We start from the raw sequence: 56,905 nt of genomic DNA, 5'->3' as shown, positions 1-56,905 counted from the left end.
CTGCCAAGCGACATCAGCGAGCGTGTGTCCACGCCGTCGGCGACGCCGCCCTGCACGAATGCGAGGTCCACGTGTTGCTTCGGATCGAGCAGGCGCTGCAGGTTCTGCACCGAGCCATCCGATTCGAGGATCTTGAGCGTCACGCCGTTGCGCGCGAGGATCGCGCGGTAGGCTTGCGCCATCTGCATGAAGGAACTGTCGGCCGGACCCGCGCTGATCGTGATCGTGCGCGGCGGCGCCGGGTCGACGAGCCAGAAGACGAGACCGATGACCACCGCGCAGAACAGGGCCACGGGCAGCGTGGTCAACGCGATATCGCGCCACGCTGGATGCGCGTGGTCACGCAGGAAATTGGGCGGCGGCGGTCGATATCGTCTCATGAGAACCCGGCGGCAGAGCGTCAGACTCCTGGAATTCTCATGATGCCATTTTCGCGCCAGATCTGATCGCCGGCGTGGCCGCCTTACCCGGAGAGCTTACGAAACGTGTGTTTGCGTAAGTGTCGCGTCAGCCCGCGGCGGCCTTCGTCAGGGCAAACAGCTCGCTGCGCAGCGCCTTCGCGCGGTCGCGCTTCATGTGCTGCTCGAACTCGGCCTGCGCGTCGAGCCACAACGCATGCGCCTTGTCGTAGCGGCGCAAGCCCGCGGCCGAGAGCCGGTAGACCAGCGTACGCGTGTCGTGTTCGGCCGCCGCCGTGAGCACGAGGCCGTCGCGCTGCAACGGCTTGAGCGCCCGCACGAGCGTCGTGCGGTCCATCACGAGGTCGTCGGAGAGTTCGGCGGCCGTGGCGTCGGGCCGGCCCGCGAGGCGAGAGAGGATGGTGAACTGCGCGGCCGTCACGTCGGCCTGCGAGAGGTGCCGCTCGTACAGCTGCGTGACGAAACGCGCGGCCTGCCGCAGCGCAAAACAGTTGCATTCCTCGCGTGTGATCCGCTTCGTCATCGTGTTCCCCGCCTGTATCCCAGTCCAATTCGCCTCACGTGGCCCGGCCATCATACTTTCTCGAGCGCGAGCGCGATACCCTGGCCACCGCCGATGCAAAGCGTCACGACGCCGCGACGCAGCCCGTCGCGCTGCATCGACCATGCGAGGCGCGTGGTGAGAATCGCGCCCGTCGCGCCGATGGGGTGGCCATGCGCGATCGCGCCGCCTTCCACGTTCACGATGTCCTCGGGAATGCCCAGTTGCTTCATGACCGCGAGCGGCACCGCCGCGAATGCCTCGTTGATCTCGAAGCGCTCGACGTCGGCCAGCGACCAGCCGGCGCGCCCCAGCGCGAGTTGCACGGCGGGCACGGGGCCAAGGCCGAACAGGCCCGGCTCCACCGCCGCGACGCCCCACGCCACGAGCTTGACCATCGGCGAGAGCCCCTCGGCTTCGGCGAAGCCGCGCTCCGCCACGAGCATGGCGCTCGCCGCGCTGTTCAGGCCGGGCGCGTTGCCCGCCGTGATCGTGCCGTCCGGGCGAAACGCGGGACGCAGTTTCGCGAGCCCTTCGAGCGTCGTGTCGGGACGCGGCGCTTCGTCGGTATCGATGCGCTCCATGCCCTTCTTGCCCTTCACTTCCACCGCGACGATTTCTTCCCTGAAGCGTCCCGCCGCCTGGGCGGCAGCAAAGCGCTGCTGCGAACGCGCAGCCCAGTTGTCCTGCTCCGCGCGCGTGAGCGCGGCCCGCGTCACGAGGTCTTCCGTATGCCAGCCCGAATGCTGGCCCGAAAACGCATCGACGAGGCCGTCGCGCAGCATGCTGTCGTGAATCTCGGCGTTGCCCATGCGATAGCCCCAGCGGCCGCCGTCCAGCAAATACGGCGCGCGGTCCATGTTCTCCATGCCGCCCGCGAGCGCGACGTCGGCAAGACCCAGCATCACCTCCTGCGCGGCGCTCGCGACAGCTTGCGCGCCGGAGCCGCACACGCGATTCACCGTGAGCGCGGGCACCTGAACCGGCACGCCGCCGCCAAGCTCGGCCTGCCGCGCGGGATTCATCTTGTTGCCCGCCTGGATCACGTTGCCGAGCACCACGGAGCCGAGCCGCGCCGGGTCGAGCTTCGCGCGCGCGAGCGTTTCGCGCACCGCCGCCGCGCCTAGCTCCGTAGCCGGCACGCCCTTGAACGCACCGTTGAATCCGCCAATTGCCGTACGCACCGGCTGGCACAAAACGATCTCGCGTGTACTCATGGTCGACTCTCCTTTCATATGCGCCGTTCCATGTACATTCTATGTATGCATATGCACACTTTCAAACGCTTTTGTGGAACAAGCGCTCGCGTGCGCTGGCACGATTGATGTCGTGTCCAGCGCACGCGGGGTGGTAAAACCGTTGCCGCTACGTTACGGTGCGGCCGGGAAATCCAGCGTCGTATCGTTGATGCGGTTCACGAGGTTCGTGAACGTAATCGACGTCACGGCGAGCGCAATTTCCACGATCTGGCGCTCGGTATAACCGGCTTCGCGAATTGCGCTTACTTCCGCTTCAAGCAGCGTGCCGTGCGTGGTCACCAGCACGCGGACGAAGTGCACGAGCGCGTCGCGCTTTGCGTCGCCGGTCGCTTCGCCTGCGCGGACCGCCTTCATCGTATCCGGCGCGAGCCCGGCGAACTTGCCCGCCAGCGTGTGCGCGGCGAGACAGTAATCACAACCCGCCACTTCGCTCACCGCGAGCTTGATCGCCTCGATATCGGGCTTCGACAGCGTGCCGGCGGAAATCACGGCCTCCATGTTGAGCAACGCGCCCAGCGCTTCCGGGCTATGCGTGCCGATGGTGGTGTAGGCGTTGGGCACCTTGCCTGCGGCCTTGCGGATCTTTGCAAAGATTTCAGCGGCGGCGCCGGTGGCGGCTTCAGGCTTGATGGCGGAAAGACGGGACATGTTTTGCTCCTTTAACGTTGCATGGTCGCGAGCGGGTGTCGGTGTCGCGCTGCCATCGTCGATGGCATGGATGCAGTCTAGTCGCGCACCGTCGCGCTTTTAATGCCAGAATGGCGCGACTTCATGCTCAATCGTCTCACTCGCCCACCATGGATCTGCTGAGCCGCCTTCTCGCGCTGATGCCCGTTGCCGGCCGCCTCGACGTGCGCTGCCATTTCGGCGCGCCCTGGCGCATCGATGATCCCGCAGCGAAGGAACGCGAGATCCGTTATCACGTACTGCTTGCAGGGCGCGCCATCGTCGAGGATGCGCACGGCGCGCCCGTCGCGCTCCATGCGGGCGACATCGTGCTGTTTCCCTCGGGCAGCGCGCACGTGCTGCACGACGGCAGCGGCGCGGCGCCCGGCGCCGTCGCCAAACGCGTGGAAAACGGCGTGAGCATCGAAACGAATGTGGGCGACGGCGCCATCGCCGACGTCCTGTGCGGCCGTTTCCTGCTGCCTGCCGTGCCGCAGCGCCTGCTGCGCGAGAATCTGCCTGCGCGCCTCGTCGTACATAGCGCTCGGGACGGCACGGAAGCACCCGAACGTCTCGTGCGCCTGATCGCGCTGTTGCGCGACGAAGCGTATGAGGCGGCGCCGGGCAGCGAGTCGCTCGTGAACCATCTTTCGGGCGCGCTCTTCGGGCTCACGCTGCGCTACGCCAGCGCAGGCGACGCCCCGCCGCGCGGCCTGCTCGCGCTCGCGCAGCGGCCGCGCCTGCAACCCGCCATCGACGCCATGTTCGAAACGCCCGGCAAGTCCTGGACGCTGCCCGAGCTTGCCGAGCTTTGCCACATGTCGCGCGCGACGTTCGCGCGGCACTTCGACGAGGCCATCGGCCGCTCGGCCGCCGACGTGCTCACCGATATCCGCATGACACTCGCGGGCCGCATGCTCGCGCAAAGCAACGACAGCGTGGCCGAGATCGGCGAGTTCGTCGGCTACCAGTCGGACGCCGCGTTCCAGCGCGGCTTCAAGCGCCACGTGGGCATGACGCCCGCACAATGGCGCTCGCTGGCTCGCGAGGCGGCTTCCGGCGCTTGAGCGCAAGGTCACGGTTCTCTCCGTGCCGTTTAGCCGCCGTGCGCCGGCGTTTCCTGCGCGAGCACCACGTCGCCGCTCTGGCTCCAGCCGCCGCCCAGCGACCGGTAGAGCGCCACCGCCGCGAGCGCGCGCTCGCGCTGGGCGTCGTTGAGCAGGTCCTGATCGGCGAGCAAGGTTTGCTGCGCGCTGAGCACGTCGAGAAAGTCCGCGGCGCCGCCCTTGTAGAGCTGGTTGGCCAGCTTGAGCGATTGCGCCGACGAAGCCAGCGCGTCGTTCAACTGCTGCGTCTGGCTCGCCGTGCTCACGAGATCGCTGCGGCTGTCTTCCACTTCGCGCAAAGCCTGCAGCATGGTCTCCTGGAGATTCAATTGCGACTCGCGCATGCGGCTCTCGCTCTGGTCGATATCGGCCGTGATGCGCCCCGCGTTGAAGATCGGACTCGTCGCGCCGATCGCGGCGCTAAAGAGGTTATCCGTCAGCGTGGGCATGCCGAGATAGGACGCCGCGAGAATGCCGTCCGTGAGATTGAGCGTGAACTTCGGATAACGCTCGGCGCGCGCCACGCCCACTTCCGCCGCGCGCTGCTGCACGGTCGCGTAGGCGGCCTGCACGTCGGGGCGGCGCAGCAGCGCTTCGGAAGGCAGCGTCTGCGGCACGCTCGTGGGGACACCGGGAATGGGCGCCGTTTGCGCGAGCGCGAGTTGTGCCACGGACTCCGGCGTGCGCCCCGTATACACGGCGATCAGGTTCAACTGATGATCGATGCTCGCTTGCGCACGCGGAATGCGCGCTTGCAGCTCGCTTAGCTGCGTTTGCGCGCGCGCCACGTCCAGTTGCGTGGAGAGGCCGTATTTCAGGCGGTCTTGCGTGAGCAGCAAAGTACGCTTGCGAATCTCCAGGTTATCCTGAAGGATCTTCAACTCTGCCTGTGCATAGCGCAGATCGACGTATGCCGAGGCCGTATTCGCCGCGAGCGCGAGACGCACCGCATCGAGCGCTTGCTTCTGGCCCACGAGATTCGCTTGCGCCGCGAGCAGGTCGAGCCGCTCGCCGCCGAACACGTCGGGCGACCAGCTCAACGCGAGGCCCGCGCCTGCCTGCTTCACATAGCCGAGCGGCGGCGGCGTGTTCTGCCGCGTATAAGCGCCATGCGCGGTGAAGTCGAGTTGCGGCAGCAGCGCTGCGTGCTTTTGCGTCGTGATCGATTGCGCCTGCTTCACGCGTTCGGCGGCGGCCTGCAAGTCGAGGTTGCCTTCGAGCACCGTGGCGAGCAGCGTGTCCAGCGTCGGATCGCCGAATTGCGCCCACCAGGCGCGCGCTTCGATGGCGTCCTGCGGCGCGTCGATGCGCCATGCCACCGGCGCCGTTTCGTGCACCGTGGCGGGCAGATCGGGATGCTGCGCGGGCTGCACCGCGCACGCGGCGAGCACGGCAGCGGAAAGCAGCGAGAGTACGAGGCGCATGGGAGTCGATGAGCGTTCAGGGGTTTTCATGGGTCACCTCAATGGGCGTCGGGCGGCGGGCCACCCAGCGAAATCGGCTTGGAGAACGCCACGCTCGCAATGGCGACCAGGAAGCAAAGCGAGAGCACGAAGAACGTATCGGAGAACGTCATCACGAGCGCTTCGCGCAGAACCAGTGCGTGCAGTTGCGCGAGCCCCGCTTCCGCGGCATCGACGGCATTGCCCGCCACGGACGACCAATACGCGGTGCGGCCCGCCAGCAGCAACTGCACTTGCGGCGCGCCGCCGGTCACGCTCTCGTTCAGGCGCAGATAGTGGAAGTTGAGCCGGTCGTTGAGCATCGTCGCGCTCACGGCAATGCCGATCGCGCCGCCCAGATTGCGCATGAGGTTGAAGAGACCGCTTGCCGACTTGAGCCGCGAAGGCGGCAGCGAGCCGAGCGACATCGTGACGATGGGCGGAATGGCGAATTGCTGGCCAATGCCGCGCAGCGCCTGCGGCACGAGGAACTGCTGCCAGCCCCAGTCGTGCGTAAGCGGCACATACAGGTAGCAACCAAGCCCGAAGCAGATGAGCCCGAACAGCATCAGCGCGCGCATGCTGAAATAGCGCGTGGAGTACGCATAAACGCCGAGCGCGAGCAACTGGAACACGCCCACCGAAAGCAGCGACAAGCCGATTTGCAGCGAACTGTAGCCGCGCACTTCCGCGAGAAAGAGCGGCGTGAGATAAACGGCCACGAAAATGCCGATGCCCGTGACGAACGAAAGCAGACTGCCAATGCCGAAGTTGCGTACGAGCAGCGCGCGCAGATCGACGATGGGGTCCTTCGCCGTGAGCGCGTGGACGATGAAGAGAAAGCCGCAGATCGCCGAGATCCACGTACAGGCAACGATCACGTCGTCGCCGAACCAGTTCTTGCGCGGGCCTTCTTCGAGCACGTATTCGAGGCAGCCGAGAAAGCCGCACATGAGCGCAATGCCGAGATAGTCGCCCCGCTTGAGCAGCGAAAGATCGGGCTTGTCGATGTTCACGTACTTCGGCACCAGCGCGGCCACCGCAATACCCGGCACGAGGTTCAGATAGAACAGCCAATGCCACGACCATTGATCGGTGATCCAGCCGCCGATCACGGGCCCGAGCGTGGGCGCGAGCGAGGCGAGCGCGCCAATGGTCGTGGAGGCGACGAGGCGCTGCTTGCCGGGAAAGAGCACGAAGGCCGTGGTGAACACGGTGGGAATCATCGCCGCGCCGAGTGCGCCTTGCAGGCCGCGAAACACGATCATCGAGTTGATGTCCCAGGCGAGGCCGCACAGCATGCTCGTGATGGTGAAGCCCACCGCGGAGGCCACGAAGAGCCAGCGCGTGGAGAACACCTTCGAGAGCCAGCCCGACATGGGAATCACCATGATCTCGGCAATCAGATAAGCCGTTTGCACCCATGACAGCTCGTCCTGGCTCGCGGAAAGACCGCCGCCGATGTCGCGTAGCGACGAAGCGACGATCTGGATGTCGAGCGTGGCCATGAAGAAGCCGACACACATCAGCGCGAAGGCGAAGGCGCGTTGCGCCATCGGCTGGAGATGCGGGGCGAGTGTCGGGTCGGCGCTGTGCGTGGCGTTCATCGTCGTAGCCTCTTCAATGCGCTTGCGCGAGATGCACTTTCACGGTCGCCGAAAGACCGGGGCGCAGCGCGCCTTGCAGGTCCGCCGGCGCTGTGGCGTCGATGCGGATGCGCACCGGCACGCGCTGCACGATCTTCGTGAAGTTGCCCGTGGCGTTCTCGGGCGGCAGTACGCTGAAGGTCGCGCCGGTGGCGGGCGCGAGGCTCTCCACGGTGCCGTGCAGCGTGCCGCTGGCCGCGTCGAGCATCACGTCGACGCGGTCGCCCGCGTGCATCTTCTTCAACTGGTCTTCCTTGAAGTTCGCGTCCACCCACAGGCCCGTGGCGGGCACCACGGTAAGCAGCGGCGCGCCCACGTTGGCAAGCGTGCCCACCCGCGCCGTGCGATTGCCGATGTAGCCATCCACTGGCGCAGTCAACGTCGTGTATTCGACGTTCAGTTGCGCGAGGCGCTGGTTGGCCTCGGCCGTTGCGACACGCGCCTGAGCGTCGTTGATCTGCGCGGCCAGCACGTCGAGCTGGCGTTGCGCCGCCAGCACCGCCGCGCCGCTTTGCGCAACCGATGCCTGGGCCTTCGCGTAGTCGGAGTCCGCACGCTCGACCAGCTGGCTCGAGACCGCGTCGTCCTTCACCAGCTCGCGGTAGCGCGTCTGGTCCTGACCGCTGCGCGTGAGTTCCGCGTTCGAGGCGCGCACTTCGGCCTGGTGCTGGTTGATCACCGCTTCCTGCAACGTGCGCCTCGCCTGCAACTCGTCGACCGCGGCGCGCGCGCTCGCAAGCTCCGCGTTGGCCTGGGCGAGCTTCGCGTCGTAGTCGCGCGAGTCGAGACGCAGCAGCACCTGGCCCGCGTGTACGCGCTGGTTGTCCTGCACGGGAATCTCGGAGACGAAGCCGCTCACGCGCGGCGCCATCACGGTGACGTTGCCGCCCACGTAGGCGTCGTCGGTGCTCTCGACGAAGCGCAGCACGAAGAACCAGTAGCCGGCGGCAGCCGCCAGCACGAGAGCGACCGCGCCTAGCGCGAGACGCATGCGCGAGATGCGCGTACGCTCTCTCGCTTGCGTCGGCTCGACCGCGACGGGAGTGGAAGGACTCGACATGACGTTTACCTGTGCATATACACTTCTGAAGATGAAAAAAACGCCGCGATGGGAAGAAGCGCGACGCAACCCACAAACTCAACCGAAAACACTAAACCGCCCGAGTGATGCGAAACAACTCGCGCCGCAGCCACGCGGCGCGTCGTGCGCCAAAGCGGCGCTCGAATTCGTCCTGCGCCGCGCGCCAGTGTTCGTGCGCCGCGTCGAGCCGCGTACGGCCCACTTGCGTGAGCGCGAGGCGGCGGCGGCGTTCGCCGAGGTCCGGCGCATCGGCCACGAGCGCACCGCGCAACAGCGGCCGCAAGGCCCGCACGAGCGTGGTACGCTCCATCACCATCGAGCGCCCGAGTTCCGCCATCGTCAGGCTCGACGCGCGACCCAGCGCGCCAAGAATGCTGAACTGCGTGGGCGTGAGCCCCGCTGCGCTCAGGTGCCGCTCGTAAAGCTGCGACAGATGCCGCGCGGCCTGGCGTACGGCAAAGCAATCGTCGTGCTCGGGTGACTGGTAGATGTGCATATGCACAGAGTAATCGTCAATCAGGCCCCGAACAAGCCTTACGCGCGGCATCAGATTATGGCCGCAGCGACAATAATCGCGGCCACGCTTTCAATTAGCCTTCACTTCGGAGGGCACCTCGTGCGTCACGTCGTCGAAAAACGCCGTGGCATGGTCGATGAACGCGCGCACCTTCGCCGGCAGCAACGTGCGCGTGGTGTAGGCGAGGCGAATCTCGATCTGCAAGTCGATGAGCGGGAAATCGTCGAGCACCGTCACGAGCTTGCCCGCCTCGAGTTCCTCCCTCACGAGCGCGACGGGGAGAATGCCGATGCCGAAGCCTTCCAGCACCATCTCGCGGTTGAACTCGGGGTTGTTCGAGGCGATTTCGTGGTGCAACGGCACGACGACTTCCTCGTCGTCCACACGAAACGCGATCGCGGGCTTGCGCATGGAAGGTGGCATCGGTACGAACACGTGGTCGACGAGGTCCGCGGGATGCTTCGGCGTGCCATGCGCTGCGAGATACGCGGGCGTCGTGACGAGCGCGAGCGGAATGCGCTCGAGCAGGCGCGTGACAGTCGATTCGTTGTTGAGCATGAACGGCAGCACGAGGCCGAGGTCGTAGCCGTCCGCGATCAGGTCGACGGGGCGCTCGGTGAGGATCACGTCGAGTGTCACCTTGGGATGCGCGCGCTTGAAGCTGGCGATGAGCGGCACGAGCCGATTGACCGTGGCCGTGGTGTGCGCGACCAGACGCAGCACGCCGCTCGCTTCGCGCGTTTGCACGGTGGCGTCGGCCTCCAGCGCGTCGAGGTCGTCGAGCACGCGGCAGCAGCCTTCGTAGAAGCGCTCGGCCGCCTCGGTGAGCGACACCGCGCGCGTGCTGCGATGAAAGAGCCGATTACCAAGGCGCTTTTCGAGGCGCGCGATGGCGCGCGAGACGACGGGCGTGGTGAGGCTGTGCATGTCCGCGGCGCGCGTGAAGCTGCGCGCCTCGACGACGGAGCGGAAGATCCGCAGGCTGTCGATGTAGTCCATGGTCGTGAGGGGGATGGTGTTGGCGTAGCTTAATGCGTTTCAGTCGCCTTCGCCGAACACCTCAGCACAAAACGCGCACCCCTCATCCGACAGACTCGCCGTGCCGGTTCCATCTTCGGCCTGCGTCGTCACCACCAGGCCGCTGTCCACGAGCGCCGTCAATTGTCTGCGCAATCCGCTCATCGGCACGCCGGCCTGCTTCGAGAGTTTCGCGAGCGACCACGCCCGGCCCTGAGTCTCATGCCGATCGTGCTTTTCGCACTCCGCGCGCCACAACTGCTCGAGCACGGCAATCAGCACCGGATCAACGCCCGACTCGTCTGCGTCGTCTTCTTCGCGTTCTTTATCTGCGTTCATCGCCTGTCTCCTCATGCCATCTTCGCGGCCATTTCGCCTAGCGTCTTCAGCGCGGCTTCGGTCTGCGCGTTCCATGGGTAGCTGTAGTTCAGCCGGATGTAGTGGTGATACTCGTTGCGCATCGAGAACATGTAGCCGGGACCGATGGTAATGCCCTGCGCGAGCGCCGCCTGATAGAGCCGCATCGAATCGACGCGCGGCGGCAGTTCCACCCACAGCACGTAGCCGCCTTGCGGCTCCGAGGTGCGCGTGCCCGCCGGAAAGAAGCGCTCGACCATCGCCCGCATGAGCCGCGCCTGTTGCCGATAGAAGCGCCGCACGCGGCGCAGGTGCCGGTCGTAGCCATCGTGGCGCAAGTAGTCGGCCAGCGCCACCTGGGGAACCGAGGGTGTCGTGAGCGTATTGAGGAACTTGAGTTTCTCGACCTGCGCGCGGTAGCGCCCCGGCAGCGCCCAGCCGATGCGGTACGAGGCGGACAGGCTCTTCGAAAACGAGGCGCAATGCAGCACGAGGCCGCGCCTGTCGAACTGCTTGAGCGTGGAAGGCCGCGTCTGCCCGAAGTACAGCTCCTGATAGACGTCGTTCTCGATCACGGGCAAGTCGTGCGCCTCGGCAAGCGCCACGAGCCGCGCCTTGTTTGCGTCGGGCATGCGAAAGCCCAGCGGATTCTGGAAGTTCGGCATCACCATGCAGGCCGCGACCTTCTGGCGCGCCAGCACGCGCTCTAGCGCGTCGAGGTCGATGCCGGTATCCGCGTGCGTGCTCACTTCGATCGCGCGCATGCCCAGACGCTCGATGGCGTGCAGCATCGCGTAGTAGGTGGGCGATTCGACGGCCACCGTGTCGCCCGGCTTGGCCACGGCTTGCAGGCTCAGGTTGATCGCCTCGGTCGCGCCGACGGTGATGACGATTTCCTCGGGATCGACGCTCACGCCGTTTTCGGCGTAGCGCCGCGCGATCTGGCGGATCAGCTCGGGGTTGCCGGGCGGCAGGTCGTCGATGAGGTTCCAGCTCGCATGGCGGCGCGCAATCGCGTTGGCGTACTGGTTGATGCGCCGCCAGGGGAACAGCGCCGGGTCCGGGTAGGGCGAACCGAGCGGCACGGCGTCCTGCGCGCCGATGCTGCGCAGCGTGGAAAGCACGAGCCGGCTCACGTCCACGTTGGCGGGCACGGGCTGCCTCGGCGCGCTGACGCGGCGCGGCTTGCCCGGCGAGACGGCGTCCTTGCCCTGCGCGCCTCGTGCGCCCGCCGCGCCGCGACCTTGCGGCGCCCCCACGCGCGCACGCACGAAATAACCCGATTGCGGCCGCGACTCGATCACGCTGCGGCTTTCCAGCAGTGCATAGGCGCGCAGCACCGTCTTGATGCTCACGCCGTGCTGCTGGCTCGCGCGCCGCACGGAGAGAATGCGCTCGCCGGGGCCGAACACGCCGCGGCGCACGGCGGCTTCGATATCGTCGGCGAGTTGCTCGTAGCGGGTCACGTTCGGGTTGCGTTCAATCAAGCGAAAGGGTGAGGCCACGCGCGCGAGGCCGATCCCGGCAAGTCTATGACAAAACGCCGCAACTGTATCCCTTGCTTTTTGGTTTTTCTGTGATCTCCGGGGGCACAGGAACACAGTAGCCTTGGGTCATCGGGCAGACCGCCCTGGAAAACGAAAAGCCAACCGCATCATGAAGAAGCCGCAAGGTCGCATCGAGCCGTATCACCACCCCGCCGCCGGCTGGGGCGCGCTCAAGCAGGTCGCCATCAACCTGATCAAGGAAAGGGTGACGGGCGGCAATTACCGTACGCTGCTCAAGCAGAACCAGCCGGACGGCTTCGACTGCCCCGGCTGCGCATGGCCCGACCGCGAGCACGCTTCCACGTTCGAATTCTGCGAGAACGGCGTGAAGGCCGTGGCGGCGGAGGCGACCAGCAAGCACGTGACGCCCCAGTTCTTCCAGGAGCACACGGTTAGCGAGCTGATGGCGGAGTCGGACTACGAGCTGGAGCAGCACGGCCGCCTGACCGATCCGCTCGTCTACGACGCGCTGCAGGACCGCTACGTGCCGATCGAGTGGAACGACGCGTTCAAGCTGATCGCGAAGCACCTCAATGCGCTCGACGACCCGAACCGTGCTGCGTTCTACACCTCGGGGCGTGCGAGCAACGAGGCCGCATTCCTCTACCAGCTTTTCGTGCGCATGTACGGCACGAACAACTTCCCCGACTGCTCGAACATGTGCCACGAGGCCACGAGCCGCGGCCTGCCGGGCACGGTGGGCATCGGCAAGGGCACGGTCACGCTCGACGACTTCGAGCACGCCGACACGCTGCTCATCTTCGGCCAGAACCCCGCGACGAACCATCCACGCATGCTCGGCGAGTTGCGCGACTGCGCGAAGCGCGGCGCGACCATCGTCTCGATCAATCCGTTGAAAGAGCGCGGGCTGGAGCGCTTCGCGAGCCCACAGCACACGCTCGACATGCTCTCGCCCAAGGGCGTGCAGATCAGCTCCGTATTCATCCGCCCGCGCGTGGGCGGCGACTTCGCGCTCATCAAGGGCGTGGCCAAGCGCGTGATCGAACTCGACGACGAAGCGCTCAGAGCAGGCACGGAGCGCGTGCTCGACGTCGATTTCATTGCCGAACACTGCGTGGGATTCGACGCCTTCGCCGCCGACCTGCGCGCCGAGTCGTGGGACACCATCGTCGCCGAAGCGGGTGTGCCGATCGAAGAAGTGCTCAAGCTCGCCGATATCTACGTGAAGGGCCGTGCCGTCATCTCGACGTGGGGCATGGGCCTCACGCAGCACAAGAATTCGGTCGCAACGATCCAGTTGCTTTCGAACCTCATGATGATGCGCGGCAATATCGGCCGCCGCGGCGCGGGCCTGTGCCCCGTGCGCGGCCATTCGAACGTGCAGGGCGACCGCACGGTGGGCATCGAGGAAAAGCCCACGCAGGCGTTTCTCGACCGTCTCGGCAAGACCTACGACTTCGAGCCGCCGCGCGAGCACGGCTATGACGTCGTCGAAACCATCCACGCGATGCTCGAAGGCCATGTGAAGGTGTTCATCGGTCTGGGCGGCAACTTCTCGATCGCCACGCCCGACACGCCGCGCACGTGGGAAGCCATGCGCGCGTGCGCGCTCACGGTGCACGTGACCACGAAGCTCAACCGCAGCCACCTGGTTCACGGCCACGACGCGCTCATTCTGCCCACGCTCGGCCGCACCGAGATCGACCTGCAGAACGGCGTACCGCAAGGAGTGAGCGTCGAGGACTCGATGAGCATGGTGCACATCTCCTACGGCATGAACCGTCCCGCTTCGACGAACCTGCTTTCGGAAATCGCGATCGTCGCGCGCATGGCGCACGCCACACTCGGCAGCGACAAGGTGGACTGGCTCGACCTCGCCGCCGACTATGCGAAGATCCGCGACGGCATCGAAAAAGTGTTCGACGGCTTCGAGAACTACAACGAACGCCTGAAGCACCCGGGCGGCTTCCACCTGGGCGTGGCCTCGCGCGACCGCGTGTGGAAAACGCCCAGCAACAAGGCGCAGTTCGTGGTGCACGCCATCGCGCTCGATACGCCCATTCACCGCGCGCGCGCCGAGCATGGTCCGCGTCTCATGACGCTCATGACCACGCGCTCGCACGATCAGTACAACACCACGATCTACGGTCTCGACGACCGTTATCGCGGCGTGTACGGTTTGCGCCGCGTGCTGTTCGCGAACCGCGAAGACATGACGATGCTCGGCTTCGAGCCGGGCCAGCACGTGGACATCACGAGCGTGTGGGACGACGGCGTGGAGCGCCACGTCGAGGACTTCATGCTGGTGGAGTACGACATTCCGCGCGGCTGCCTCGGCGCGTACTATCCCGAGACCAATCCGCTCGTGCCGCTTTCGTCCATTGCAGACGGCGCGGGCACGCCGACCTCGAAGTCGATTCCGGTGCTGCTGAGCCCGTCGAAGGCGAACGTATCGGCCGACACTGTGCTTGCGGCGGCCTGAAGCGCGCCGCCGATGTGCCACCTAAGCGGCTCCTAAGCGGCTCCTTCGGCCATCGCAAGGAGCCGCTCGACGACCGGCACGAGCGCCTGAGCGCGCTCGGCGTCGCCCGCGTCATGCGCGATGGCGAGAAAGCCCGTAGCCCAAAGCGAAGCGTAGAACCCCGTCGCGCGCATCTGCGCGCCCTGCGGCTGCCAGCACTGCAGCAGCGCGTTGCCATAGGCCCGCCCCGCCTCGCCGATATCGGCTTCAAGGTGAGCGAGTGTGATCCCGAGCACCATCAGCGGGTCGCCGTAGCAAACGGAATCGAAATCGATCAAGCCACTTAGTTTGCCATCCTTGATAAGTACATTCTTGATGGTCAAGTCATGCAGAAAGCAGACCGGCTCGACCAAGGCGAAATAATCTTCCAGCGACGCACGTAAAAGCCCGAGACGCCCTCGGCAACGGTCTAGCGGCGTGGCGTCGGAGCGGTCGCGCATCTCGACGTGAACATGGCGCGGTGCGGGCTCGCCAAAGATATCGCTCCAACGCGCGTGATTGCGGCGCGCGCCGAACAGCGAGACCCAACCGAAGCCCCCAGCGGCCGGCGCTTCGCGCGCGGCAACGCGGTGCTGGAAATCCGTCACGGTCGCTGCAATTCGCGAGGCCTGCGCGTCGCTCAGTTCCTGCAACACAAAGCAGAGGTCGCGCCCGGGCAGCCAGTCGAGCACGATAAAAGCCGCACCCATGGGCGTGACGCCTTCGGCAAGCACAGTCTGCACTGGCATGCCCAGTTCGCGCAGCACGCCGAGATTCGCGCGCGCGTGCACGAACGCGCGCGCATGCGGGCTGATTCGCAGCACGCGAGAGCTGCCGTCCGGCATACGCGCGCGATACACTTCATTGCCGCTTTGCGAGAGCAGCCACTGACGCTCCAGTGCGAGTGGCGGCGCGCCTAATGCGCGCTCCGCCCACAACGGAACAGCCAAGCTTGCGATCGCCTCCAATCCGCCCATATTCCGCGCGCTCCGTGCATAGGGAACGGCGGATTAGAGCAGCGCGACCAGACAGCAACAATGGGCAAACTATTGGGTTTTTTTACGCCGTAACACTCGCGGCTTTGCGCACGTGGTGCTGCGCCGCCGCTGTCATCGGATGTAATGCGGTGAAATGCAGCGCCGCAAGAAATCAGTTAGCTAGCTTTCGGAAGGTTTCCAGCACGGCTTCGCCCTTGAAAGGCTTCACGATCCAGCCGCGCACGCCGGCCGCCTTGCCACGCTCCTTCATGGCCGGGCTGCTTTCCGTGGTCAGCATCACCACGTTCACGGCCGTGTTCGCCAACTCGCTGCGGATCTTCTCGACCATCGTGAGGCCGTCCATGTTCGGCATGTTCACGTCGCTCACCACGAGCTTCACGCCGGGGTTCGAACGCAGCTTCGCGAGCCCGTCCTTGCCGTCCACGGCCGTGTCCACGTCCAGACCGTTCTTGCGCAGAAAGCCGGCCACTTCGTCGCGCACCGTGCTCGAATCGTCCACTACCAGAATCTTTGCCATGTTGTCCCTCTCTGTTGCGCCGCGTAGGGCGCGCATTTGATCAAAATAACTCGAGTTCGCCGCTGGCCTGCTCTTCAACGGCGGCAGCGGCGGCCTGCGCGGCCGTCTCGTCAAACCTTTCGCGCGACCAGCCGAGGCTGAACACGAACCGCTGGTCGATCACCACTTCGCGGCCCGTATTCGGGCACGTGAGCCGGTACTTGATGCACAACTGCGGATTGTCGGAGCCAAACGACAGATAGCGCCGCCGATGATTGATGAGCAGCGGCACCTGCACCTGCGCGCGGCCCCAACCCGCCTCGTCGGCAGCGTGCGCGTTACCCAGATAGCGGTTACGGAACGCCCCCCACACGAGATTCGTGAGTTCGGCGAGCACGCCGTTCACGTCGCGGAAGTCGCTCGCTTCGTCGCGGCCCGCGCGCGGCGGCAGCAGCTCGATCAGCGGCGCCTCCTCGGTCTGCATGAGAAGCCAGCCGCGGCACCATGCGGTCTCGATCGGAATCAGCGTCAACACCTCGCCGAAGATGATTCGGTCGCGCACGATGCTCGGCGTGTCCCAGCTCACTTCGAGTCCGGCAAAGAGGCCGCGCAGGCGCCCGAGCGTCATGTCGGTGATGCCGTCCACGAGCGGGTCCGGATAGTCGTGCGAGAAGACGTGCGCTTCGAGCGCCGCGATCAGCGTTTGAGGATCGCTTGCGTGCCAGCTGGCGCACGGCAAGCGGCGCAATGGCTCGGGCAACGCATCGCCGTGTTCGTTTGCCGCGCGCCGCAGCACGACGGGCAGTTCGGGGCGCTCCGCTTCCAGCGCGACGGCCACCGCCCCCGCGGCTTCGAGCGAGCCGCCGAAGTCCTCGCCCAGCATCACGCCGCCCAGGTCGTAATGCGTCTTCAGCGCCGCCGAGAGTGCTTCGCGTCGAACCGGCACGCACACGCAATTGTGTGCGGCTGCGGTTTGCGCGATCGCCTCGGCGCGCTCCGTATCGCTTTCCAGCAGCAACAGCTTGCTGACTGGCTTGTTCGCGTTCATGTTTCCTTTCTCTGCCTTCAAAACAATTCGAGTTCGCCCGCGCTGTCGTGCACCTCGACCGCGGCGGTGCTCGCCACGAAATCGAGCGGCGCTTGCGTGCAGATGCACAGCGTGGCGCCGAGCCGGACGTCATGATCGATCGTGAGCGCATACGACTGCACGTAATCCGGCTTCAGTTCGCGCAGATACGGCAGGCATCCACTGCTGAGCGCATAGGGCGTGGACATGCCGAGGTCGGGGAAATGCTCGACCAGTTGCTGGTTCATGGCCCCGCAGCACAGGTTGCAGAACTCCATGAAGCATTCGGTGAGCGCGCGCGAGGCGTCGCCCACGTAGTAGCGCTGCGTACGCTCGTCATCTTCGAAGTGCAGGAGCAACAGCAGGCGAAACTGCATCGACGAAATCGTCAGCACGACCAGATGCTCGCCCTGGGGCGCCTCGCCCGCACGAGGCTCGATCTCGCAGCTGTGCTGCGCGTCGGTCACGAGACGCATGCGCGCCGCCGCGAGAAAAATCCGCTCGATGCTGTCCTTCGCGTGCGTGCCGATCATGCGTGCGCCCCGGCACGCGTCGCTTCGAGCTGGTGATGCAGCTGCTGCGACGACGCTTCCACGCTCGCCAGCGTCGCCGCGATCATCTTGCCGCCCGCCTGAATGTCCTGGAACGTCGCCGCCGTGATGAGGTCGTTGCGGTTCAGGCTGTCACGATAGCTCTTCGAAAGGTCCTGCGAACGCGTGGCGAGCGAGCGCACTTCGCCCGCCACGATCGAGAAGCCGCGGCCGGCCGCGCCCGCGCGTGCCGCTTCGATCGAAGCATTGAGCGAGACGATCAGCACATGGCTCACGATCGACGACAGCTCCTGGTTCTTCTTGTGCATGTCGTTGTTCTGCGCCATCAGCGAAATCATCTGCTCGTGCCAGCGCTCGAACGTCGACGACATGAGCTTCAGGCGCGAGGCCTCGCTCGCGATACGCGCCGCGTGCTGCATGGCGTCGTCACGCTGCGACCGCTCGCCGGCGAGCGCCGCTTCGAGTGCGTCGGCCACGGACCTGCGCTGCGCGAGTTCCGCGCGCAGCGACTCGATCTGCGCAGCCAGCGCCTCGTGCTCGCGCGCGGCATCTTCCTGCTGCGCCGTGTAGTGCGCTTGAGCCTGTGCGAGCGCGGCCGCGTGCGCGGCGTCCTGCGCGCGCGCGGCCTCACGTGCCTGCGTTTGCGTACGCTTGCCCCACGCGACGGCCACGCCGGCTGCCAGGGCGACGAGCGCCGCGCCTTCGATCAAATACGGTAAGACCACTGCAACCCCCGCGATGCGCTAGCCCGCCAGCGCTTCTTCTTGCTTTGCCTGCGTTGCATCCGCCACTTTTACGGCCCACTGCTGCGGCAAACGCACGACGGTCTGGAAATGCCGGTAATCGGCGCCCTGGCGGTCATCGGTGAAACGTAGTTCGATTGCGCCGCCCTCGCGCTCGAGGAAATCACGTACCGCGTCCATGCCCACGCCGCGGCCCGAGACTTCGGTCACGCTCGCCGCGGTCGAAAAACCGGGGCGGAAAATGAACGCCGCGATCACGTCGTCGCTCACCGCTTCATCCGCTTGCAGCCAGCCGCGCTCCACCGCAATGCCGCGAATGCGCGCGAGCGCGAGGCCGCGGCCGTCGTCGGCGAGCGTCAGTTGCAGCGCACCGTTGTGCACATTCACGTCGATGTCGATATGACCCGACTCGTCCTTGCCGATTGCGCGGCGTTGCGCCGGCATTTCAATGCCGTGGTCGAGCGAGTTGCGCAGCAGGTGCATGAACACGTTCTTCACCGTGCCGGCAGCCTCGCTGCGCAGGCGATAGCCGTTGTCCGCGATCCGCACCACCGGTTCGACCTTGCCGAGTTCCTGGGCGAGCGAGGGCAGCGAACCGGTCACGCCCGCAAGCGCATCGGCCACGCGCTCGGTGCCGATGGCGCGCAGCGTAGCGCGCAGTTCGGCGCGCATCGCGCGCAGTGCGGGCAGGTCGTTGTCGTCGGTGCGATCGACGATGCGCAGCGTCTCTTCGATCGCTTCGCGCGTGACGGTGAGGCTCGCCGCGCCGTTCTGCGCGCCGGCCGCCCGCGGGCCGCGCCCGAGGCTCACTTCGTTGATGCTCGAATAGTGCTCGAGCGCCGTCTTCACACGCTCCAGATCGTCGATGAGCGCCTGCTGGTCCCACGTGTGGCTCGTGTCTTCGCGGCGCAATGCGTCGTAGCGCTGCTCGACTTCGTGCACCACGCCCGTGAGATGCTGCAGGCTGTACGTACGCGCATTGCCCTTGATCGTATGCATGTTGCGGAACAGCGCGGCAATCGCGCTCGTGTCCGCGCAGTCGTGCTGGCGAATGATGTGCTCGTTCTCGTGAATGAAGCCCGCCGAGCTTTCGACGAAATGCTGGAACTTCTCTTCGCTCACCGCGAGGATTTCGCCGATCATTTCGAGGCGACGCTTCTGCTCGCCCGCTTCAGCCGCGAGTTCGCGCAGCTCCGTCACGTCGCGCACGCACAGCATGAGGCGCACGACCACGTCGTTTTCGTCGGTGATCGCCGACCAGCTCAGGTCGAGCACCTTCGCGCGGCCATCGGGCAGCGTGCGCGTGATTTCATTCACGAGCAGATGTTGATTGAAGGCGAAGTTCACGTCGTCTTCGCCAAGGCACGCGTGCACGGCGGCGTCGATTTGCGCGAGGGTGTCGGCGTCGAGATCCGTGTGCGAGAACACGAGGTCCATGAGCGAACGGCCCGCAATCTCGTTCGTTTCGAAGATTGCCTCTAGATACGCCGAATATTCGTTGTGGATCGTCGCGCCTTCCACCACCGTGAGAATGCCCTGCTGCATGTTCTGCAGCATCGCCTGAATGTCGGCGGTCTTGCGCTTGAGCTGCGCGGAGCTGTGCTGGATCTTCTCGATCATGCCGTTGAACGCGACGATCGAATGACCGATTTCGTCCATGCTGGCCACGGGCACGCGGCGTGTGAAGTCCTGGCTCGACGCGATCTCGCTCATCATGGCCTGCATGCGCGAGAGCGGCCGCGTGATCTGGCGGTAGAGCAGCGCGCCGATGAGCGTGAGCAACAGCACCGCGCCGCCCGTCACGCCTGCAATCGCGCTCGTCGTGGTGTCGAGCGTGCCGTTGAGGGTGCGGATTGCGTCGTCCTTCTGGCGGTTCTTTTCCACGCGCATCGTCGTGACGATGCCTTCGAGTTCGTCGCGGTACTGCGCGACGTTCGCGAAGAGATAGGCCTGCGCGAGTTCGTTCTTGCCGCTCGCCTTCATCTTCGCGGTGTCGTCGATCGCGGAGAAGTAGTTCGCGAGGCTTTCCTGCGCCTGCGAAACAAGACCTTCCTGCGCGTGGCTAGCTGCTGCCTTGCGCTGCACGTCGAGCGCGGCGCGCAACGCGGCTTCCTTGTCCTTCAGTTCGTTTTGCGCGAGCGACGCGACCGTGGCGTCGGGTGCGTAGACGAGCGTCATGGTCGCGAGCTGCACGTCTTTCACGAGCGACACGAGGTCGGATGAAGCGAGCGCGCTCGGCACGACGCCCTGGGTAACCTGGCGGACGTCGGTGGCGCTGCGGCGGGCCTGCCAGGCCGCGTAGCCGCCGATGGCGGACAGCGCGACGAACATCAGGACGATGAGTAGCGTGATGCGGTGACGAATGGTCATGTCGAAATCCCCGGGCCTTCGTCACGCCGGCCGCGCTATGGTTGCGCGGCTCGGGACACGTTGGCCAATTTATTCGCGATGGATTATCGACGTTCAGGTATGACGAAATGATGACCATGCACAATTCGCCCGAGCGCACTGTGCGTTACACCACACTTGACGTTCGCGGTCCGTTGCGCACTGACCGGCGACGGCGTGCCGCTCAGTCGGGCACGGCGGGGTCGTCGAGAAAGCGCACCATGAGTTCGTCGTCGGCGTACTCGCCGTCGATGCACAGGCCGCGGGGCTCGACCCCGTAGCGCACGAACCCGCACGAGCGGTAGAGCGCCTGGGCGCGGGGGTTCAGCACGCTCACCACCAGTTGCACCTGGAGCAAGCCTAGCGCGCGGGCGTGAGCGATTGCACCCTCCATCAATTGCCTTGCAATGCCGGCGCCTCGCCATGCAGGATCGACAAAGACGCCCCAAATGAGCCCCTTGTGTGCGAGCTTGCGGCGCGGCTCGCGCATGAGGCCGGTGATGCCGACGAGCGTGTCGCCCACGAATGCGCCGAATACGACCTGGTTCCCGGTGGCGCGTACCCGGGCCCGGCTTTCTTCGGGCGTGCGCTTCGATTCCTCTTCATAGGTCGGGACGATACCGGCGGGATAATTTTCGGTCGCGTACAAACGCATGGCGTGAAACGCCTCGGCGTCCTGCTCGGTCAACGGGCGAATCGTTGCATTCGTCGCATTCGTTGGCTTCATTTCGTTCATGTGCAGTGCCTGGCAATGGAAAGGGATTGACCCGCGCGATGCGAACAAGCCTATCACGTCCCCCCTGCCTGCTCGCGTTGCGCTAATATGGACCACCTGTGTCGCTTCATGCGCGCAGCATCACTCCGAGGTCTCCCATGCCGCAAGCCACGACGTCCGACGCACAACCCTACTTCTGGCGTGACGCACAGCTGCCGTTCATCGAAGTCCGCGCAATCGCCGACGGCCGCAAAGTACGCTACGGCCGTCACGCACACAGCACGTTCTCGATCGGCGCGGTCACGGGCGGGCGCAGCACCTACCTGAACGGGAGCACGCTCTCGTATATCAGCGCGGGCGCGGTGGTGGTCATCAATCCGGAAGTCGTGCATGCATGCAACCCGGCCGCGGACGAGCCCTGGGCCTACCGCATGTTCTATCTCGACACGGCGTGGCTCGCGAATCTGCAACACGACCTGGGCTTCGGAGCCCACGAGGGCTTTCGCCCGTTCGACCAGACCTTGAGCTGGGAGCGTGAATTGTTCGATGGGCTCAACGCGCTTTACGCGTTGCTCGTCGATACGAATGAGTCGGCGTTGCGCAAGGAATGCGCCGTCGTCGCTTATTTCTCCAGGCTCCAGCAGTCACTGAATCCTGCGCCGGTCAGCGTACGCGAACCGAACGAGCGTCTCGCGCGCGCAGCAGAATTCATCGACGGCAACTACACGCGCGCGCTCAAGCTCGAAGAGATCTGCGCCGCCGCCGATCTTTCGCCCTCGTACCTGATACGCGCGTTTCGCGAGCAATACGGCATGACGCCGCACGCGTATGTCGTGAACCGCCGGATCGAGTTCAGCCGCGCGCAACTGCGTCGCGGGCACGCCATTGCAGATGTCGCGGCGCAGGCGGGTTTCGCCGATCAAGCGCATCTGCAGCGCGCGTTCCGCCAGTTCGTTGCCGCGACGCCTGGCCAATATCGCGGCTAATGTAGTCGTCGCGCGCTCAGGCAAGCATCAGCCAGACCGCACTGCCCGTCAGCAACAACGCCATCGCGCGGTTCACCAAACGCACGCGCGACGGCTCGCGCAAGGCCTGGCGCAGCGACGCGCCCGCCCACGCCCAGCAAGCAATCGACACGTAGCACACCACAAAATAGATCGCGGCGAACTGCCAGACGAGCGCACTCTCGCCGGAGGCCGCATATAAGCCCATGCCCGCGACCGAGGCGAGCCACGCCTTGGGATTGAGCCATTGCATCGTGGCGCCCACCATCAGCGAGGGACCGCGCGCCGCGTTCGGGGCGTCGATGCGGCCATCGTCGGTGGCGAGTCGGTACGCAACATACAGCAGGAAAGCCACGCCCGCCCATTCGAGCGCGCGCGTGAGAAACGGCAAGCTCGCCAACAGTTCCTGCATGCCGAGGCCGATCAGCAGCAGCAACAATACGAAGCCCACGGTCGCGCCGGTGACGTGGCGCAGGCTCGCGCGCAGCCCGTAACGCGCGCCAGCACTCAGCGCGAGGATATTGACGGGGCCAGGGGTGATGGAAGTGGCCAGCGCGAAGGCGGCCATCGACAAAGCAGTGCTCACGGTTATCCTCGCTACGCGCATGGGCGATCGGTAAGCGTCGAGGGTAGACGCGCGCGCCGCCGGCGTATTGAAGAAAATTGCCCTGCCGGCGAGCGCGGCACCGCGCCGAACTCGCGCTATCATTGCGCCGCACCGACGACTCCCATTCCGGAACTGCAACGTGAAAAAGATCCTCATCATCGGCATCGGCGCGGGCGATCCGAAGTACCTGACCGTGCAGGCAATCGAGGCGCTCAACGCCGCCGACGTGTTCTTCGTGATGGACAAGGGCGCGGCCAAGGACAAGCTCGTCGCGCTGCGCAAGGAAATCTGCGCTCGCTTCATCAAGGACCACGACTACCGCATCGTGGAAGCCACGAGCCCCGAGCGGCGCCGCGACGAAGGCCTCGATTACAAGGCCGCCGTGGACGAGCTCAACCGCGACAAGCAGCGCGTATTCGAGCGCCTGATCGAAGCAGAATTGACCGATGGCCAATGCGGCGCGTTTCTCGTCTGGGGCGACCCGTCGCTCTACGACAGCACGATCCGCATTCTCGATTCGATCCTGGCCGATGGTCGGCTCGCGTTCGACTTCGAGGTGATTCCCGGCATTAGCAGCGTGCAGGCCCTCGCGGCGAAGCATCGCGTGCCGCTCAACTTCATCGGCAAGCCGGTGAGCATCACGACCGGAAGGCGGCTCGCAGAGGGAGGTTTTCCGCAGGACGTGGAAAGCGCGGTGGTCATGCTCGACGCGCAGAACGCGTACGCGCAGCTCGCGGGCGAAGAACTCGATATCTACTGGGGCGCCTATGTCGGCACCCCTGATGAGATCCTGATGGCGGGCCGGCTGGAAGACGTGAAAGACGAGATCGTCCGCGTTCGCGCCCAGGCGCGCGAAGCGAACGGCTGGATCATGGACACCTATTTGCTGCGCAAGCGCGGCGTGAAAGACTGAAATAGAACGGGCGCGAACCTCGGCGTTCGCGCCCGTTGCCGGGTTCACTCATCGAGGCTTACGCCAGCCCCACGCATACCGACACGATAATCGAGCCGAACAACAGCACGGCGCCCACCGTCTTGCGCTTGTTCAGCTCCGTCCACAGCAGCACGCCCGTGAGCGAAAGCAGAATGAGCGCCCCGGCAAAGCTGTCGATGAACAGCACCCAGCCGACGCTCATGCCCGTACCCTTGTGCAGGTTCGTGATCGTCGAGACGAGCGAGTTGTCGTTGCGCTTGAGCGTGAGCTTGTCGTTGCCCACCCAGTACTCGACCATCACGCTCTCGGCGGGCGACGTGAACATCATCTGCCAATGTTCGGGCTGTACGACCTGGCGATCGCCCCAGGCCACGTTGTGCTCGGGCTCCTTCTGCACGCGGCCCGTGCGCGCGGGTAGTTTCAGATCCGGTTGCGAGCGCAACCACTTCACCATCTCACGCGGCGTTTCGGGCGCGGGGTCGGGCACGGCAATCTGCACCGTCGAGACTTGCGGCGCGCCCGGCGAAATGCGCAGCGGCTCGGCGCGATGGTTGAGCACGAACCCCGTTGCGCCGAACAGTAGGCCAAGCGCCGCGCCCCACAATCCCACCCAGCCGTGCACCTTGCGCAGCCACTTGATGAAGGTAGCGCGGCGCGAGCGCTTCGCACGTTCGTCGCGCTGTTCGGCGTCGAGGCGCGTGCGCGGCACTGCCGGCGCGTCGATCTCGGCGATATCGGGAAAGCTCATGTTTCACTCCAGAGTCGCAAAAGATTGTGGTAGCAGCCCACGAGGCTGCGCCGCGCCTGGGCATCGGCGTCGCTCGCGTTGAGGCGCTGGATAGCGGTGTCCATGTCGAAGAGCAACGCACGCTTCGTGTCGTCGCGCACGAGGCTTTGCACCCAAAAAAAACTCGCCACGCGCGCGCCGCGCGTGACCGGCGTAACCTGGTGCAGGCTCGTGGCCGGATAAACGATCATGTCGCCCGCCGGCAGTTTGACCTCCTGCACGCCGTAGGTGTCTTCGACCACGAGCTCGCCGCCGTCGTATTCGTCGGGCGACGAGAGAAAGAGCGTGCAGGAAACGTCGGTGCGCAGCTTCACGCCGTTGGGCAGCACACGCACCGCGCCATCCACGTGACTGCCGAACGTCATGCCGCCTTCATAGCGGTTGAAGAGCGGCGGATACACCTGGTTGGGCAGCGCCGCGCTGATGAAGAGCGGATTGCGCTCGATGGCCGCGAGCACCATGTCGCCCAGCTCGCGTGCGATAGGCGTGCGCTCGGCGATCTGCACATTGCGCTTCACGGGCGCACCTGACCAGCCGGCCGTTGCGCGGCCGTCCACCCAGGCGTCGCCCGCATGGTCGAGCCGCGCGCGCAGCGTGCGCACCTGCTCGGGCGTCAGTACGTTGGGGACGTGAACCAGCATCGTCAATTCCTTCGTTGTGCCGCATAAGCGGCAAAGCGGCCGCATTCACGGCCGTGCGCGCAGTTGCGCAAAAACGCACGGCGCACGCGTGACACTCGGGTGTCAGAACCGGTAATCGGCCGTCGCGAGGAACGTGCGACCGATACCCGGCACCGACCGCCCGCCGTCCGACTGGATGAGGGCGTCATAGTAGAACTTGTTGGTCAGATTCAGCAGATTCAGCCGCACGTCCCACTTCTTCTCGTGGTACGCGGCTGTCGCGTCCCAGCGGGTGTAGCCGCCGGTTTCCACGTAATTCGTGTTCGCTGCGTAACGCGCCGACATATAGGTCGGGCCGCCGCCGATTTCCCAATGCGGGGTGAAGGCATACGTGGTCCACAGCGTGAAGGTATTGCGCGGCGTGTTCGCTGGGGTGTTGCCCTGGGTGCCGTCGAGCGCCTTGAGGACCACGCCGTCCATATACGTGTAGCCCGCGAACACCTGCCACTTGTTGGTAATGTGGCCCGTCGCACCCGCCTGGAAGCCGCGCACGCGAATATCGCCTTCGAGCGAGTACTCACCCGTCGAAGTTTGCGTGCGCGCGTTGTCCATCTCCTGCTGGAAGAATGCCGAGGTCACCGAAAGATTGCCGCCCAGCAGGTCCCACTTCGCGCCCACTTCATACGACTTGGTATGTTCCGGCGCGAGATTTTGCGTGTTGTTCGTGACCGTGAGCGCTTCGAGCGACGGATCGAACGACGTGCCGTACGAGAAGTAATACGACTGCCAGTCGGTCGGCTGATAGATCGCCCCCGCGCGCACACTCGTGAACGTGTTGGTCTGATCCGCATAGGCCGGCGCGCTGATCGTGTTGGCGATATGCGCCTGGAAGCGATCCCAACGCACGCCGCCAATGAGCTTCCAGTGCTCGCCGATCGACATGGTTTCGTTGAAGTAGGCCGCGAACGTGTTTGCGCCCGACTCCGCGTGATTGCCGACCGTCGTCGTGACGTTCGAGGGCGTCGAAATATAGACCGGGTTGAGCAGCGAGAGAATCGGCAGGTTGTTGCGCGTATAGGCCTGATTCGTGTAGCTGTCGTGGCCCAGCTCGATGCCCGCGAGCATCTCGTGCTTCAGGAAGCCCGTGGTGAACTTGTATTGCGCCATCGTATCGTTGTAGATCGAGTGGTTTTCGATCACGCGATCGTGGCTCGCCAGCTTGATGTAGAGATCTTCGAGCGGCAGGTTCGTGAAGTTGCCGTTCTTGAGCGCCGTGCTCGAAGAAAGCGGGCCCGTGAGCACCGCGCCAGGCGCAGTTTCGCGCGCGTCCGTGAGCGAGTGCGAGAACTGCGTCTGGTTGGTGATCTTGAACTGGTCGTTGAAACGGTGCTCCACGCGCGCCTGAACCGTCTGCACGTCCTGGATCGTGCGGTCGTCGGTCAGGCCGTAGAACGTGCTCTTCGAAGGCGCGAACGGACGGCCGTTGATCGCCTGCACGCCGTAGTCCGGCATGTCGTAGTTGTGCTGGATGAGCGCCGAGATCGTGACCTCGGTCGGCGTGCCGATGCCGAAGCGCAACTCGGGCGCGAAACCGTAGTCCTTGTTTTTCATCACGTCGCGCGTCGAGCCCATCGACTGGCCGAACGCATTCAGACGAAATGCAGCGTGATCGCCGAGCGGACGGTTCACGTCGAGCGTCGCGCGATAGCGGTCGTCGGTGCCGATGGTGGTCGACACTTCGGTGAGCGGCTTGAGGTTCGCCTGCTTCGTGACCTGGTTGATCACGCCGCCCGTGGAGCCGCGGCCGAACAACATCGACGAGGGGCCGTAGAGCACTTCGATCGATTCGAGGTCGAAGGTGTCGCGGTAGTACTGGTTGCGGTCGCGAAAGCCGTCGAGGTAGATGTCGTTTTGCGCCGTGAAGCCGCGCAGGTTGATGTTGTTGCCGATTTGGCCGCCCTCCGCGCCGCCGATGGTGATGCCGGGCGCGTTGCGCAGCGCGTCCTGGAACGACGTGGCGCCCTGCGACTGCATCACGGCCTTGTTGATCACCGTGACCGACTGCGGAATGTCGCGCAGCGCGGTGGGCGTTTTCGCGCCGACGGTCGAGCGATCCGCCTGGAAGTCCTGCGCATCGCTTTGGCCTGACACGGCGATCGTGGGCAGCGTGGTGGTGTTCGTGGCGCTTGCCGCCGTTGCGGCGGCAGGCTCGCTTTGGGCGAGTGCAGACGAAGCGAAAGGCACAGCAAAGGTCAGCGCGAGCGCACTCGCGAGCGGCGTCCGGTTCAACATGAGGTCCCTGTACACGGCGTATGACCCGGCCGTGCGACACGCGGACAACGGGCGTGGAGGACACGGGTCGATTGGCTGGCTGGGCCGTCCCGAAAGGACCGGGGACACGACGCTAGGCTGGCTGGTCTTGTTGTTTGGCCGCGGAAATGTCCGCGGTAATGAGAATCGATATCATTCCATATCTTGCATTTTCTTTCAAATGGAATTGGCGTTTTAGCGACACCATTGGCGATATCAAGGTAAATGTAATTTTGCGGATGGCGCTCGAATTAGCACGCCGACGAATCGTCTGATTAAAGCCTTTGCGCGAGGCAAACTTTGCACGCCGCAAATATCGTCTGCATGCCGAAATAAATTCAAAGCCTTGCGCTAGGCGAGCTGCGCGCATTCGCGCAATTGCTGCGCGAGGGCGCCAATCGCCTCGTCGAGCGTCACGGTGCTGCGCCGGAGAATGCCGATCGGCTCCGCGCCCTGCGGGGCCGGCACGTCGATCCGCACGAGCAACCCCGCGTCGATGTCGCTTTGCGCGACACGCTGCGGCACGACCCACACGGCGTCCGAACCGGAAACAAGCAAGCGCGCCACAGAGGCCGACTGCGTTTCGATCGCGCCTTCGGGCACGGCGAAACCATGCGTTTCGAAAAACGCCTCGGTGTGATGGCGCGGCGCGGTGCGCTCGCCCGCGATCACGAGCGGAAACCCGAGCACGTCGCCGAGCGCGGGCGCAACGCTGTCGCTGGCAAGCGGATGCCCCGCCCGCACGACGACGAGCAGCGACTCCGTGTAGAGATATTCGAACGACACGCCCTGCATCATCGCCGGCTCGGCCATGCGCCCCACCATCAGGTCGAGGTCGCCGGCTTTCACGGCCCGCAGGAGGTCGGCATTCGAGTCGGTGTGAATCTTCACGCCCACTTGCGGGCGCAACGCCTTGAAACGCAGCAGGGCTTCCGGCAGCAGCGCCGTCGCCACGGTTGGCAACGCGCCCAGACGCACCGCTGGCACTGCATGCGCGTCCTGCCGCGCCAGTGCGAGGGCCGACGCCTCGACCGCGCGCGTGGCGTCGAGCGCATAGCGCAGGAAGCGCTCGCCCTGCGGCGTTAGCGCCGCGCCGTTTCTGCCGCGTTCGACGAGACGGACGCTCGCCCATTGCTCGAGTTCCACGAGCGTCTTCGAAACGGCTGGCTGGCTCAAGTGCAAACGCGCCGCCGCGCGCGCGAGCGTGCGCTCCTGGGCGATCGCCACGAAACAGTTCAAATGCCGCAGGCGCAGCCTCGAAGCCAGCTGCCGCTGGGCCTCGTCTGCGGCTGCGCGGGCCGCGTCTGCGTTGATGTCCGCCTTGCTGGCCGACTCCGGACGCCGCCGGGATGTTTTATTTTCCATAATCTGAAGTTATGGAATTTTCGCGAATAAGTCAATTTACATAACCTGCCGTCAACCCTACATTGGCGCCATCCACATAAATCACCCGCAACAAGGAGCAGGGAGACATGGCCACGATCGTTGGCGGCATCGCCGTTTCGCACACCCCGACCATCGGCTTCGCGCACGACGCGCACAAGGAGCAGGATCCCGCCTGGGCGCCGATCTTCGAAAGCTTCGAGCCGGTCAAGCGCTGGCTGCGCGAGCAGCAGCCCGACGCCATCGTGTACGTCTACAACGACCACGTGACGTCGTTCTTCTTCGACCACTACTCGGCGTTCGCGCTCGGCATCGGCAACGAATACGCGGTCGCCGACGAAGGCGGCGGCGTGCGCGACCTGCCCGGCATTGGCGGGCACGCGGCGCTCGCGCGGCATATCGGCACGAGCCTCATAAGCGACGAGTTCGACATGTCGTTCTTCCAGGACAAGCCGCTCGACCACGGTTTCTTCTCGCCGATGTCGGCGCTGCTCGACCGCACGGAAACGGGCTGGCCTACGCGCGTCGTGCCGCTGCAGGTGGGCGTACTGCAATTCCCGATTCCGACCGCTCGCCGTTGCTTCAAGCTCGGCCAGGCGCTGCGGCGGGCGATCGAAAGCTATCCCGAGGACCTGCGCGTGGTGGTGATGGCAACGGGCGGCCTCTCGCACCAGGTGCATGGCGAGCACGCGGGCTTCAACAACGTGGACTGGGACCACCGCTTCCTCGACGCCATCACGAACGACCCGCAAGCGCTCGCGGAAATGACGCACGCCGAGTACGCGCAACTGGGCGGGCTCGAAGGCGCCGAAATCATCATGTGGCTGATCATGCGCGGCGCGCTGAGCGGCAACGTGAAGCAGGTGCACAGCGGCTACTACCTGCCTTCGATGACGGGCATCGGCACGCTCGTGCTCGAGAACACGGCGATGACGCCGGCGGGTGACGCGCAGGCGCGGCACCGCCAGCACATGGCGCGGCAACTGGCCGGCGCGGAGCAGCTCACGGGCACCTACCCGTTCGGGCTCGAGTCGAGTGTGAAGGCGTACCGGCTGAACAAGTACCTGCACGCGATGATCGACGAGGGACATCGTCGCGCGTTTCTCGCCGACCCGGAGCGCTCGTTTGACGAGGCCGGGCTGACCGATGAGGAAAAGGATCTCGTGCGCCGGCGCGACTGGCGCGGACTGATTCACTACGGCGTGATCTTCTTCATGCTGGAAAAGCTTGGCGCAGTGGTTGGGACTTCAAACCTTCACATCTACGCGGCCATGCGCGGCGAGACGCTCGAAGATTTCCTCAAGACGCGCAATACGCGCGTGCTTTATTCGGTAGCGGGGGATGTGGATGCGACCGAAGAATGGCAGGAAGGGGAAGCGAAGTAAGCGTGCGTGGCGGGGCGGCCGCCCGCTTGCGGCCGCCCCATTAACNCCCGCCGATCAGTCGAGCGCCCGATCGTTCGGATGCGCAAACAGCGCCCGATTTTCGTTGGACAGCGGATAGTTCAGGTTCATCCCCTTGGGCGGAACGGGCTGCGTAAACCACTTCGTGTACAGCCGCTGCGCTTCACCCGAAGTCTGCATGCGAGCGATCACGCCATCAGCCAGTTTCTTGAAGACGGGATCGTCCTTGCGCACCATGCAGCCATAAACCTCCGAGAGCGGTGGCGTGCCGGTGATCACATAGTCCTGCTGGTCCGCTTCCTTGGCCCGCGCCCCGTACAACAGCGGCTCGTCCATCACGAACGCGACTGCGCGCCCCGTCTTCACGTTGAGAAACGACTCCGCGTGGTCTTTGGCGGCGATGAGTTGCATGCCCATCTTCTTGTCGTTGTTCATCTCGCGCAGCAGCCGGTCCTCCGACGTGCCCGCCGTGGTCACGACCGTCTTGCCTGCGAGATCGGGGAAATCCTTGATGCCGGAATCCTTTTTCGCAATCAGGCGCACGCCGTACTGAAAGAAGCTGTTCGTGAACGCGACCTGGTTGTCGCGCTCCTTTGTGTGCGTGGTCGAACCGCATTCGATATCGATCGTGCCGTTCTGGACCAGCGTAATGCGGTTCTGCGAAGTGATCGGAATTTCCTTGACCGTGAGCTTGTCGAGCTTCAGCTCCTTTTTCACCTCGTCGACGATCTTCAGCGCGATGTCCTGCGCATAGCCGATCGTGTGTTGCTCGCTGTCGTAGTAGGAAAACGGCACTGACGATTCCCGCACGCCCAGGGCGATCACGCCTGTATCGCGGATTTTTTTGAGGGTAGCGCTCGTGGCGTCTTGCGCCTGGACCGGCGCGAGATACGTGCATCCCACGACGACTGCTGCGAGCGTTGCAACTTTTTTCATTTAGTCTCCTCCGGATGGTCCGTCGGCGCTTCGTGCGCCGCACCCGAGTATTCATGCCTTGCAGCGAGGCGGCAATTGAAATCGGTTACGTCGACATAACTCAAGGTTAAGTCGCTAGTGAAGGCGCGCCGTTCGAAGCGCCGCCGTCGACGCCGGATTCGTTGGCAACACGAACCGTTCCGCACGCCATGACTTGTCCACACATTTTGTTGGCAGCCCTGTGTGTAACCCTTGGAAGACCGCATCAAGTCCTTGATGCGTTTCGGTTAACCCACCGCGTTCCCAATCGCGGCAACACCGTCTCGCAGCGCCTCGAAACCCACCCGTCTTTTCCACAGATTTTGTTGGCAGCCCTGTGCACAACTTCTGGACAGCGAACCTAAGTCACTGATCGCAAACGCCAATGCGCCATGCGACAGAGAAGTTGCACGTTTTGGAGGCACTGGACTTGTCCACAGTTAACGGGGAAAAGTCTGTGCATATACCCCCCAACATCCTCGCCAATCCATTGATAGCACAACGGATTTTCTCGCTGCGCACGGATCGGCCCATACGCGCCTCACGCGTGCAAATCCCTAAAGTTTGTAAGGGAAATGCCGTTATGCCTCGCTGTGTTGTTGGGTCTCAAGCGGCCCCATCGAAGGAATCTCATGCGCAACAATCAACCCGTCACGCAACAGGAATTCGACTATCCCGCTTCGCAGATGCTCGTCTCGGCCACCGACCTCAAGGGCCGCATTCAGTACTGCAATCCTGCGTTCGTCGCGGTGTCGGGCTTTACCAAAGAAGAACTGATCGGCAAGGCACATAACATCATTCGTCATCCCGACATGCCGGCCGAAGCGTTCGCCGACTTGTGGGAGACCGTTCGCGAAGGCCGTCCCTGGACCGCGATCGTCAAGAACCGCCGCAAGTCCGGCGACCACTACTGGGTGCGCGCGAACGTAACGCCCGTCTCCGAGCAGGGCACGGTGGTCGGCTATCTGAGCGTGCGCGTGAAGCCCACGCGCGAGGAAATCCGCACGGCCGAAGCCTTCTACGCGCAAATGCGCGAGGGCCGTCTGCACGGCGTGCGGCTGCTCCATGGCTCGGTGGTGCGCACGGGCCTCGTGGGGGCGCTGCAGTCGCTCCTGCGTGTGCCGATCGCCACGCGTATCGCCTTCGGCTATGGCGCCGTGCCCGCGGTGTTCGCCGCGGCCGGCTTCGCCGCCTGGCAGGGGCTGCCGCCGCTGCCGTTCTGGGGCGCATTCGGCGCGGCCTGCGTTTGTGCGCTCGGCGCCTGGCGTCTCACCACGCGCCACCTCGGCGCGCCGCTCGCGCAGATGACGACGGCCTCCACGCGCATGGCCGCGGGCGACCTCACGGCCACGCTCGCGGTCGCCACCAACGACGATCTCGGCGACGTGCTCCAGGCGCTCAACCAGTTGCAGGCCAATCTCACGGCGATCGTGTTCGACGTGCGCTCGCAGATCGACGGCATGCTCGACGCCGCGCACGAAATCTCGAGCGGCAATCTCGATCTCTCGCGCCGCACCGAAATGCAGGCCGCATCGCTCGAAGAGACCGCCGCCACGATGGATCAACTCACGACCACCGTGCAGGCCAACGCCGAAGCCAGCGCCCGTGCACTCGATCTCGCGCGCGACGCACAGTCGGCCGCCGCCGAAGGCGGCTCGATCGCCGCACAGATGGAGCGCACGATGACGGGCATCACCGACGCGTCGCGCCGTATCAGCGACATCACCGGCGTGATCGACGGCATCGCGTTCCAGACCAACATCCTCGCGCTCAACGCCGCCGTCGAAGCCGCGCGCGCGGGCGAGGCCGGCCGCTCGTTCGCCGTGGTGGCGGGCGAGGTGCGCATGCTCGCGCAGCGCTGCGCGGCGTCGGCCAGGGAGATCAAGCAGGTCGTGGACGCCAGCGTCAACGAGATCGCCGAGGGCACGCGCCTCGTGGGCAACTCGACGGCGCAGATGCGCTCGATCGACGAAGCCGTGAGCCGCGTCTCGTCGATCATCACCGAGGTCGCGAACGCAAGCGGCGAGCAGGCCGAAGGCATCCGCCAGGTCAATCAGGCCGTCGCGCATCTGGACAGCGCCACGCAGCAGAACGCTGCGCTCGTCGAGCAGGCCGCCGCCACGGCGCAGCGGCTCGCCGAGCAGGCCGACGTGCTCGACGAGGCCGTGCGTCTCTTCACCGTGGCCGGCGCGGAGGCGGCAACGCGCTCGAAGCCCGCTCGCACCCCGGCGCGCCGCCAGAGCGTCAATCTTGTCGAAGCGGCCGAGGACATAGCGGCATAACGACCGGCTCGCACGCCTCGCCGCCAGCGCAGTCGAACCGCCGCGTCTATTGGTCTGAGAGATCGGCGTTAGTCCCATCTCGACAGTGCGGCGCGCGGGCGTCACCATCAAAACCGTCAGCAAGCCGTACCACGGTTTGCTGATCCGAGTAACAACGGCGTTTCAACGGCTCGCCCGGCCTGCCCGGGTGGGCCGTTTTTTCTGGCGCGCCCGCCTGGCGCCTGGCATCGCTTTGCTTCGCAACCATGACAGCGATGCAACGCGCAACGCATTTCGCATGGCCCGTTGCAGGGCGCGCAAAAACGGGCGTTGCGGCGGCGAGTCGCGTTACACTGGCTGGCCAGGGTCGCGGCACAGCGATCTCGCTGTGTGTGTCTGCGCTCACTTGCATAAACACGCCGCGCAGCCGACCCCGTACAATGGCTCGACCACCCAACGCACGAGGACAACATCAATGCGCACGACCGGGTCTTCCGGAAACATGACCCTGCTCACCGAGCATGACGACGCGACCGGACGCGAACTGCGTTCACTGCGCCTCGAATCGGCGGCCGACGGCAAAAGCCTCTTGCTGGTCGAAGTCGACGAGCGCAAGCCGGGCATCCATCGCGAAGTGCGTTACGAAATCACGCCGGCCGAGCTGATCGCGGCAATTCGCGCACAAGGCGCCGAGTTGCCCGGGGAATCACACACGCGTTAAGCGCTCGGAAACTGGCGGCACGAACGCGGCACGCGCAGTCTCGTGTGTGCCGCGTTCTGTCGCTTTCCACTCAACGCGCGCATCTCGCGAACACCTCGCGTTTCATTCTTTTCAATCCGGCGCTTTTTTCATATGCCTGCCCCACTCGGCAGGCATTCTCACGCGCGTGCAGGGGGTCGCTTGCACGCCTTCGAAATGCGTCCATAATCTTTACGTTACCCTCCTATCTTTCCCGTTCCTCGCCTCAAGGCGCAACGGAAGTAAGCCAATGCTACATGACCTCATCGCGCAGTACGGGCCTGCGCTGGTGTTCATCAATGTGCTCGCCGGATCGCTTGGGCTGCCCGTGCCCGCGATGCCCGCGCTCGTGTTGTTCGGCGCGATGGCGGCCATGCATCCCGGTTCGATCGGCCAGCAGGTCGCGCCGGTGCTCGGGCTCGCCATCTTCGCCATGCTGATCGGCGACAGCGTGTGGTTCATGGCCGGGCGCCTCTACGGCGGCAACACGCTCAAGACGCTCTGCAAGCTCTCGCTCTCGCGCGACACCTGCGTGAAAAAAACCGAGCGCTTTTTCGGCCGCTGGGGCGTGCGCGTACTCGCCGTCGCCAAGTTCGTGCCGGGGCTGTCGCTCGTTTCCGTGCCGATGGCCGGCGCGATGGGCGTGCCCTACCGCCAGTTCGTCGGCTTCGACGGCATTGGCGCGGCGCTGTGGTCCGGCACCGGCCTGCTCATCGGCGTGATGTTCGCGCCGCAGATCGACATGCTCATGAGCGGCGCGAGCCGCCTTGGCCGCTTCGCCCTCGTCGTGGTGGTCGTGCTGCTGGTGCTCTACGCGACCTACCGCTGGCAGCGCCGCCGCCAGCTCATCAAAAAGCTCGCGAACGCGCGCATTACGGTGGAAGACCTTTACCGCGCGATGGGCGCGAAGCCGCCGCCGGTCGTGTTCGACATTCGTTCAGAAGAAAAGCGCAAGCTCGATCCGTACATCATCCCGGGTGCGTTGTTCGCCGACGAGCGCAAGCTCGACGAGATCGTCGGCAAGTTTCCGAACGACCAGAAGCTCGTGATCTACTGCTCGTGCCCCAATGAAATTTCCGCGGCCTGGATGGCGAAGAAACTCGCCGAGGCCGGCTTTACCGATGTGGTGCCGCTCCTTGGCGGTCTCGATGCGTGGCGCGATGCCGGCCGCACGCTCGAGTCGCTCCAGGTGCTCGCCCACGCCAGCGTCCCGGTCAACATCACGCCTAAAGCTGTCTGATCCGGGCGGCCCGCTCCCGAGCCGCCCGCACGAGGAGAACCGCCAGATGGGCACGATCACCGAAGCCGAGGTTCCGGAATCCGCGGAGCTTCCTTCCGCGAGCCGCCACTCCGACACGCAGCCGCAACCCGCGGAAGCGCCGTTCTCGACGCTCTCCACGCGGCGCCACCAGATGTTCCCCGAGCTCAACGACGACGAAATCGCGCGCCTTGCGCGCTTCGGCGACGAGCGCCACTGGTCGGCAGGGGAGTTGCTCTTTCGCACGGGCGAAACCGGCCCCGGCATGTTCGTGCTGCTCTCCGGTTCGGTCAAAGTGTCCCAGCGCGACGGGCTGGGCCGCGAGCGGCTCATCGTCGAGCACGGGCGCGGGCATTTTCTCGCCGAAGTGGGCCAGCTTTCGGGGGGCCCGGCGCTCGTGGACGGCACGGCGCTCGAACCCGTCGACGCGATCCTGATTCCGCCCGAACGGCTGCGCGCAGCCATCGTCGCCGAAGCCGAACTCGGCGAGCGCATCGTGCGCGCGCTGATCCTGCGCCGCGTCTCGCTGATCGAAAAGGGCGCGGGCGGCCCGATTCTCGTGGGCAAGCACGACGATCCCACGCTCGTTTCGCTGCAAGGCTTCCTCTCGCGCAACGGCCATCCGTATTCCGTGCTCGACGAGCGCGACGAAGGCATGCTTTGCGGCGTGATCGAGCGTTTCGCTGCGCGCTGCGAAGACCTGCCGCTCGTGATCTGCCCCGACGGGTCGGTGCTGCGCCATCCCAGTGCCCCCGAACTGGCCACGTGCCTCGGCATCCTGCCCGAGCTGGACGGCGAGCGCGTCTACGACGTCGCCGTGGTGGGCGCGGGCCCGGCCGGTCTCGCCACGGCGGTCTATGCCGCGTCCGAAGGCCTTTCGGTGATCGTGCTCGACTCGCGCGCGCCCGGCGGCCAGGCGGGCGCCAGCTCGCGCATCGAAAACTATCTGGGCTTTCCCACGGGCATATCCGGCCAGGCCCTTGCGGGCCGCGCGTTCGTGCAGGCGCAGAAGTTCGGCGCGCACGTGGCCATTCCGGTCTCGGTGCGCAAGCTGATCTGCGATGAAGAACCGCGCCGGCTCGAAACCTGCAGCGGCGACGTGCGCGCGCATACGGTCGTGATCGCGAGCGGCGCCGTGTACCGCAAGCCCGCGATCGAGGGTATCGATCGCTATACCGGGCGCGGGATTTACTACTGGGCCTCGCCGGTCGAGGCGAAGCTTTGCAAGCACGAGAACATCGTGCTCGTGGGCGGCGGCAATTCGGCCGGCCAGGCGATCGTCTATCTCTCCACGCACGCGCGCCAGATCGACGTGCTGATCCGCAAGGCCGGTTTCGAATCGACGATGTCGCGTTACCTGATCGACCGTATCGCCTCGCTCTCGAACGTACGCGTGCATGGGCACAGCGAGATCGGCGGCCTGGACGAAGACAACAGCGGCCTCGCAGCGGTGCGTCTGAAGATGCCGTGCCCGGAGGGCGCCGACCATTTCGATTCGCGCCATCTGTTCCTCTTCACGGGTGCGGACCCGAACACAGGCTGGCTGCGAGCGTGCGGCGTGAAGCTCGACCCGCACGGCTTCGTGCTGACCGGCGATAACGAGTCGTGCAGCCTCGCGACTTCGGTGGAAGGCGTCTACGCGATCGGCGACGCGCGCGCGGGCTCGACCAAGCGCGTGGCCGCGGCGGTGGGCGAAGGTGCGGCCGTGGTCGCGCAGATCCATCAACGGCTCGCGGCGCTGCGGCCGGTGACGGTGGTTGCGGGCGTCCATGCGTGAGCGCGCTGTGGAGGTTGCAGAAGCGCCCACGGTTTCCGAAGCCCGTTCCTCGCTGGTTCTGCCGCTCACGGCGGCCCGCACGCTGCATCTCGCGGCGCAAGGGCTGCTCGCGCCGCCGCGCCGCAAGGCGACCCGGGACGACGTGCTCGACGCGATCCGCCGCATGGCGCAGTTGCAGATCGACACGATCCACGTGGTCGCACGCAGTCCCTATTTCGTGCTGTTCAGCCGCGTTGGCGCGTTCGAGCCGGCCTGGCTCGACGCGCACCTTGCGCAAGGGCGCCTGTTCGAATACTGGGCGCATGAGGCCTGCTTCCTGCCCATCGAAGACTACGGGCTGCTGCGCCATCGCATGCTCGATCCTTCCGGCATGGGCTGGAAATACGCGGCCGAGTGGCACGACCAATACCGTAACGAGATCGACGCGCTGCTCGAGCGCATTCGCGCCGAGGGCGCCGTTCGTTCCGCCGACTTCGCGCGCGCCGAGGGCGCCAAAGGCAGCGGCTGGTGGGACTGGAAGCCGGAGAAGCGGCATCTGGAAGTGCTGTTCGCCACCGGCGCGCTGATGGTGGCCGAGCGCCACAACTTCCAGCGTGTGTATGACGTCGCCGAGCGCGTGCTGCCGCACTGGAACGACGCGCGCGACCTGCCGCCACGCGCCGAAGCGGAACGCGAACTGCTCCTGCGCTCCTGCCGCGCGCTCGGCGTGATCCGCGCGGACTGGGCCGCCGACTACTTCCGCCTGCCGCGCCGCCCGTATGCCGACGCCCTGCACGCACTCGCCGACGCGGGCGAGTTGCTGCCCGTGCGCGTGGAAGGCTGGAAGCACGACGCGTTCGTGCATCGCGAGCACGCGGCGCTCATCGACGACGCGGCGAGCGGCAAGCTCGCCTCCACGGTCACGACCCTGCTCTCGCCCTTCGATCCAGTGGTGTGGGACCGCAAGCGAGCGCTCGCGCTATTCGATTTCGATTACGCCATGGAATGCTATGTGCCGGCTGCGAAGCGCAAATTCGGTTACTTCGTACTGCCGATCTTGAATCGCGGGCGGCTGGTCGGGCGCATCGACGCAAAGGCGCATCGGGCGCAGCAGGTGTTCGAGGTGAAGTCGCTGCATCTGGAGCCCGGCGTGCGCGCGAGCGGCCGTCTGGTGACCGACTTGCGCCGGGCGCTGCAGCGTTGCGCCGATTGGCACGGTACGCCGGCGCTACGCATCGGCGCAGCGCCAGACGGCCTCGCGGCCGCCCTGCTGGCTGCGTGAGCGTGCGGCTGCTTACCCCGCAGAGCGGCCGCACGGGTTGAGAACGATTAGTGCTCCAGCTTGGCGCGCAGCTCGCGCGCGGCTTCGAGCAACCCTTCGTAGCCCGAACGCGCGTGTTGCGGCAGGTCGGGGTCGCCCACCAGCGCGCCCAGCGTTTCGACGAGGCTGAAGACGAGGCCCTTGGCCGCGCCCGCCGCGATCTTGCCGGATTTCACACCTTCGTCGACGTGACTGAAGGCGGCGTTCAGACTCTCCAGATCCGGTTGCGATGAACCGGCGCCAGGCTTTTGAGCGTCCTGCTTTTGCTTGTCGTCGCTCGTCATGATGAACTCGATCTCCCTTGGTGAGCAGTAGTCAAAAGAATCCCGCACTTTTTAATGTTATATACCCATCGGGTGCGGGCGTCCATTCGAGGCCAGGCAGCGCGAGGGGCAACGCAAAGTGCACTCCCGAATCTTCTCACCTTTGCCGCCCACGCGCCGCGGCCGCGAGCGCGACGGCTTGTCGCTTCGTCGTGCCCGGCGACTAAAAAACGCCTTGAAATCAGGGCTAATGTGGGTTTCGCACGATGGCTTGGCAAGTGCCTCGCCTCGCTTCGCGTGATCGCCGATGGCGCTCTCCAGCCTCTCCCGTAAGCGCTCACCTTTGTGCTTCGAAGCGTGGATTCACGCCGCTTCGAGTGCGCCTGCCGATCGGTACGCGCTCACCGCATCACGCGCTGGTTTTGCGTTTCACCCTTGTTTTCAAGGTACTTTTGCTCGTGACGGCACGACCCACGCGCTCGCGCCATTGCGTTCAAGGTGCGTCAACACATGCCAACCAGCTCACTCCCGAAAAGCCTCACCTCTCGCGCGAACGTCCATGTGGGCGCCCAATGCGAAGCCTGAACGATGCCGCGCGATGCGGTATCGTACGTGGATATCTGCCGATCCCAAGACGAGGAATCACACGATGAACTACGCAACGCACGCGCCCGCCCGCAAGGAAATCGACTCGCTCAGCGGGGCCGCCGTCGTCGAATTCGGCACCGACTGGTGCGGCTATTGCCAGGGCGCGCAACCGCTGATCGGCGCGGCGTTCGAGCGCAATCCGCAGGTGCGTCGCCTGAAAGTGGAAGATGGACCGGGCCGCGCGCTAGGCCGCTCGTTTCGCGTGAAACTCTGGCCCACGCTCATTTTCCTGCGCGACGGCGTGGAGGTCGCGCGCGTGGTGCGTCCGCAAAATGCCGCCGAACTCGACGAGGCGTTCGCTGCGCTCGCGTAGTCCCGTCACGCCCTCCTACGCGGTCCGAACGATCCGCGCGGCCCCCTCCCGAAAAGCCTCACCTTTGCCCGCGAGCGCGCCCGAAAGCGCGCGCCACGCTCACGCCTCCAGGCCGGCGAGCAGGTCGTCGATCGCGCGATACACCCGCTCGACCACCTCCGGCCCCACCTCCGCTTCCAGCGCCTTGTAGCGCGCCTCCAGTTCCTTCGAAATCGCTTTCACGAGCTGATGGCTCTTCTTCGTGAGCGAGACGAGCACGCGCCGCTGGTCGTCGGCGAAACGCTCCTTCGTGACGAGGCCGAGCGCCTCCATGCGCGCGAGCACGCCCGCCATGCTCGGGCTGGATATCGTGCACAGGTCGGAAATCTGCCGCGGCTCGAGCGGTCCGCTTTCGTTGAGCGCGCGTATCACGCGCCACTGCTGCTCGGTGAGGCCGTGCGACGTGATGAGCGGGCGAAAGCGTTCCATCATCTTTTCGCGCGCGCGCAGCAGCAGCATGGGCAGGTTGCGGTGCGCAACGCGAGTGGTCGGACGCGAAGTATCGGACATGGCGGTTTCAGCTAAACGAGGAATTCGACGATCTGGGGAGCCCTGGGGGAAACCCGAAAAATTCTCATCGACGATTGACGACGGATGATAGCAAGCGCATTATCACTCACATATTAGTGTTTCCGTGAAGCCTATCCAAGCCATGTTCTCCGTTGCCGATCATCTGCTGCATGTCGAAGGCGAGGCCTTGCCGCGCGACGTCAGCGCCGCTGCCATACGCGGGCTGCTCGCCACCGGCACGCGTTGCCGGGCGCCGGTGAGCGGCGCTGTCTACGGCACGCTGCTCAACGACCGCCCCGCGCTCGAAGCGCTGGGTGAAGCCGTGAACGGACCCCCTTATAAGGCGCCGCCGCGCGCGCCCATCCTCTACCTGAAGCCGCGCAACACGCTCGCGGGGCACCGCGCGCGCGTGGTCGTGCCCGGCAGCGAAGGCGTCCAGGTGGGCGCGTCGCTCGGCGTCGTGATTGGACGAACCGCCGCGCGCGTCGCCGCACCTGAAGCATTCGATTACATCGCGGGGTATACGCTCGTGGCCGATCTGAGCGTGCCGCACGCGAGCGTCTATCGCCCCTCGGTGCGGTTTCGCGCGCGCGACAACTTCTGCGTAATCGGCCCCGCCGTGGTCGCACGCCGCCATGTGGCCGATCCCGATGAGCTGGCCATTGCGGTGAACGTCGAAGGCGGCGCGGCCTTCCATGCAACAACGGCCGCGAGCGTTCGCGGCGTCGCCCAGTTGCTCGCCGATGTCACCGACTTCATGACGCTCGCCCCCGGCGACGTCATCACGCTCGGCGTGCCGCATGGCGCACCCGTGGTTCAGGCCGGTGCGCGTGCAGCCATCTCCGTTGGAGACTGGGCGCCACTCGAAATCGAATTCGTCGCGGCAGGCGTGGCACACGGAGCACAAGCATGATGCGCGGACGCGTTGGCTATGCAGGCGCCATACACGAAGCCACACCCGAAGGAAACCGCGTGCGGCTCGCGGACGGCCGCGTGCGCGAGGAGCACGAAGTCGTCTGGCTCGCGCCTTTCGAGCCCGGCACGATCTTCGCCCTTGGGCTCAACTACGCCGAGCACGCCAAAGAACTGCAGTTCTCGAAGCAGGAGGAGCCGCTCGTGTTCCTCAAGGGGCCGGGCAGCGTAGTCGGCCATCGCGGCACCACGCGCCGCCCCGCCGGCGTCACGTTCATGCACTACGAGTGCGAGCTCGCCGTCGTGATCGGCCGCACCGCGCAGCACGTGAAACGCGAGGACGCCATGCAGTACGTGGCCGGCTACACGATCGCGAACGACTACGCGATCCGCGACTATCTGGAGAACTACTACCGCCCGAACCTGCGCGTGAAAAACCGCGACGGCGGCACCGTGCTGGGCCCCTGGTTCGTCGACGCCGCAGATGTCGCCGACTTCAATGCGCTCGGGCTGCGCACCTACGTGAACGGCGAACTCAGGCAGAACGGCAACACGCGCGATTTCGTCACCGGCATCGCGGAACTCATCGAGTATTTGAGCGGTTTCATGACGCTCGCCGCTGGCGACGTCATTCTGACCGGCACACCCGAAGGCGTCGTCAACGTGAATGCGGGCGACGAAGTGGTGTGCGAGATCGACGGTCTGGGCCGTCTCGTCAACACCATCGCGAGCGACGCCGACTACGGCCGCTGATCCGCCAACGAATCGAACACGGACTACGTTAGACATGCGAATCGAACATCTGATCAACGGCCGCGCGCACCCCGTGCGCGACTACTTCGAAACCGTGAATCCGGCCAACCAGGACGTGCTCGCGGAAGTGGCGCGCGGCAGCGCGCAGGAAGTCGATCTCGCGGTGCGCGCCGCGAAAGACGCGTTCCCTGCCTGGGCGGCCACGCCCGCCGCTGAGCGCGCAAAGGCGATTCGCAAGCTCGGCGAGCTGATCGCGAAGCACGTGCCCGAAATCGCGCTGACCGAAACGAAGGACACGGGCCAGACCATTTCGCAAACCGGCAAGCAACTCGTGCCGCGCGCCGCCGACAACTTCAGCTACTTCGCCGAAGTCTGTACCGCCGTGGACGGCCACACCTACCCCACGTCCACGCATCTGAACTACACGCTGTTTCATCCCGTCGGCGTGTGCGCGCTCATCTCGCCCTGGAACGTGCCGTTCATGACCGCCACGTGGAAGGTCGCACCCTGCCTCGCGTTCGGCAATACCGCGGTGCTGAAGATGAGTGAGCTATCGCCGCTCACGGCCTCGATGCTCGGCCAGCTCGCGCTCGACGCGGGCATTCCGGCGGGCGTGCTCAATATCGTGCACGGCTACGGCAAGGAAGCGGGTGAGCCGCTCGTCGCGCACCCCGACGTGCGCGCGGTGTCGTTCACGGGCTCGACGGCCACGGGAAACCGCATCGTGCAGGCCGCGGGCCTCAAGAAGTTCTCGATGGAGCTGGGCGGCAAATCGCCGTTCGTGATCTTCGACGACGCCGATTTCGAACGCGCGCTCGACGCCGCCGTGTTCATGATCTTCTCGAACAACGGCGAGCGCTGCACGGCCGGCTCGCGCATTCTCGTGCAGCGTTCGATCTACGCGAAGTTCGCCGAGCGCTTCGTCGAGCGTGCGAAGCGCATCAGCGTGGGCGATCCGCTCGACGAGAAAACCATCGTCGGCCCGATGATCAGCCAGGGCCATCTCGCGAAGGTACGCAGCTATATCGAACTCGGGCCGAAGGAAGGCGCGACGCTCGCGTGCGGCGGCCTCGACGCGCCGGCGCTACCCGACGCGGTCAAGAAGGGAAACTTCGTGCAGCCGACCGTGTTCGTCGATGTCGATAACCGCATGCGCATTGCGCAGGAAGAAATCTTCGGCCCGGTTGCGTGCCTGATTCCGTTCGACGACGAAGCGCACGCGATCCGCCTTGCCAACGACATCGCCTATGGCCTGTCCAGCTACGTGTGGACCGAGAACACCGGCCGCGCGCTGCGCGTGGCCGCCGCCGTCGAAGCAGGCATGTGCTTCGTGAACAGCCAGAACGTGCGCGACCTGCGCCAGCCGTTCGGCGGCACGAAGGCGTCGGGCGTGGGCCGCGAAGGCGGCACGTGGAGCTACGAAGTGTTCCTCGAGCCGAAGAACGTGTGTGTCTCGCTCGGCTCGCATCACATTCCGCACTGGGGCGTGTAATGGGCAAACTCGCGCTGGCAGCCAAGGTCACGCACGTGCCTTCGCTGTACCTCTCGGAACTGGACGGCCCCCACAAGGGCTGCCGCCAGGCGGCCATCGACGGCCATCGCGAGATCGGCCGCCGCTGCCGCGAACTGGGCGTCGATACGATCGTCGTGTTCGATGTGCACTGGCTCGTGAACAGCGAGTATCACATCAACTGTGCGCCGCGCTTCGAAGGCGTCTACACGAGCAACGAGCTGCCGCATTTCATCAAGAACATGCCGTATGCGTATCCCGGCAATCCGCAGCTTGGTCATCTGATTGCCGATGTCGCGAACGAAATGGGCGTCAAGACGCGCGCGCATAGCGAAACCACGCTCGACCTCGAATACGGCACGCTCGTCCCCATGCGCTATATGAACGGCGACGAACATTTCCGCACGGTTTCGGTGGCGGGCTGGTGCATGTGGCACGACCTCGCCACCAGCGCACGCTTTGGCCTCGCCGTGCGCCGCGCGATCGAAGAGCGCTACGACGGCACGGTGGCGATACTCGCGAGCGGCTCGCTGAGCCATCACTTCGCCAACAACGGCACGGCCGAAGCCTTCATGCACAAGGTCTGGGACCCGTTTCTCGAAGCAACCGATCGCAACGTCGTGGCGATGTGGGAGCGCGGCGACTGGAAAACTTTCTGCGACATGCTGCCGATGTACAACGAAAAGTGCTGGGGCGAGGGCGGCATGCACGACACCGCCATGCTGCTCGGCGCGCTCGGGTGGGACCGCTATGAAGGCCACGCGGAAGTCGTCACGCCGTATTTCGGCAGCTCCGGCACCGGGCAGATCAACGCCATCTTGCCGGTCACGCCGCTGCCAGCTTGATCACGGGAGAACGCCATGCCCCATCTCACCCTCGAATACAGCGCGAATCTCGCGGATGCGAGCCGCATGGGCCGGCTCTGCGAAACGCTTGCCCACGTGCTCGATGCGCAACGCGATGAAAACGGCGCACGCGTCTATCCACGCGGCGGCATTCGCACGCGCGCGCTGCGCTGCGAACAGTACTTCGTTGCCGACGGCGATCCCGGGAACGCCTTCCTGCATGGCTGCCTGAAGATCGGCGCGGGCCGCTCCCAGGCCGTGCGCCGGGCAACGGGCGATGCGCTCTTCGATGCGATCAAGCAGCACTTCTCCCAAGCCTTCGCGTCGCACGGCCTCGCGCTCTCGCTTGAAATCGTCGAGTTCAGCGAGGAAGGCGCGTGGAAGCACAACAACCTGCACACCCGGCTCAAAAACGTGAGTTCATGATGCTAGATCAGCAAACCATCTGCGAGCTGGCTGCACGGCTCGACGAAGCGGAACGCACGCGCACGCAGCTGCGGCATTTTTCACAGTCGCATCCGGACATGACGATCGACGACGGCTACGCGATCCAGCGCGAGTGGGTCAAACTCAAGCTCGCCGCGGGCCACGCGATCAAGGGTCGCAAGATTGGCCTTACGTCGCGCGCCATGCAGCGCGCGTCGCAGATCGACGAGCCCGACTACGCGCCGCTGCTCGACAGCATGTTCATCCCCGCAGGCAGCGAGATCCGCGCGGACCGCTTCATCGCGCCGCGCGTGGAGGTAGAACTGGCGTTTGTGCTGAACCGGCCGCTGCAAGGGCCGAATGTGACGCTCTTCGACGTGCTCGACGCGACGGCCTACGTCACGCCGGCCATCGAGATCATCGACGCGCGCATCGAGCAGTTCGACCGCGAAACCCAAGCGCCGCGCAAGGTGTTCGACACGATTTCCGACTTCGCCGCCAACGCGGGCGTCGTGCTGGGTGGCCGCCCGGTCAAGCCGCTCGACGTGGACCTGCGCTGGGTCGGCGCGCTGCTCTACAGGAACGGCGCCGTGGAGGAGAGCGGGCTGGCCGCTGCGGTGCTCAACCATCCGGCAACCGGCGTTGCCTGGCTCGCCAACAAGATCGCGCGCCACGACGAGCGCCTCGAAGCCGGCGACGTGATCCTGAGCGGCTCGTTCACGGCCCCGGTTCCGGCGCGCGCGGGCGATACGTTCCATGCCGACTACGGCCCGCTGGGCGGCATCGGCTTCAATTTCATCTGATCAGGACGCCGCAATCATGGCCGTACCCGCCAACCCGTTCAAGCGCGCGCTCGCGCAAGGCCGCCCGCAAATCGGCCTGTGGGCCGCACTCGCCGACTCGTACGTGAGCGAACTGCTTGCGAACACGGGCTTCGACTGGCTGCTGATCGACGGCGAGCACGCGCCCAACGATCTGCGCAGCACGCTCGCGCAACTGCAGGCCGTCGCGCCCTACCCCACGCACGCGATCGTGCGGCCCGTGCGCAACGACGCCGCCATCATCAAGCAACTGCTCGACATCGGCACGCAAACGCTGCTCGTGCCGATGATCGAGAACGCCGAAGAGGCACGCGCCGCCGTGGCCGCGACGCGCTATCCGCCGCACGGCGTGCGCGGCGTGGGCAGCGCGCTTGCGCGCGCCTCGCGCTGGAACGGCTCAGCCGACTATCTGCATCACGCAGCGGAAGCACTGTGCGTACTGGTCCAAGTGGAAACGGCAAGCGCGCTCGCCCAGCTCGAAGCCATCGCGCAGGTGGAAGGCGTGGACGGCGTGTTCTTCGGGCCGGCGGACCTGAGCGCTTCGATGGGCCTGCTGGGCCAACCGGGCTCGCCGCCGGTGCGCGAGGCGATCTGCAAGGGTATTCGCACCGTGCGCGCGCAAGGCAAGGGCGCGGGCGTGCTCGCGGCCGATCCGGTCATTGCGAACGAATATCTGGAAGCCGGCGCGACGTTCGTCGCCGTGGGCAGCGACGTGTCGTTGCTTGCACGCAGCGCAAGCGAATTGGCCGCGAAATTCCGCCAGCCTGCGGCACTCGACTAACGCGAGCTCACCCCGCGTTCACTCCATCACGCGCGGGGCGCGCTTCATTCGCCCTCTTCCCCGCTTTCCACGAGCTTGGCCAGCACGCTCGCCAGCACGTCGCGCTCGTGCTCGCTGAGCGCGGCGAGAATCGCGTCGTTCGTCGCCTTCGAGATCGTCGCGGCGCGCCGGTAGGTGCTGCGCCCTTGCGCCGTGAGCGCGACGAGCACGCCGCGCGCGTCCGCCTCGTTCGAGGTCTTGGCGAGCAAGCCCTTGCGTTCGAGCACGTCGGTGGCGCGGCTCGCCTGGCTGCGGTCGAGATTCGACACGCGCCCGAGATCCGACACCGACAACGATCCGAACGCGCCCACGCTGAGCAGCAGCCGCGCCTCCGTGAGCGACAGGGAAAGCGCCGCCTCGAACGCTTCGCTCATCGTGCGATCGGTCTGCTTCTTGAGCACATGGAGCCGGTAGGTGAACAGCTCCGCGATGTTGTACTTCCCCGTCATCGATCTTCCCGCCTGGTTTTCACCGGCCGCGAAATGCGGCAACGCCATCAGGATAGCATCGATGAAAGCCATTTTCTGCAGGCATTTCATCGAAAATTTGATGCTTGCACACGCATTTATTTACGCGTAGGATCGGCGTGATCAGAGCCCGCCACGAGGAGACTTTCATGAATGAAAACATCAAGCGCACGCGCCCCGAATGGTGCGACCCCACGGAATGGGCGGCGCGCGTGCAGCTTGCCGCCGTGTATCGCGTGTTTCATCTCATGGGCTGGACCGAGCTGATCTTCAATCACATTACGCTGCGCGTGCCCGGGCCGCACAAGCATTTCCTCATCAACCCGTTCGGGCTCACGTATGACGAAATCAAGGCCTCGAATCTCGTCAAGATCGATCTCGAAGGCCATGTCCTGAGCCCGAGCGAGTATCCGATCAACCCGGCCGGCTTCGTGATTCACAGCGCGATTCATGCAAACGTGGCAGACGCGCATTGCGTGATGCACACGCACACCACGGCAGGGCTCGCAGTGGCCTGCATGGAAGGCGGCCTCGCGTATACGAACTTCTATTCGGCGCAGCTGCACGACATGGTCGCGTATCACGACTTCGAAGGCATCACCGTGCACGCCGAAGAAAAATCGCGCATCCTGAAGTCGATGGGCGACAAGCGGCTGCTCATCCTGCGCAACCACGGGCTGCTCTCGCATGGTGTGACCCTCGCACACGCTTTCGCGCTGCTGTGGACGCTCAACCGCGCGTGCGAAGTGCAGGTGGTGACCGATTCGATGCGCGGCCAGACGCTGCCGATCTCGCCCGCCATCGCCGAACGCTCGACGCGCGACGCCTTGCAGTTCTCGCCCGAACATGGCGCGGGCCAGAACGTGCTCGACGCGCTGGTCCGTCGTGTCACGCGCATCGACTCGTCATATCAGGAGTGAAAGTTTGAACACACCGAATCAGAAGATCACCGTCGTCGGCGGCGGTGCGATCGGCGGCCTGATCGCGGCGCGTCTCGCGCGCGCGGGCATCGCCGTGAATCTGCTCGCACGCGGTGCGCATCTCGAAGCGATTCGCCGCGACGGTCTTACGATCGTCGAAGGCGACACGCGCTACACGCAATCCGTCAACGTCACGAACGACGCCACAACGCTTGGCGTGCAAGACATCGTCTTCGTTTGCCTGAAGGGCCAGGCGCTCGCGCAGTCGGCCGCTTCGCTCGCGCCGCTCGTGGGCCCGCACACGCATATCGTCTCGGCGATGAACGGCGTGCCCTGGTGGTTCCTCCACGGCTTCGGCGGCACGCACGCGAACGGCCGGCTCGAAGCGGTCGATCCGAACGGTGTCGTCTCGAAGGCGTTGCCGCCCGTGCAGGCTTCGGGCTGCGTCGTGCATCTGTCGTCGTCGATTGCGGGGCCGGGCGTGATCCGCAAGGGCGGCGGCAATCAGCTGATCGTCGGCGAGGGCTCGACGCAGATGGCCGCGCGCGCGCAGGAAGCGCGCGATCTGCTGGCGCGGGCCGGCTTCGAGGTCACGCAGGCTGCGCCGATTCAGGCCGATATTTGGGCGAAGCTCTGGGGCAATATGACGATGAACCCCATCAGCGCGCTCACGCGCTCGACCGCCGACGTGATTCTCGACGACCCGCTCACGGCGCAGCTCGTGAGCGCGGTCATGGCCGAGGCGCGTGCGATCGGCGAAGCGCTCGGCATTCGCCTCGCGATGACCATCGAAGAGCGCAACGCGATCACGCGCAAGCTCGGCGCGTTCAAGACTTCGATGCTGCAAGACGTGGAGGCGGGCCGCTCGCTCGAAGTCGAAGCCCTGCTAGGCGCGCCATACGAACTGGCGCAGCGCGTGGGCATCGCGGCGCCGTCGCTCGGCATGCTCTACGGTCTTGCGCGCCAGCTCGACGCGAATCTCGAAGCGGCGCGCCAGAAACGCTAGCCATCAATCCTCGAGCGGCTTGCCCGTGAGGTCGCGAATGAACGGCAACGCGAGGCACGAGATCGCCACGCACGCCATCACGTACCACGCGGGCGCGAGCAGATTGCCCGTGCTCTTCACGAGCCAGGTGGCAACGGTCTGCGCGAAGCCGCCGAAAATCGCCACGCCGATGCCGTAGACGATCGCCATGCCCGTCGCCCGCACCGCGCGCGGGAACATCTCGGGCAGCATCGTGATGGAGGGCGCGGCCTGCAGCCCCAGCAGCACGCTCAGGCCGCCTACGGTGATCAAAAGCCGCGTGGCGTCCGGGCCGCTCGCCAGCCACAGGAACGCCGGGTAGATCAATAGCAAGACGCCCACGCGCGGCCAGAAGATCAGCGCGCGGCGGCTGAACCGGTCGCACAGCAGGCCCGACACGGGCGCCACCAGAAAGGTCACGACGCCGGAAACGAGCCCCGCCAGCAAGGCCGTGGGCGCGGGCACCTTCAGTTCGTGAATCGCATACGTCGGCATATAGAACGTCACGACATAGGCCGTGACCGTGGAGCCGATCGTCAACAAGATGCCGAGCGCCGCGCGCCGCCAGTGGTCGCGCAGCACGGCGAGCACCGGCATGCGCACCGCGTTCGCCTGCTGCGGCAACTGTTCGTCCAGACGCCGGCGAATCCACATGCCGATCGGCGCGATCGCCACGCCCATGAGGAAAGGCACGCGCCAGCCCCAGGCGAGCAGCGCGTCGGCGGCGAGGAAAGTCGTCAGGAGTCCCGCCATTAACGCGCCGAGCGAAACGCCCAGCCCCTGGCTCGCGAACTGCCAACTGCCGAGCAGGCCGCGATTGGCGGGCGTGCCCGCCTCGATCAGCAGCGTGGTGGAAGCGCCCACTTCGCCGCCCGCGGAAAACCCTTGCAGCAGGCGCGCGAACACGATCAAGACCGGTGCGGCCACACCGATCTGCGCATAGGTGGGCGCGAGACCGATCAGCATGCAGCCCAGCGCCATCATGAAGATGGTGAGCGTCATGGCGGGCTTGCGTCCCGCGCGGTCGGCATAAGCGCCGATCACGACGCCGCCCAGCGGCCGCATGACGAAGCCCACGCCGAAAGTCGCCACCGAGGCGAGCAACTGCCCGTAGCTCGACATGGTGGGAAAGAACAGCTTGCCGATGGTCAGCGCGAAGAAGCTGTAGACGGTGAAATCGAAGAATTCGAGCGCATTGCCGATGGTCGCGGCGACGATCAACTGCGCGCGGCTCAGTTTGCCCTTGCGCGCTCCGGTCATGCTGACGCTATTCATGGCTCTCCTCGTCGGCCTCTGGCGGGCCTGAATGTTGACCGTGCAACGGTAGCATTCGTCCCGGCGCATGCGCCACTAATCAAAACCCGCGTAGGCGGCGGACCGCGAACGGCATTGAAGCGTCCCTTTTATCGGCAGCCCGGCGCGCGCGCCTCATCCGCGTTCGTAAGGTAAAAAAGGCATACTCCCGCCATAGTCAGCACTTACGTTTCGCGCGCCGCGCCGTTTTTGGCGGTTCCGCAAACGCCATGTGGCCCACCTACGCACAAAGTGGGCACCAAAATTGCGGCAGCGCGTCGAACGTTCCGACGAATCGGGCGGCGACAGGCTGTACGCCGCGCCAATGCGCTTCCAGCCGCGCGTTTCGTCCCGCTGTCGTTTCCTCCGCCGCCACTGAAGGGTCGCCGCAGTCGCGACCCGTAAGCCAATGACTAGGATGTCCCTTTCTTCTGCCTTTCGGTTCCCGCGCACGTCGCGCCTGCATGCTTTCGTTGCCGTTCTCGCCGTTTCTGCCGGCCTGACGCTCGCGCTCGGCGCGTCGAATGCGACGGCGGCGACACCGGCCACCGTCGCCGAAGCGCTCAAGCCCGGCGCGAGCCCCGCGCATCCCGCCCAGCCTGCCGCGCCCGCCACTGACGCCAACGCGGCCAACCCCGCCGCCCCGGTGGCGCTCACGCCCACCCAGGCGCAAGCCGCCCTGCGGGTTCTCGACGATCCCGTGCAGCGCGGCCACATGGAAGACACGCTGCGCGCCATCGCCGCCGCCGGCGCGCTCGCCGTGCCCGCCTCGGCGAGCGCGCCGGCCAGTGCACCGGCCGCGGCCTCCGGCGCGGCGGCGGCCACGGCCGCTTCGACGCCGCTCGCGGGCGCGCTGCGCTCCAACGGTCTGGTCGTGCAGATCGCCGATCACGCCGCGCACGGCGCACGCACGGTCGGCCAGCATCTGAACCATACGTTCGCGACGCTGCTCGGCCTCTGGTCCACGCGCAACTGGTGGCAGGACCATCTGAACACGCCGCAAGGCCACGCGCTGCTGCTTGCGCTGCTGCGCGTGCTGCTGCTCACGCTCGTACCCGCGCTCGCGCTCGCCACGGTGCTGCGCCGCGTCGTCGCCACGCCGGAGCGCGCCATTGCCGCGCATCAGGCCGCGAAACAGCGCGAGGACGCCGAGCCCCCGCAAGGCGGCACGCCAACGCCACAGCCACAAACGCCTGAAGCGACGGGCACGAGCGTCGCACTCGCCGCGCAGGCGAAAGCCGCCGATGCGCAAGCCGATGCGGAGCAAGACGCCCTGCGCGAAGCCGCCGGCATGGAGCCGGCCGAGGGCAAGGACAATAAGGACAACGACCCGAACGCCGGCCCCAACGCGAACGCGAGCGCCAACGCGGCAGCGCGCGCCACCGTGGTCGCGGCGCAAGCCGGGGACAACGCCGACGCCTCGCCGAAAACCGCCGCCGACCGCGCGAAAGAGGCCTACCACGCGCTGCGCGGCGTGCATCACTGGCGCCTCTTGCAGCGTCTGCCGGGCGCGTTGCTCGTGATGCTGCTCGAGGTCGTGCCCGTGGTCGCCTTCGGCCTGTGCGCCGCGGGCGTGCTGTCGCTGTTCGGCCCCGACGACGCCGCGCCCGCCGCAGCCGTGGGCCAGATCGTCGATACGTATGTGATCTGCCGCGTGATCGTGATGTTCGGCAAGCTGCTGTTCGCGCCCGACGCCGCCGCGCTGCGCCTCGTGCCGCTGCCCGACGACTGGGCTGCTTACGCGCAGCGCTGGCTCGTGCGCATCGTCGTGATCGGCGGCGTGGGCGGGGCGATTGGCGGCGCGGTGCCGCTCGGCATGACCGAGGACGCGCATCTCGCGCTCGTGAAAGTCGTCACACTGGTCGGCCACCTCGCGCTTGCCGTGATGATCCTGCAACTGCGCCGCCCCGTGGCCGACGCCATGCGCGCCGCCGCCGCGCGCCATGGCTCGTATGCCTGGTTCATGCAATGGTTCGCCGACATCTGGGTTGGCGTGGCGCTCTTCGTCGTCCTGGCGCTCTGGTTCGTCTGGGCGCTCGATCTGCGCGGCGGCTATGCGGCGCTGCTGCGCGCGGGCGGGCTCTCGCTCGTCGTGCTGCTCGCCGCGCGCGTGAGCGCCATCGTGCTGCTCGGCGCGTTGAGCCGCGCGTTCGGGTTGCGCGAGGATCAGGAGAAGATGAGCTTCGGCCAGCGCCGTGCGTATCGCTATTACCCCGCGCTGCGGCGCATCGTCGTCGTGGCAATCGGGATCGTGACGCTCGACCTGCTGCTGCACGTCTGGGGCCTGCGTCCCGCACGCATTCTCGCGCTCGCGCCGATCGGGCATTTGCTGGGATCGGCACTCCTGACTATCGTGATCGCCATCGTCGCCGCCGTCGCGATCTGGGAGTTCGCGAACGGCGCGGCCGAGCGGCGCCTGAACACGTGGACCGACGCCGGCGACTTCGTGCGCGCCGCGCGGCTACGTACGCTCTTGCCCATGTTCCGCACCACGCTGCTCGTTTCGATCCTCGTCGTGGTCGGGCTCACCGCGCTCTCGCAGCTCGGCGTGAACACCGCGCCGCTGATTGCCGGCGCAAGTATTTTCGGCGTGGCGCTCGGCTTTGGCTCGCAAAAGCTCGTGCAGGACTTCATCACCGGCATCTTCCTGTTGACGGAAAACGCCATGCAGGTGGGCGACTGGGTGACGGTGGCGGGCGTCTCGGGCACGGTCGAGTTTCTCTCGATCCGCACCGTGCGCCTGCGCGGCGGCGACGGCTCGCTCTACACCGTGCCGTTCAGTTCCGTGACGACCGTGAACAACACGAATCGCGGCATCGGCAACGCGGCGGTGAAGGTGCAGATCGCGCATGGCGCGGATCTGCAGCGCGCCATCGACACGCTCAAGGACATCGGCGCCGAGATCCGCAAGGAAGACGCGTTCAAGAACGGCATCCTCAGCGACTTCGCGTACTGGGGCGTCGATCAGGTGGATGGCGCGACCGTGACGCTCGTCGGGCAGATTCAGTGCAAGGACTCGGCGCGCTGGGGCGTGCAGCGCGAGTTCAACAAGCGCGTGTTGCTGCGCTTCACGGAACGCGGCATCGAGCTGGCGAATCCGCAGCGCAACTTCCTCGTGGGCATGGCGCGCGGCGACGACGTCGAAGGGCATACGTATGGTGACGATCACGACGACGACGCCACCGACAACGATCGCGGGCAGGCGCAGGCGCGCGGCGCTTCCAAGGCTGGTTCGCAAGGCGGCAAGCCGCGCAATGGCCGCGCCGGCGCATCGGGCGACGGTAGCGGGTCGTCGAGCGGCAAGCCGAATTGATGCGTCGACACCCTGGCCGGTGCGCGGCTCGCGCGCACCGGGCTCACCCTTTGCTTCGCCCGGTCCATCTCCTGAAAAGTCTCACCGATGCAGCGCAAGCAACCTCGCGGCGCAACGCTGACAGGATAAAGTTCTCCGTCTAATCAAGGGTCTGCGAGCGGTGGCACGGTGCGCCGCACGCGCGGCGCGGTGGGTCCCGAAGAAGCTCACCTTATCATCACCGGCATACCCGGCAATGAACCGGGACCCAGGCCGCGCGCCCGATATAATCGATTTGCCATTCAACGAGGACATCTCATGAAATCACTGATTGCCCTGGTCGTCGCTGCCACCGTTGCAACGACCGCGTTCGCCGCCAACACCATCGACAAGTTGCCGTCGGGCGTCGTCGTCGAACACATCAAGCAAGGCACCGGTCCGCAACCCTCCGCCACCGACGTCGTGCGCGTGAACTATCGCGGCACGCTCGCGAACGGCACCGAATTCGACAGCTCCGACAAGCACGGCGGCCCGGCGACCTTCCCGCTCAATCGCGTGATTCCGTGCTGGACGCAAGGGGTACAGAAGATGAAGGTCGGCGGCAAGGCGAAGCTGACCTGCCCGGCGGCGACCGCTTATGGCGATCGCGCGGTGGGCCCGATCCCGCCGAACAGCGACCTCACGTTCGAAATCGAGCTGATCGGTATCGGGCAGTAAGGCCAGCAGATTCTGAAGGCAAAAAGAACGGGCGGTCGAGGTGTCACCCTCGCCGCCCGTTTTTGTTTTTACAGGGACACGGGCCTTACGCCTCGACGTCCTCGAAACTGAAGATTTCCGACTGGTCGTTGTACGAAAAGACCTCGCCATAGCGCGCCCATTCGATCACGGTATCGAGCGTTTCTTCGGCGTCGACATCGGAAAGCACGTCCTCGAGCTCCTGCTCGAAGCGCACGCGCGGCGCGCGATGGCCCGGCCGCTCGTCGAGCACTTTCTTGATCCGCGCCGCGAGTGGCACGTTGCGCAGCAGGTGATCGGCGAACATGAGCTTGCGCGCCTGCGTGCCCATCTCCGAAAACACGCGTGCGGGCGGCGTGAGCAGCACGTCGCCTTCGCGCACGTCGGCAAAGCCGAGCTGCTGCAGCATTTCCACGATCGGGAACAGGTCGTCCACTTCCAGATGCAGCGAGCGCGCGATTTCCGGCATGTCGGCGCGGCCGTGATACGGCGCGGCCGCCAGTGTCTCGATCAGACCCGCCATGATGTTGGTCGACACGTCCGGCAGGCGGCTGCCCACTTCGAGACGGCGAGTCGTGGCCTCGGCGGCCTCGCGCGCCGTCATCTTCGCGTAGATGTCATCGACGAGCTTGCGGAACGCCGGGTCGAGCCGGTTGCGCGGATGCTTGAACGGCACCTTGATCTCGGCCGACACGCGCCCCGGATTCGACGACAACACGAGAATGCGGTCGCACATGAACACCGCTTCCTCGATGTTGTGCGTGACGATCAGCACCGACTTGATCGGCAACCGGCCTTGCGTCCACAGGTCGAGCAGATCGGTACGCAGCGTTTCGGCGGTCAGCACGTCGAGCGCGGAGAACGGCTCGTCCATGAGCAGGAGCGTCGGGTCGACCACGAGCGCGCGCGCGAAGCCCACGCGCTGGCGCATGCCGCCCGAAAGCTCACGCGGGTAGGCGTTTTCGAAGCCGTCCAGACCGATCAGGTCGATGGCCGCCAGCGCCCGCTCGCGGCGCTGGCGCGCGCCCACGCCTTGCGCTTCGAGGCCCGCTTCCACGTTCTGCAGCACGGTGAGCCACGGGAACAGCGCGAAGGTCTGGAACACCATCGACACGCCTTCGGCGGGCCCTTCGAGCGGTTTGCCGAGCCAGTTCACCTCGCCTTCGGTCGGCTCGATGAGCCCGGAGATGATCCGCAGCAGCGTGGACTTGCCCGAGCCCGACCGGCCCAGCAAGCCGACGATCTCGCCCTCGCGCAGCGAGAGGTTCACGTCGTCGAGCACGAGGCGCTCGTCCTCTTTCTTCGCGAAGCCACGCGAAACATGCTTGACGGCGAGCACTTCCTGGCCGGGAGCGGGCCGCATCGGCAGCAGGTCGGATGAGACGATTTTCGGATTCAGCATGATGTCACTCCATCTCAATCGAGGCGCAGCCGGGACTCGGCGTACGTGTACAGCGGACGCCAGAGCACGCGGTTGAACAACGTAACGAACAGGGACATCATCGCGATGCCCAGAATGATCTTCGGGAAGTCGCCAGCGGCGGTCGTTTGTGCGATGTACGCGCCGAGGCCATGCGCGACGACTTTCGTGTCGCCCCACTGCACGAACTCGGAGACGATGCTCGCGTTCCATGCGCCGCCCGAGGCCGTGATGGCACCCGTGATGTAGTACGGGAAAATGCCCGGCAGCATGATCTTCTTCCACCATTGCCAGCCGCGAATGTGGAAGTTCTTCGCCGCTTCCTTGTAATCGTTCGGGTACGCGGTCGCGCCTGCGATCACGTTGAAGAGGATGTACCACTGCGTGCCGAGCACGATCAGCGGCGAGAGCCAGATGTCCGGGTTCAGATGAAAGCGCACGATCACGATCACGAACACCGGGAACAGCAGGTTGGCCGGGAACGCCGCGAGGAACTGCGCGAGCGGCTGGACCTTCTCGGCCAGCGCCGGGCGCAGGCCGATCAGCACGCCGAGCGGCACCCAGATCACCGAAGCGATCACGATCAGCAGCAGCACGCGGAAAAGGGTGATGAGGCCGAGCACGAGCACGTGCCAGACCTCGTCGAGCGTCACGCCGGTACGCACATAGGCCACCACGTGCCATACCACGTACACGGTCAGCGCGATCACGAACACGGCCCAGACGATGTCGCCCAGGCGCGAGCGCTTGCTGATCTTGGTGACAACGGGCAGCGCCTTGGGCAACTTCACGCGGAAAGGCACGCGCGCAAGCGTGGCGAGCAGAAAGCCCATGGGCACGAGCAGGCGATGAATGAGACGCGTGCGGCGAATGAGGTCGAGCAGCCACGACTCAGGTGCTTCCCCCGAGCTCGTGGTCTCCATGCGGAATTTGTCGGCCCACGCTACGAGCGGGCGGAACAGGAACTGGTCGTACGCGAGAATCACCACGATCATCGCGAGAATCACCCAGCCCACGGCGTGCAGGTTCTTTTCCGCGATCGCCTGGGCCAGATACGCGCCAACACCCGGCAGCGTGATCGTGTTGTTGCCCACCGTAATCGCTTCGGAGGCCACCACGAAGAACCAGCCGCCCGACATCGACATCATCATGTTCCAGATGAGGCCCGGCATCGAGAACGGCACCTCGAGCTTCCAGAAGCGCTGCCATGCGGTCAGGTGGAACCCGCGCGAGACTTCATCCAGATCGCGCGGCACTGTGCGCAGCGACTGGTAGAAGCTGAAGGTCATGTTCCAGGCCTGGCTCGTGAAGATCGCGAAGATCGCCGCGAGCTCGGCCCCCAGCACGCGCGAAGGAAANAGCGCGAGAAAGAACGTGACCGTGAACGAGATATAGCCGAGCACCGGCACCGACTGCAGGATGTCGAGAATCGGCACGAGCANCTGGCCCGCGCGGCGGCTCTTCGCCGCGAGCGTGCCGTACACGAGCGTGAAGATCAGCGAAGCGACCATCGCCGCGAGCATGCGCAGCGTGGTGCGCAT

52 protein-coding genes (1 of these 52 cut by a window edge) are annotated in these 56,905 nt (G+C 65.6%); 22 read left to right on the top strand and 30 right to left on the bottom strand.

The genetic code is table 11. The features are described 5' to 3' along the window. The 4 genes from A3CW_RS0136430 to A3CW_RS0136415 all read right to left on the bottom strand — a co-directional run. Positions 1-380, bottom strand: partial view of a TAXI family TRAP transporter solute-binding subunit gene (locus A3CW_RS0136430; RefSeq protein ID WP_028207941.1) — the beginning only. 979 nt of this gene lie to the left of the window's left edge; the window shows 380 of its 1,359 coding nt (coding positions 1-380); its start codon is at positions 378-380; its stop codon lies off the left edge, out of view. 127 nt (positions 381-507) lie between these two features. Next, positions 508-942: a MarR family winged helix-turn-helix transcriptional regulator gene (locus tag A3CW_RS0136425; protein ID WP_028207940.1), complete on the bottom strand. Its 435-nt coding sequence runs from the start codon at positions 940-942 to the stop codon at positions 508-510. A 50-nt stretch (positions 943-992) separates the two neighbouring features. Further along, positions 993-2,177, bottom strand: a complete 1,185-nt coding sequence (locus A3CW_RS0136420) for a thiolase family protein (protein WP_028207939.1) — start codon at positions 2,175-2,177, stop codon at positions 993-995. Positions 2,178-2,330: 153 nt separating this feature from the next. Then, positions 2,331-2,867: a carboxymuconolactone decarboxylase family protein gene (locus A3CW_RS0136415; protein WP_028207938.1), complete on the bottom strand. Its 537-nt coding sequence runs from the start codon at positions 2,865-2,867 to the stop codon at positions 2,331-2,333. A gap of 149 nt (positions 2,868-3,016) precedes the next feature. Between A3CW_RS0136415 and A3CW_RS0136410 the strand changes: the two genes are divergently transcribed. Then, positions 3,017-3,952 (top strand): AraC family transcriptional regulator, encoded by a 936-nt coding sequence (locus A3CW_RS0136410; protein ID WP_035514995.1) that lies wholly within the window; start codon positions 3,017-3,019, stop codon positions 3,950-3,952. A gap of 29 nt (positions 3,953-3,981) precedes the next feature. Here A3CW_RS0136410 and A3CW_RS0136405 read toward each other — a convergent pair whose 3' ends face one another. The 7 genes from A3CW_RS0136405 to A3CW_RS0136375 form a co-directional block, all read right to left on the bottom strand. Next, complete coding sequence (locus tag A3CW_RS0136405; RefSeq protein ID WP_035514993.1) at positions 3,982-5,415, bottom strand: efflux transporter outer membrane subunit; 1,434 nt, start codon at positions 5,413-5,415, stop codon at positions 3,982-3,984. 38 nt (positions 5,416-5,453) lie between these two features. Further along, a complete protein-coding gene (locus A3CW_RS0136400) occupies positions 5,454-6,989 on the bottom strand; it encodes a DHA2 family efflux MFS transporter permease subunit (RefSeq protein ID WP_154678144.1) in 1,536 nt (511 codons plus the stop codon). Positions 6,990-7,053: 64 nt separating this feature from the next. Next, positions 7,054-8,139 (bottom strand): HlyD family secretion protein, encoded by a 1,086-nt coding sequence (locus tag A3CW_RS0136395; RefSeq protein ID WP_028207934.1) that lies wholly within the window; start codon positions 8,137-8,139, stop codon positions 7,054-7,056. Between the two features lie 91 nt (positions 8,140-8,230). After that, entirely contained in the window at positions 8,231-8,656 is a 426-nt protein-coding gene (locus A3CW_RS0136390; RefSeq protein ID WP_028207933.1) for a MarR family winged helix-turn-helix transcriptional regulator, read from the bottom strand. Positions 8,657-8,746: 90 nt separating this feature from the next. Next, positions 8,747-9,676 carry a LysR family transcriptional regulator gene (locus A3CW_RS48750; protein ID WP_051481952.1) on the bottom strand — a complete coding sequence of 310 codons (930 nt, stop codon included), beginning with the start codon at positions 9,674-9,676 and terminating at the stop codon, positions 8,747-8,749. A gap of 39 nt (positions 9,677-9,715) precedes the next feature. Beyond that, positions 9,716-10,033 carry a helix-turn-helix transcriptional regulator gene (locus A3CW_RS0136380; RefSeq protein ID WP_051481951.1) on the bottom strand — a complete coding sequence of 106 codons (318 nt, stop codon included), beginning with the start codon at positions 10,031-10,033 and terminating at the stop codon, positions 9,716-9,718. A gap of 11 nt (positions 10,034-10,044) precedes the next feature. After that, positions 10,045-11,517, bottom strand: a complete 1,473-nt coding sequence (locus A3CW_RS0136375; protein ID WP_035515017.1) for an aminotransferase-like domain-containing protein — start codon at positions 11,515-11,517, stop codon at positions 10,045-10,047. A gap of 190 nt (positions 11,518-11,707) precedes the next feature. Between A3CW_RS0136375 and A3CW_RS0136370 the strand changes: the two genes are divergently transcribed. After that, positions 11,708-14,041, top strand: coding sequence for an FdhF/YdeP family oxidoreductase (locus tag A3CW_RS0136370; protein ID WP_028207930.1), 2,334 nt, complete (start codon positions 11,708-11,710; stop codon positions 14,039-14,041). 32 nt (positions 14,042-14,073) lie between these two features. Here the strand turns inward: A3CW_RS0136370 and A3CW_RS50440 are convergent, their stop codons facing one another. From A3CW_RS50440 to A3CW_RS0136335, 7 genes are all read right to left on the bottom strand, one after another. Continuing rightward, complete coding sequence (locus A3CW_RS50440; protein ID WP_161782971.1) at positions 14,074-15,009, bottom strand: phosphotransferase family protein; 936 nt, start codon at positions 15,007-15,009, stop codon at positions 14,074-14,076. A 199-nt stretch (positions 15,010-15,208) separates the two neighbouring features. After that, complete coding sequence (locus A3CW_RS0136360) at positions 15,209-15,574, bottom strand: response regulator (RefSeq protein ID WP_028207929.1); 366 nt, start codon at positions 15,572-15,574, stop codon at positions 15,209-15,211. 40 nt (positions 15,575-15,614) lie between these two features. Then, a complete protein-coding gene (locus A3CW_RS0136355; RefSeq protein ID WP_028207928.1) occupies positions 15,615-16,601 on the bottom strand; it encodes a chemotaxis protein CheX in 987 nt (328 codons plus the stop codon). Positions 16,602-16,618: 17 nt separating this feature from the next. Continuing rightward, positions 16,619-17,152: a hypothetical protein gene (locus tag A3CW_RS0136350; protein ID WP_028207927.1), complete on the bottom strand. Its 534-nt coding sequence runs from the start codon at positions 17,150-17,152 to the stop codon at positions 16,619-16,621. Beyond that, positions 17,149-17,895, bottom strand: coding sequence for a methyl-accepting chemotaxis protein (locus A3CW_RS0136345; protein ID WP_028207926.1), 747 nt, complete (start codon positions 17,893-17,895; stop codon positions 17,149-17,151). Before A3CW_RS0136345 ends, A3CW_RS0136350 begins: the two co-directional genes overlap by 4 nt. 18 nt (positions 17,896-17,913) lie before the next feature. Beyond that, on the bottom strand, positions 17,914-20,283 hold the full coding sequence (locus A3CW_RS0136340; RefSeq protein ID WP_028207925.1) for a HAMP domain-containing protein: 2,370 nt from the start codon (positions 20,281-20,283) through the stop codon (positions 17,914-17,916). A gap of 202 nt (positions 20,284-20,485) precedes the next feature. Next, positions 20,486-21,037 carry a GNAT family N-acetyltransferase gene (locus tag A3CW_RS0136335; RefSeq protein ID WP_081771980.1) on the bottom strand — a complete coding sequence of 184 codons (552 nt, stop codon included), beginning with the start codon at positions 21,035-21,037 and terminating at the stop codon, positions 20,486-20,488. A 137-nt stretch (positions 21,038-21,174) separates the two neighbouring features. Between A3CW_RS0136335 and A3CW_RS0136330 the strand changes: the two genes are divergently transcribed. Further along, positions 21,175-22,002 carry a helix-turn-helix transcriptional regulator gene (locus A3CW_RS0136330; protein ID WP_028207923.1) on the top strand — a complete coding sequence of 276 codons (828 nt, stop codon included), beginning with the start codon at positions 21,175-21,177 and terminating at the stop codon, positions 22,000-22,002. A 16-nt stretch (positions 22,003-22,018) separates the two neighbouring features. Here the strand turns inward: A3CW_RS0136330 and A3CW_RS0136325 are convergent, their stop codons facing one another. Continuing rightward, positions 22,019-22,606, bottom strand: coding sequence for a LysE family translocator (locus A3CW_RS0136325; RefSeq protein WP_028207922.1), 588 nt, complete (start codon positions 22,604-22,606; stop codon positions 22,019-22,021). Between the two features lie 160 nt (positions 22,607-22,766). On the opposite strand from A3CW_RS0136325, the gene cobF reads away from it, so the two are divergent. Continuing rightward, positions 22,767-23,540 (top strand): precorrin-6A synthase (deacetylating), encoded by a 774-nt coding sequence (gene cobF / locus A3CW_RS0136320; RefSeq protein ID WP_028207921.1) that lies wholly within the window; start codon positions 22,767-22,769, stop codon positions 23,538-23,540. Positions 23,541-23,598: 58 nt separating this feature from the next. Here cobF and A3CW_RS0136315 read toward each other — a convergent pair whose 3' ends face one another. The 4 genes from A3CW_RS0136315 to A3CW_RS0136300 form a co-directional block, all read right to left on the bottom strand. After that, the gene (locus A3CW_RS0136315) at positions 23,599-24,309 is read right to left on the bottom strand and encodes a PepSY-associated TM helix domain-containing protein (protein ID WP_028207920.1); all 711 of its coding nucleotides are present in this window, start codon (positions 24,307-24,309) and stop codon (positions 23,599-23,601) included. Next, complete coding sequence (locus A3CW_RS0136310) at positions 24,306-24,989, bottom strand: Fe2+-dependent dioxygenase (protein ID WP_028207919.1); 684 nt, start codon at positions 24,987-24,989, stop codon at positions 24,306-24,308. The genes A3CW_RS0136315 and A3CW_RS0136310 overlap by 4 nt, the downstream gene beginning before the upstream one ends. A gap of 102 nt (positions 24,990-25,091) precedes the next feature. After that, on the bottom strand, positions 25,092-27,260 hold the full coding sequence (locus A3CW_RS0136305; RefSeq protein WP_028207918.1) for a TonB-dependent receptor: 2,169 nt from the start codon (positions 27,258-27,260) through the stop codon (positions 25,092-25,094). Positions 27,261-27,629: 369 nt separating this feature from the next. Next, positions 27,630-28,592: a LysR substrate-binding domain-containing protein gene (locus tag A3CW_RS0136300; RefSeq protein ID WP_028207917.1), complete on the bottom strand. Its 963-nt coding sequence runs from the start codon at positions 28,590-28,592 to the stop codon at positions 27,630-27,632. A 158-nt stretch (positions 28,593-28,750) separates the two neighbouring features. On the opposite strand from A3CW_RS0136300, the gene A3CW_RS0136295 reads away from it, so the two are divergent. After that, positions 28,751-30,046, top strand: a complete 1,296-nt coding sequence (locus tag A3CW_RS0136295) for a gallate dioxygenase (protein ID WP_028207916.1) — start codon at positions 28,751-28,753, stop codon at positions 30,044-30,046. Between the two features lie 54 nt (positions 30,047-30,100). Here A3CW_RS0136295 and A3CW_RS0136290 read toward each other — a convergent pair whose 3' ends face one another. Next, positions 30,101-31,000: a glutamate/aspartate ABC transporter substrate-binding protein gene (locus tag A3CW_RS0136290; RefSeq protein ID WP_035514991.1), complete on the bottom strand. Its 900-nt coding sequence runs from the start codon at positions 30,998-31,000 to the stop codon at positions 30,101-30,103. Between the two features lie 650 nt (positions 31,001-31,650). Here A3CW_RS0136290 and A3CW_RS48740 point away from each other — a divergent pair. The 5 genes from A3CW_RS48740 to A3CW_RS0136265 all read left to right on the top strand — a co-directional run bounded on the left by A3CW_RS48740 (position 31,651) and on the right by A3CW_RS0136265 (position 38,314). Further along, complete coding sequence (locus A3CW_RS48740) at positions 31,651-33,300, top strand: methyl-accepting chemotaxis protein (protein WP_051481949.1); 1,650 nt, start codon at positions 31,651-31,653, stop codon at positions 33,298-33,300. 454 nt (positions 33,301-33,754) lie between these two features. Continuing rightward, positions 33,755-34,000 (top strand): hypothetical protein, encoded by a 246-nt coding sequence (locus tag A3CW_RS0136280; protein ID WP_028207914.1) that lies wholly within the window; start codon positions 33,755-33,757, stop codon positions 33,998-34,000. Positions 34,001-34,268: 268 nt separating this feature from the next. Beyond that, positions 34,269-35,258, top strand: a complete 990-nt coding sequence (locus A3CW_RS0136275) for a DedA family protein/thiosulfate sulfurtransferase GlpE (protein WP_028207913.1) — start codon at positions 34,269-34,271, stop codon at positions 35,256-35,258. Positions 35,259-35,304: 46 nt separating this feature from the next. Next, positions 35,305-37,053, top strand: coding sequence for an FAD-dependent oxidoreductase (locus A3CW_RS48735; protein WP_081771978.1), 1,749 nt, complete (start codon positions 35,305-35,307; stop codon positions 37,051-37,053). After that, positions 37,046-38,314: a winged helix-turn-helix domain-containing protein gene (locus A3CW_RS0136265; protein WP_081771977.1), complete on the top strand. Its 1,269-nt coding sequence runs from the start codon at positions 37,046-37,048 to the stop codon at positions 38,312-38,314. Before A3CW_RS48735 ends, A3CW_RS0136265 begins: the two co-directional genes overlap by 8 nt. 47 nt (positions 38,315-38,361) lie before the next feature. Here the strand turns inward: A3CW_RS0136265 and A3CW_RS0136260 are convergent, their stop codons facing one another. Beyond that, a complete protein-coding gene (locus A3CW_RS0136260; protein WP_028207911.1) occupies positions 38,362-38,637 on the bottom strand; it encodes a hypothetical protein in 276 nt (91 codons plus the stop codon). 628 nt (positions 38,638-39,265) lie between these two features. Between A3CW_RS0136260 and A3CW_RS0136255 the strand changes: the two genes are divergently transcribed. Continuing rightward, on the top strand, positions 39,266-39,577 hold the full coding sequence (locus tag A3CW_RS0136255; RefSeq protein WP_028207910.1) for a thioredoxin family protein: 312 nt from the start codon (positions 39,266-39,268) through the stop codon (positions 39,575-39,577). A gap of 99 nt (positions 39,578-39,676) precedes the next feature. Here the strand turns inward: A3CW_RS0136255 and hpaR are convergent, their stop codons facing one another. Then, on the bottom strand, positions 39,677-40,075 hold the full coding sequence (gene hpaR, locus A3CW_RS0136250; protein WP_028207909.1) for a homoprotocatechuate degradation operon regulator HpaR: 399 nt from the start codon (positions 40,073-40,075) through the stop codon (positions 39,677-39,679). A 193-nt stretch (positions 40,076-40,268) separates the two neighbouring features. On the opposite strand from hpaR, the gene A3CW_RS0136245 reads away from it, so the two are divergent. The 7 genes from A3CW_RS0136245 to hpaI are packed head-to-tail and all read left to right on the top strand — an operon-like array spanning position 40,269 to position 46,174. After that, positions 40,269-41,039 (top strand): fumarylacetoacetate hydrolase family protein, encoded by a 771-nt coding sequence (locus tag A3CW_RS0136245; protein WP_028207908.1) that lies wholly within the window; start codon positions 40,269-40,271, stop codon positions 41,037-41,039. Next, positions 41,036-41,791 (top strand): fumarylacetoacetate hydrolase family protein, encoded by a 756-nt coding sequence (locus A3CW_RS0136240; protein ID WP_028207907.1) that lies wholly within the window; start codon positions 41,036-41,038, stop codon positions 41,789-41,791. Before A3CW_RS0136245 ends, A3CW_RS0136240 begins: the two co-directional genes overlap by 4 nt. Positions 41,792-41,825: 34 nt before the next feature. Next, on the top strand, positions 41,826-43,283 hold the full coding sequence (gene hpaE / locus A3CW_RS0136235) for a 5-carboxymethyl-2-hydroxymuconate semialdehyde dehydrogenase (protein ID WP_028207906.1): 1,458 nt from the start codon (positions 41,826-41,828) through the stop codon (positions 43,281-43,283). After that, positions 43,283-44,146: a 3,4-dihydroxyphenylacetate 2,3-dioxygenase gene (gene hpaD / locus A3CW_RS0136230; RefSeq protein WP_028207905.1), complete on the top strand. Its 864-nt coding sequence runs from the start codon at positions 43,283-43,285 to the stop codon at positions 44,144-44,146. Before hpaE ends, hpaD begins: the two co-directional genes overlap by 1 nt. A 15-nt stretch (positions 44,147-44,161) precedes the next feature. Then, positions 44,162-44,572 (top strand): 5-carboxymethyl-2-hydroxymuconate Delta-isomerase, encoded by a 411-nt coding sequence (locus tag A3CW_RS0136225; protein ID WP_028207904.1) that lies wholly within the window; start codon positions 44,162-44,164, stop codon positions 44,570-44,572. Next, complete coding sequence (hpaH, locus tag A3CW_RS0136220) at positions 44,572-45,375, top strand: 2-oxo-hept-4-ene-1,7-dioate hydratase (RefSeq protein ID WP_028207903.1); 804 nt, start codon at positions 44,572-44,574, stop codon at positions 45,373-45,375. The genes A3CW_RS0136225 and hpaH overlap by 1 nt, the downstream gene beginning before the upstream one ends. Before the next feature lie 16 nt (positions 45,376-45,391). Then, complete coding sequence (hpaI, locus tag A3CW_RS0136215; RefSeq protein ID WP_028207902.1) at positions 45,392-46,174, top strand: 4-hydroxy-2-oxoheptanedioate aldolase; 783 nt, start codon at positions 45,392-45,394, stop codon at positions 46,172-46,174. Between the two features lie 44 nt (positions 46,175-46,218). Here the strand turns inward: hpaI and A3CW_RS0136210 are convergent, their stop codons facing one another. Further along, positions 46,219-46,734, bottom strand: a complete 516-nt coding sequence (locus A3CW_RS0136210; protein ID WP_245623839.1) for a MarR family winged helix-turn-helix transcriptional regulator — start codon at positions 46,732-46,734, stop codon at positions 46,219-46,221. A 95-nt stretch (positions 46,735-46,829) separates the two neighbouring features. Here A3CW_RS0136210 and A3CW_RS0136205 point away from each other — a divergent pair, with 95 nt between their 5' ends. Both A3CW_RS0136205 and A3CW_RS0136200 read left to right on the top strand, forming a co-directional pair. Then, complete coding sequence (locus A3CW_RS0136205; protein ID WP_051481948.1) at positions 46,830-47,600, top strand: class II aldolase/adducin family protein; 771 nt, start codon at positions 46,830-46,832, stop codon at positions 47,598-47,600. A 4-nt stretch (positions 47,601-47,604) separates the two neighbouring features. Then, positions 47,605-48,606 carry a 2-dehydropantoate 2-reductase gene (locus A3CW_RS0136200; protein ID WP_028207899.1) on the top strand — a complete coding sequence of 334 codons (1,002 nt, stop codon included), beginning with the start codon at positions 47,605-47,607 and terminating at the stop codon, positions 48,604-48,606. 3 nt (positions 48,607-48,609) lie between these two features. On the opposite strand, the gene A3CW_RS0136195 is transcribed toward A3CW_RS0136200, so the two are convergent. After that, complete coding sequence (locus A3CW_RS0136195; protein ID WP_035514988.1) at positions 48,610-49,899, bottom strand: MFS transporter; 1,290 nt, start codon at positions 49,897-49,899, stop codon at positions 48,610-48,612. 436 nt (positions 49,900-50,335) lie between these two features. Here A3CW_RS0136195 and A3CW_RS48730 point away from each other — a divergent pair, with 436 nt between their 5' ends. Together A3CW_RS48730 and A3CW_RS0136185 are read left to right on the top strand one after the other, a co-directional pair. Continuing rightward, positions 50,336-53,230: a mechanosensitive ion channel family protein gene (locus tag A3CW_RS48730; RefSeq protein ID WP_051481947.1), complete on the top strand. Its 2,895-nt coding sequence runs from the start codon at positions 50,336-50,338 to the stop codon at positions 53,228-53,230. A gap of 297 nt (positions 53,231-53,527) precedes the next feature. Continuing rightward, positions 53,528-53,926: an FKBP-type peptidyl-prolyl cis-trans isomerase gene (locus tag A3CW_RS0136185; protein WP_028207897.1), complete on the top strand. Its 399-nt coding sequence runs from the start codon at positions 53,528-53,530 to the stop codon at positions 53,924-53,926. Positions 53,927-54,011: 85 nt separating this feature from the next. Here A3CW_RS0136185 and A3CW_RS0136180 read toward each other — a convergent pair whose 3' ends face one another. Both A3CW_RS0136180 and A3CW_RS0136175 read right to left on the bottom strand, forming a co-directional pair. Beyond that, on the bottom strand, positions 54,012-55,346 hold the full coding sequence (locus tag A3CW_RS0136180; protein WP_028207896.1) for an ABC transporter ATP-binding protein: 1,335 nt from the start codon (positions 55,344-55,346) through the stop codon (positions 54,012-54,014). Between the two features lie 14 nt (positions 55,347-55,360). Further along, on the bottom strand, positions 55,361-56,905 hold a 1,545-nt coding region (locus tag A3CW_RS0136175), incomplete at its 5' end, for an ABC transporter permease (RefSeq protein WP_028207895.1).

The organism is Paraburkholderia nodosa DSM 21604 (genome assembly GCF_000519185.1).
Taxonomy (GTDB): Bacteria; Pseudomonadota; Gammaproteobacteria; order Burkholderiales; family Burkholderiaceae; genus Paraburkholderia; species Paraburkholderia nodosa.
Note: the sequence above shows the minus strand (reverse complement) of the source record. Positions and strands in the feature narration are given on the sequence as shown.

Bases quoted from the DNA above. Each gene is read 5' to 3' on its own strand.
- A3CW_RS0136425 (WP_028207940.1), bottom strand. From the start codon at position 942: ATGACGAAGCGGATCACACGCGAGGAATGCAACTGTTTTGCGCTGCGG.
- A3CW_RS0136420 (WP_028207939.1), bottom strand. From the start codon at position 2,177: ATGAGTACACGCGAGATCGTTTTGTGCCAGCCGGTGCGTACGGCAATT.
- A3CW_RS0136415 (WP_028207938.1), bottom strand. From the start codon at position 2,867: ATGTCCCGTCTTTCCGCCATCAAGCCTGAAGCCGCCACCGGCGCCGCC.
- A3CW_RS0136410 (WP_035514995.1), top strand. From the start codon at position 3,017: ATGGATCTGCTGAGCCGCCTTCTCGCGCTGATGCCCGTTGCCGGCCGC.
- A3CW_RS0136405 (WP_035514993.1), bottom strand. From the start codon at position 5,415: ATGCGCCTCGTACTCTCGCTGCTTTCCGCTGCCGTGCTCGCCGCGTGC.
- A3CW_RS0136400 (WP_154678144.1), bottom strand. From the start codon at position 6,989: ATGGCGCAACGCGCCTTCGCCTTCGCGCTGATGTGTGTCGGCTTCTTC.
- A3CW_RS0136395 (WP_028207934.1), bottom strand. From the start codon at position 8,139: ATGTCGAGTCCTTCCACTCCCGTCGCGGTCGAGCCGACGCAAGCGAGA.
- A3CW_RS0136390 (WP_028207933.1), bottom strand. From the start codon at position 8,656: ATGCACATCTACCAGTCACCCGAGCACGACGATTGCTTTGCCGTACGC.
- A3CW_RS48750 (WP_051481952.1), bottom strand. From the start codon at position 9,676: ATGGACTACATCGACAGCCTGCGGATCTTCCGCTCCGTCGTCGAGGCG.
- A3CW_RS0136380 (WP_051481951.1), bottom strand. From the start codon at position 10,033: ATGAACGCAGATAAAGAACGCGAAGAAGACGACGCAGACGAGTCGGGC.
- A3CW_RS0136370 (WP_028207930.1), top strand. From the start codon at position 11,708: ATGAAGAAGCCGCAAGGTCGCATCGAGCCGTATCACCACCCCGCCGCC.
- A3CW_RS0136360 (WP_028207929.1), bottom strand. From the start codon at position 15,574: ATGGCAAAGATTCTGGTAGTGGACGATTCGAGCACGGTGCGCGACGAA.
- A3CW_RS0136355 (WP_028207928.1), bottom strand. From the start codon at position 16,601: ATGAACGCGAACAAGCCAGTCAGCAAGCTGTTGCTGCTGGAAAGCGAT.
- A3CW_RS0136350 (WP_028207927.1), bottom strand. From the start codon at position 17,152: ATGATCGGCACGCACGCGAAGGACAGCATCGAGCGGATTTTTCTCGCG.
- A3CW_RS0136340 (WP_028207925.1), bottom strand. From the start codon at position 20,283: ATGACCATTCGTCACCGCATCACGCTACTCATCGTCCTGATGTTCGTC.
- A3CW_RS0136335 (WP_081771980.1), bottom strand. From the start codon at position 21,037: ATGAACGAAATGAAGCCAACGAATGCGACGAATGCAACGATTCGCCCG.
- A3CW_RS0136330 (WP_028207923.1), top strand. From the start codon at position 21,175: ATGCCGCAAGCCACGACGTCCGACGCACAACCCTACTTCTGGCGTGAC.
- A3CW_RS0136315 (WP_028207920.1), bottom strand. From the start codon at position 24,309: ATGAGCTTTCCCGATATCGCCGAGATCGACGCGCCGGCAGTGCCGCGC.
- A3CW_RS0136310 (WP_028207919.1), bottom strand. From the start codon at position 24,989: ATGCTGGTTCACGTCCCCAACGTACTGACGCCCGAGCAGGTGCGCACG.
- A3CW_RS0136305 (WP_028207918.1), bottom strand. From the start codon at position 27,260: ATGTTGAACCGGACGCCGCTCGCGAGTGCGCTCGCGCTGACCTTTGCT.
- A3CW_RS0136295 (WP_028207916.1), top strand. From the start codon at position 28,751: ATGGCCACGATCGTTGGCGGCATCGCCGTTTCGCACACCCCGACCATC.
- A3CW_RS0136290 (WP_035514991.1), bottom strand. From the start codon at position 31,000: ATGAAAAAAGTTGCAACGCTCGCAGCAGTCGTCGTGGGATGCACGTAT.
- A3CW_RS48740 (WP_051481949.1), top strand. From the start codon at position 31,651: ATGCGCAACAATCAACCCGTCACGCAACAGGAATTCGACTATCCCGCT.
- A3CW_RS0136280 (WP_028207914.1), top strand. From the start codon at position 33,755: ATGCGCACGACCGGGTCTTCCGGAAACATGACCCTGCTCACCGAGCAT.
- A3CW_RS0136275 (WP_028207913.1), top strand. From the start codon at position 34,269: ATGCTACATGACCTCATCGCGCAGTACGGGCCTGCGCTGGTGTTCATC.
- A3CW_RS48735 (WP_081771978.1), top strand. From the start codon at position 35,305: ATGGGCACGATCACCGAAGCCGAGGTTCCGGAATCCGCGGAGCTTCCT.
- A3CW_RS0136265 (WP_081771977.1), top strand. From the start codon at position 37,046: ATGCGTGAGCGCGCTGTGGAGGTTGCAGAAGCGCCCACGGTTTCCGAA.
- A3CW_RS0136260 (WP_028207911.1), bottom strand. From the start codon at position 38,637: ATGACGAGCGACGACAAGCAAAAGCAGGACGCTCAAAAGCCTGGCGCC.
- A3CW_RS0136255 (WP_028207910.1), top strand. From the start codon at position 39,266: ATGAACTACGCAACGCACGCGCCCGCCCGCAAGGAAATCGACTCGCTC.
- hpaR (WP_028207909.1), bottom strand. From the start codon at position 40,075: ATGCTGCTGCTGCGCGCGCGCGAAAAGATGATGGAACGCTTTCGCCCG.
- A3CW_RS0136245 (WP_028207908.1), top strand. From the start codon at position 40,269: ATGTTCTCCGTTGCCGATCATCTGCTGCATGTCGAAGGCGAGGCCTTG.
- A3CW_RS0136240 (WP_028207907.1), top strand. From the start codon at position 41,036: ATGATGCGCGGACGCGTTGGCTATGCAGGCGCCATACACGAAGCCACA.
- hpaE (WP_028207906.1), top strand. From the start codon at position 41,826: ATGCGAATCGAACATCTGATCAACGGCCGCGCGCACCCCGTGCGCGAC.
- hpaD (WP_028207905.1), top strand. From the start codon at position 43,283: ATGGGCAAACTCGCGCTGGCAGCCAAGGTCACGCACGTGCCTTCGCTG.
- A3CW_RS0136225 (WP_028207904.1), top strand. From the start codon at position 44,162: ATGCCCCATCTCACCCTCGAATACAGCGCGAATCTCGCGGATGCGAGC.
- hpaH (WP_028207903.1), top strand. From the start codon at position 44,572: ATGCTAGATCAGCAAACCATCTGCGAGCTGGCTGCACGGCTCGACGAA.
- hpaI (WP_028207902.1), top strand. From the start codon at position 45,392: ATGGCCGTACCCGCCAACCCGTTCAAGCGCGCGCTCGCGCAAGGCCGC.
- A3CW_RS0136210 (WP_245623839.1), bottom strand. From the start codon at position 46,734: ATGGCTTTCATCGATGCTATCCTGATGGCGTTGCCGCATTTCGCGGCC.
- A3CW_RS0136205 (WP_051481948.1), top strand. From the start codon at position 46,830: ATGAATGAAAACATCAAGCGCACGCGCCCCGAATGGTGCGACCCCACG.
- A3CW_RS0136195 (WP_035514988.1), bottom strand. From the start codon at position 49,899: ATGAATAGCGTCAGCATGACCGGAGCGCGCAAGGGCAAACTGAGCCGC.
- A3CW_RS48730 (WP_051481947.1), top strand. From the start codon at position 50,336: ATGTCCCTTTCTTCTGCCTTTCGGTTCCCGCGCACGTCGCGCCTGCAT.
- A3CW_RS0136185 (WP_028207897.1), top strand. From the start codon at position 53,528: ATGAAATCACTGATTGCCCTGGTCGTCGCTGCCACCGTTGCAACGACC.
- A3CW_RS0136180 (WP_028207896.1), bottom strand. From the start codon at position 55,346: ATGCTGAATCCGAAAATCGTCTCATCCGACCTGCTGCCGATGCGGCCC.